General features: G+C 61.5%; 59 protein-coding genes and 1 pseudogene (1 of these 60 cut by a window edge). 23 read left to right on the forward strand and 37 right to left on the reverse strand.

Features of this window, described 5'->3' with window-relative positions; translation table 11 throughout:
- The 4 genes in view from IP85_RS20365 to IP85_RS20380 are tightly spaced (at most 6 nt apart) and all read right to left on the reverse strand, a layout consistent with a single transcriptional unit that may run on beyond the window.
- Nucleotides 1–589: the 5' portion of an AraC family transcriptional regulator gene (locus IP85_RS20365; RefSeq protein ID WP_054151493.1), read on the reverse strand. The gene continues 239 nt to the left of window position 1, outside the view; 589 of the gene's 828 nt are visible here — the first part of the coding sequence; it begins with the start codon at nucleotides 587–589; its stop codon lies beyond the left edge, outside the window.
- Between the two features lie 6 nt (nucleotides 590–595).
- Nucleotides 596–1072, reverse strand: a complete 477-nt coding sequence (locus tag IP85_RS20370; RefSeq protein WP_054151494.1) for a glutathione peroxidase — start codon at nucleotides 1070–1072, stop codon at nucleotides 596–598.
- On the reverse strand, nucleotides 1069–1557 hold the full coding sequence (locus tag IP85_RS20375) for a MaoC/PaaZ C-terminal domain-containing protein (RefSeq protein WP_054151495.1): 489 nt from the start codon (nucleotides 1555–1557) through the stop codon (nucleotides 1069–1071). The genes IP85_RS20370 and IP85_RS20375 overlap by 4 nt, the downstream gene beginning before the upstream one ends.
- Nucleotides 1554–2024: a MaoC family dehydratase gene (locus tag IP85_RS20380; RefSeq protein WP_054151496.1), complete on the reverse strand. Its 471-nt coding sequence runs from the start codon at nucleotides 2022–2024 to the stop codon at nucleotides 1554–1556. The genes IP85_RS20375 and IP85_RS20380 overlap by 4 nt, the downstream gene beginning before the upstream one ends.
- 67 nt (nucleotides 2025–2091) lie before the next feature.
- Between IP85_RS20380 and IP85_RS20385 the strand changes: the two genes are divergently transcribed.
- Nucleotides 2092–2754, forward strand: a complete 663-nt coding sequence (locus tag IP85_RS20385; RefSeq protein WP_054151497.1) for a Crp/Fnr family transcriptional regulator — start codon at nucleotides 2092–2094, stop codon at nucleotides 2752–2754.
- Nucleotides 2755–2844: 90 nt separating this feature from the next.
- The gene (locus tag IP85_RS20390) at nucleotides 2845–3051 is read left to right on the forward strand and encodes a DUF2892 domain-containing protein (protein WP_054151498.1); all 207 of its coding nucleotides are present in this window, start codon (nucleotides 2845–2847) and stop codon (nucleotides 3049–3051) included.
- Nucleotides 3052–3124: 73 nt separating this feature from the next.
- Here IP85_RS20390 and ychF read toward each other — a convergent pair whose 3' ends face one another.
- A complete protein-coding gene (gene ychF, locus IP85_RS20395; protein WP_054151499.1) occupies nucleotides 3125–4228 on the reverse strand; it encodes a redox-regulated ATPase YchF in 1104 nt (367 codons plus the stop codon).
- Between the two features lie 112 nt (nucleotides 4229–4340).
- On the opposite strand from ychF, the gene clpS reads away from it, so the two are divergent.
- The gene (gene clpS, locus IP85_RS20400) at nucleotides 4341–4649 is read left to right on the forward strand and encodes an ATP-dependent Clp protease adapter ClpS (protein WP_006725606.1); all 309 of its coding nucleotides are present in this window, start codon (nucleotides 4341–4343) and stop codon (nucleotides 4647–4649) included.
- A gap of 5 nt (nucleotides 4650–4654) precedes the next feature.
- Nucleotides 4655–5062, forward strand: a complete 408-nt coding sequence (locus IP85_RS20405) for a hypothetical protein (RefSeq protein WP_054151500.1) — start codon at nucleotides 4655–4657, stop codon at nucleotides 5060–5062.
- An 11-nt stretch (nucleotides 5063–5073) separates the two neighbouring features.
- On the opposite strand, the gene IP85_RS20410 is transcribed toward IP85_RS20405, so the two are convergent.
- A complete protein-coding gene (locus IP85_RS20410; protein ID WP_054151501.1) occupies nucleotides 5074–5478 on the reverse strand; it encodes a RidA family protein in 405 nt (134 codons plus the stop codon).
- A 166-nt stretch (nucleotides 5479–5644) separates the two neighbouring features.
- Between IP85_RS20410 and IP85_RS20415 the strand changes: the two genes are divergently transcribed.
- Nucleotides 5645–6253 carry a TetR/AcrR family transcriptional regulator gene (locus tag IP85_RS20415; RefSeq protein WP_054151502.1) on the forward strand — a complete coding sequence of 203 codons (609 nt, stop codon included), beginning with the start codon at nucleotides 5645–5647 and terminating at the stop codon, nucleotides 6251–6253.
- Nucleotides 6254–6296: 43 nt separating this feature from the next.
- Nucleotides 6297–6695, forward strand: a complete 399-nt coding sequence (locus IP85_RS20420) for a hypothetical protein (RefSeq protein WP_054151503.1) — start codon at nucleotides 6297–6299, stop codon at nucleotides 6693–6695.
- Between the two features lie 10 nt (nucleotides 6696–6705).
- Here the strand turns inward: IP85_RS20420 and prmB are convergent, their stop codons facing one another.
- From prmB to IP85_RS20445, 5 genes are all read right to left on the reverse strand, one after another.
- Nucleotides 6706–7635, reverse strand: coding sequence for a 50S ribosomal protein L3 N(5)-glutamine methyltransferase (gene prmB, locus IP85_RS20425; protein ID WP_054151504.1), 930 nt, complete (start codon nucleotides 7633–7635; stop codon nucleotides 6706–6708).
- A 68-nt stretch (nucleotides 7636–7703) separates the two neighbouring features.
- The gene (gene pth / locus IP85_RS20430; RefSeq protein WP_054151505.1) at nucleotides 7704–8429 is read right to left on the reverse strand and encodes an aminoacyl-tRNA hydrolase; all 726 of its coding nucleotides are present in this window, start codon (nucleotides 8427–8429) and stop codon (nucleotides 7704–7706) included.
- A 78-nt stretch (nucleotides 8430–8507) separates the two neighbouring features.
- On the reverse strand, nucleotides 8508–9248 hold the full coding sequence (locus IP85_RS20435) for an ABC transporter substrate-binding protein (protein ID WP_054151506.1): 741 nt from the start codon (nucleotides 9246–9248) through the stop codon (nucleotides 8508–8510).
- Between the two features lie 24 nt (nucleotides 9249–9272).
- The gene (locus IP85_RS20440; protein ID WP_054151507.1) at nucleotides 9273–11651 is read right to left on the reverse strand and encodes an EAL domain-containing protein; all 2379 of its coding nucleotides are present in this window, start codon (nucleotides 11649–11651) and stop codon (nucleotides 9273–9275) included.
- A 210-nt stretch (nucleotides 11652–11861) separates the two neighbouring features.
- On the reverse strand, nucleotides 11862–12461 hold the full coding sequence (locus IP85_RS20445) for a 50S ribosomal protein L25/general stress protein Ctc (RefSeq protein WP_054151508.1): 600 nt from the start codon (nucleotides 12459–12461) through the stop codon (nucleotides 11862–11864).
- 265 nt (nucleotides 12462–12726) lie between these two features.
- On the opposite strand from IP85_RS20445, the gene IP85_RS20450 reads away from it, so the two are divergent.
- From IP85_RS20450 to IP85_RS20465, 4 genes are all read left to right on the forward strand, one after another.
- The gene (locus tag IP85_RS20450; protein ID WP_348625566.1) at nucleotides 12727–14841 is read left to right on the forward strand and encodes an EAL domain-containing protein; all 2115 of its coding nucleotides are present in this window, start codon (nucleotides 12727–12729) and stop codon (nucleotides 14839–14841) included.
- Between the two features lie 146 nt (nucleotides 14842–14987).
- Entirely contained in the window at nucleotides 14988–15944 is a 957-nt protein-coding gene (locus tag IP85_RS20455) for a helix-turn-helix domain-containing protein (RefSeq protein ID WP_054151509.1), read from the forward strand.
- Between the two features lie 136 nt (nucleotides 15945–16080).
- The gene (gene adh / locus IP85_RS20460; RefSeq protein WP_054151510.1) at nucleotides 16081–17595 is read left to right on the forward strand and encodes an aldehyde dehydrogenase; all 1515 of its coding nucleotides are present in this window, start codon (nucleotides 16081–16083) and stop codon (nucleotides 17593–17595) included.
- 167 nt (nucleotides 17596–17762) lie between these two features.
- Nucleotides 17763–18134: a DUF779 domain-containing protein gene (locus IP85_RS20465; protein WP_054151511.1), complete on the forward strand. Its 372-nt coding sequence runs from the start codon at nucleotides 17763–17765 to the stop codon at nucleotides 18132–18134.
- A 67-nt stretch (nucleotides 18135–18201) separates the two neighbouring features.
- Here IP85_RS20465 and IP85_RS20470 read toward each other — a convergent pair whose 3' ends face one another.
- The 8 genes from IP85_RS20470 to lgt all read right to left on the reverse strand — a co-directional run bounded on the left by IP85_RS20470 (nucleotide 18202) and on the right by lgt (nucleotide 27614).
- Nucleotides 18202–20478, reverse strand: coding sequence for a methyl-accepting chemotaxis protein (locus IP85_RS20470; RefSeq protein WP_245280919.1), 2277 nt, complete (start codon nucleotides 20476–20478; stop codon nucleotides 18202–18204).
- Between the two features lie 86 nt (nucleotides 20479–20564).
- Nucleotides 20565–21419 (reverse strand): hypothetical protein, encoded by an 855-nt coding sequence (locus IP85_RS20475; protein WP_054151513.1) that lies wholly within the window; start codon nucleotides 21417–21419, stop codon nucleotides 20565–20567.
- A gap of 143 nt (nucleotides 21420–21562) precedes the next feature.
- Complete coding sequence (locus IP85_RS20480; RefSeq protein WP_054151514.1) at nucleotides 21563–22495, reverse strand: ribose-phosphate pyrophosphokinase; 933 nt, start codon at nucleotides 22493–22495, stop codon at nucleotides 21563–21565.
- Nucleotides 22496–22647: 152 nt separating this feature from the next.
- Nucleotides 22648–23433: a hypothetical protein gene (locus IP85_RS20485; protein ID WP_054151515.1), complete on the reverse strand. Its 786-nt coding sequence runs from the start codon at nucleotides 23431–23433 to the stop codon at nucleotides 22648–22650.
- Between the two features lie 142 nt (nucleotides 23434–23575).
- Nucleotides 23576–24727, reverse strand: a complete 1152-nt coding sequence (locus tag IP85_RS20490) for a Xaa-Pro peptidase family protein (RefSeq protein WP_054151516.1) — start codon at nucleotides 24725–24727, stop codon at nucleotides 23576–23578.
- Between the two features lies 1 nt (nucleotide 24728).
- A complete protein-coding gene (gene pgeF / locus IP85_RS20495) occupies nucleotides 24729–25523 on the reverse strand; it encodes a peptidoglycan editing factor PgeF (protein WP_054151517.1) in 795 nt (264 codons plus the stop codon).
- Nucleotides 25524–25655: 132 nt separating this feature from the next.
- The gene (locus IP85_RS20500; RefSeq protein WP_054151518.1) at nucleotides 25656–26756 is read right to left on the reverse strand and encodes a class I SAM-dependent methyltransferase; all 1101 of its coding nucleotides are present in this window, start codon (nucleotides 26754–26756) and stop codon (nucleotides 25656–25658) included.
- A 9-nt stretch (nucleotides 26757–26765) separates the two neighbouring features.
- Entirely contained in the window at nucleotides 26766–27614 is an 849-nt protein-coding gene (gene lgt, locus IP85_RS20505) for a prolipoprotein diacylglyceryl transferase (RefSeq protein ID WP_054151519.1), read from the reverse strand.
- Nucleotides 27615–27803: 189 nt separating this feature from the next.
- Between lgt and IP85_RS20510 the strand changes: the two genes are divergently transcribed.
- The 4 genes from IP85_RS20510 to IP85_RS20525 all read left to right on the forward strand — a co-directional run bounded on the left by IP85_RS20510 (nucleotide 27804) and on the right by IP85_RS20525 (nucleotide 30168).
- Entirely contained in the window at nucleotides 27804–28064 is a 261-nt protein-coding gene (locus IP85_RS20510) for an accessory factor UbiK family protein (protein WP_054151520.1), read from the forward strand.
- 441 nt (nucleotides 28065–28505) lie between these two features.
- Complete coding sequence (locus IP85_RS20515) at nucleotides 28506–29006, forward strand: YbjN domain-containing protein (RefSeq protein WP_054151521.1); 501 nt, start codon at nucleotides 28506–28508, stop codon at nucleotides 29004–29006.
- Nucleotides 29007–29008: 2 nt separating this feature from the next.
- On the forward strand, nucleotides 29009–29827 hold the full coding sequence (gene proC / locus IP85_RS20520) for a pyrroline-5-carboxylate reductase (protein WP_054151522.1): 819 nt from the start codon (nucleotides 29009–29011) through the stop codon (nucleotides 29825–29827).
- Nucleotides 29824–30168, forward strand: coding sequence for a tRNA-binding protein (locus IP85_RS20525; protein WP_054151523.1), 345 nt, complete (start codon nucleotides 29824–29826; stop codon nucleotides 30166–30168). The genes proC and IP85_RS20525 overlap by 4 nt, the downstream gene beginning before the upstream one ends.
- A gap of 40 nt (nucleotides 30169–30208) precedes the next feature.
- Here IP85_RS20525 and IP85_RS20530 read toward each other — a convergent pair whose 3' ends face one another.
- From IP85_RS20530 to IP85_RS20540, 3 genes are read right to left on the reverse strand one after another with little or no spacing between them, the layout of a single operon-like run.
- Entirely contained in the window at nucleotides 30209–31591 is a 1383-nt protein-coding gene (locus tag IP85_RS20530) for an ATP-binding protein (RefSeq protein ID WP_054151524.1), read from the reverse strand.
- Between the two features lie 42 nt (nucleotides 31592–31633).
- On the reverse strand, nucleotides 31634–32335 hold the full coding sequence (locus IP85_RS20535) for a response regulator (RefSeq protein WP_236759292.1): 702 nt from the start codon (nucleotides 32333–32335) through the stop codon (nucleotides 31634–31636).
- Nucleotide 32336: 1 nt separating this feature from the next.
- Entirely contained in the window at nucleotides 32337–32861 is a 525-nt protein-coding gene (locus IP85_RS20540) for a MarR family transcriptional regulator (RefSeq protein ID WP_054151526.1), read from the reverse strand.
- Between the two features lie 306 nt (nucleotides 32862–33167).
- Here IP85_RS20540 and IP85_RS22295 point away from each other — a divergent pair, with 306 nt between their 5' ends.
- Together IP85_RS22295 and IP85_RS20545 are read left to right on the forward strand one after the other, a co-directional pair.
- The gene (locus IP85_RS22295; protein ID WP_153762508.1) at nucleotides 33168–33332 is read left to right on the forward strand and encodes a hypothetical protein; all 165 of its coding nucleotides are present in this window, start codon (nucleotides 33168–33170) and stop codon (nucleotides 33330–33332) included.
- Between the two features lie 89 nt (nucleotides 33333–33421).
- A complete protein-coding gene (locus tag IP85_RS20545) occupies nucleotides 33422–34066 on the forward strand; it encodes an MBL fold metallo-hydrolase (protein WP_054151527.1) in 645 nt (214 codons plus the stop codon).
- A 58-nt stretch (nucleotides 34067–34124) separates the two neighbouring features.
- On the opposite strand, the gene IP85_RS20550 is transcribed toward IP85_RS20545, so the two are convergent.
- The 4 genes from IP85_RS20550 to IP85_RS20565 all read right to left on the reverse strand — a co-directional run bounded on the left by IP85_RS20550 (nucleotide 34125) and on the right by IP85_RS20565 (nucleotide 37342).
- Entirely contained in the window at nucleotides 34125–34574 is a 450-nt protein-coding gene (locus IP85_RS20550) for a BA14K family protein (RefSeq protein WP_054151528.1), read from the reverse strand.
- A gap of 154 nt (nucleotides 34575–34728) precedes the next feature.
- Nucleotides 34729–34944, reverse strand: a complete 216-nt coding sequence (locus tag IP85_RS20555) for a cold-shock protein (protein WP_006725577.1) — start codon at nucleotides 34942–34944, stop codon at nucleotides 34729–34731.
- Between the two features lie 538 nt (nucleotides 34945–35482).
- On the reverse strand, nucleotides 35483–36631 hold the full coding sequence (locus IP85_RS20560; protein WP_082347847.1) for a PQQ-dependent sugar dehydrogenase: 1149 nt from the start codon (nucleotides 36629–36631) through the stop codon (nucleotides 35483–35485).
- A gap of 153 nt (nucleotides 36632–36784) precedes the next feature.
- Nucleotides 36785–37342: a hypothetical protein gene (locus tag IP85_RS20565; protein ID WP_156323026.1), complete on the reverse strand. Its 558-nt coding sequence runs from the start codon at nucleotides 37340–37342 to the stop codon at nucleotides 36785–36787.
- Nucleotides 37343–37443: 101 nt separating this feature from the next.
- Here IP85_RS20565 and IP85_RS20570 point away from each other — a divergent pair, with 101 nt between their 5' ends.
- On the forward strand, nucleotides 37444–38646 hold the full coding sequence (locus IP85_RS20570) for a pyridoxal phosphate-dependent aminotransferase (RefSeq protein ID WP_054151745.1): 1203 nt from the start codon (nucleotides 37444–37446) through the stop codon (nucleotides 38644–38646).
- A gap of 68 nt (nucleotides 38647–38714) precedes the next feature.
- On the opposite strand, the gene IP85_RS20575 is transcribed toward IP85_RS20570, so the two are convergent.
- The 3 genes and pseudogenes from IP85_RS20575 to IP85_RS22300 all read right to left on the reverse strand — a co-directional run.
- Nucleotides 38715–39944 (reverse strand): PQQ-dependent sugar dehydrogenase, encoded by a 1230-nt coding sequence (locus tag IP85_RS20575; RefSeq protein WP_054151531.1) that lies wholly within the window; start codon nucleotides 39942–39944, stop codon nucleotides 38715–38717.
- Between the two features lie 164 nt (nucleotides 39945–40108).
- Nucleotides 40109–41314 (reverse strand): OpgC domain-containing protein, encoded by a 1206-nt coding sequence (gene opgC, locus IP85_RS20580; protein ID WP_054151532.1) that lies wholly within the window; start codon nucleotides 41312–41314, stop codon nucleotides 40109–40111.
- Between the two features lie 190 nt (nucleotides 41315–41504).
- A pseudogene (locus tag IP85_RS22300) lies at nucleotides 41505–41648 on the reverse strand (calcium:proton antiporter); the annotation flags it as partial.
- An 87-nt stretch (nucleotides 41649–41735) separates the two neighbouring features.
- On the opposite strand from IP85_RS22300, the gene IP85_RS20585 reads away from it, so the two are divergent.
- The gene (locus IP85_RS20585; protein ID WP_054151533.1) at nucleotides 41736–42005 is read left to right on the forward strand and encodes a DUF2188 domain-containing protein; all 270 of its coding nucleotides are present in this window, start codon (nucleotides 41736–41738) and stop codon (nucleotides 42003–42005) included.
- Nucleotides 42006–42053: 48 nt separating this feature from the next.
- Here the strand turns inward: IP85_RS20585 and IP85_RS20590 are convergent, their stop codons facing one another.
- On the reverse strand, nucleotides 42054–42992 hold the full coding sequence (locus IP85_RS20590; RefSeq protein WP_054151534.1) for a LysR family transcriptional regulator: 939 nt from the start codon (nucleotides 42990–42992) through the stop codon (nucleotides 42054–42056).
- A gap of 93 nt (nucleotides 42993–43085) precedes the next feature.
- Between IP85_RS20590 and IP85_RS20595 the strand changes: the two genes are divergently transcribed.
- Both IP85_RS20595 and IP85_RS20600 read left to right on the forward strand, forming a co-directional pair.
- Nucleotides 43086–44126 (forward strand): NAD(P)H-binding protein, encoded by a 1041-nt coding sequence (locus IP85_RS20595; protein WP_156323028.1) that lies wholly within the window; start codon nucleotides 43086–43088, stop codon nucleotides 44124–44126.
- Nucleotides 44123–44497, forward strand: coding sequence for a DUF6220 domain-containing protein (locus IP85_RS20600; protein WP_054151536.1), 375 nt, complete (start codon nucleotides 44123–44125; stop codon nucleotides 44495–44497). Before IP85_RS20595 ends, IP85_RS20600 begins: the two co-directional genes overlap by 4 nt.
- Nucleotides 44498–44551: 54 nt before the next feature.
- Here IP85_RS20600 and IP85_RS20605 read toward each other — a convergent pair whose 3' ends face one another.
- The 4 genes from IP85_RS20605 to trxB all read right to left on the reverse strand — a co-directional run bounded on the left by IP85_RS20605 (nucleotide 44552) and on the right by trxB (nucleotide 48262).
- The gene (locus tag IP85_RS20605) at nucleotides 44552–45652 is read right to left on the reverse strand and encodes an alkene reductase (protein WP_054151537.1); all 1101 of its coding nucleotides are present in this window, start codon (nucleotides 45650–45652) and stop codon (nucleotides 44552–44554) included.
- A gap of 59 nt (nucleotides 45653–45711) precedes the next feature.
- A complete protein-coding gene (locus IP85_RS20610) occupies nucleotides 45712–46005 on the reverse strand; it encodes a metalloregulator ArsR/SmtB family transcription factor (RefSeq protein WP_054151538.1) in 294 nt (97 codons plus the stop codon).
- Between the two features lie 362 nt (nucleotides 46006–46367).
- The gene (locus tag IP85_RS20615) at nucleotides 46368–47264 is read right to left on the reverse strand and encodes a LysR family transcriptional regulator VtlR (protein WP_054151539.1); all 897 of its coding nucleotides are present in this window, start codon (nucleotides 47262–47264) and stop codon (nucleotides 46368–46370) included.
- 20 nt (nucleotides 47265–47284) lie between these two features.
- Nucleotides 47285–48262: a thioredoxin-disulfide reductase gene (trxB, locus tag IP85_RS20620; RefSeq protein WP_054151540.1), complete on the reverse strand. Its 978-nt coding sequence runs from the start codon at nucleotides 48260–48262 to the stop codon at nucleotides 47285–47287.
- 238 nt (nucleotides 48263–48500) lie between these two features.
- On the opposite strand from trxB, the gene IP85_RS20625 reads away from it, so the two are divergent.
- Entirely contained in the window at nucleotides 48501–48968 is a 468-nt protein-coding gene (locus tag IP85_RS20625; RefSeq protein ID WP_054151541.1) for an Lrp/AsnC family transcriptional regulator, read from the forward strand.
- Between the two features lie 9 nt (nucleotides 48969–48977).
- On the opposite strand, the gene IP85_RS20630 is transcribed toward IP85_RS20625, so the two are convergent.
- From IP85_RS20630 to greA, 3 genes are read right to left on the reverse strand one after another with little or no spacing between them, the layout of a single operon-like run.
- On the reverse strand, nucleotides 48978–49934 hold the full coding sequence (locus IP85_RS20630; RefSeq protein ID WP_054151542.1) for a glycosyltransferase: 957 nt from the start codon (nucleotides 49932–49934) through the stop codon (nucleotides 48978–48980).
- A gap of 3 nt (nucleotides 49935–49937) precedes the next feature.
- Entirely contained in the window at nucleotides 49938–51035 is a 1098-nt protein-coding gene (locus tag IP85_RS20635; RefSeq protein WP_054151543.1) for a glycosyltransferase family 4 protein, read from the reverse strand.
- Nucleotides 51036–51057: 22 nt separating this feature from the next.
- The gene (gene greA, locus IP85_RS20640; protein WP_054151746.1) at nucleotides 51058–51534 is read right to left on the reverse strand and encodes a transcription elongation factor GreA; all 477 of its coding nucleotides are present in this window, start codon (nucleotides 51532–51534) and stop codon (nucleotides 51058–51060) included.
- Between the two features lie 267 nt (nucleotides 51535–51801).
- Here greA and IP85_RS20645 point away from each other — a divergent pair, with 267 nt between their 5' ends.
- Together IP85_RS20645 and IP85_RS20650 are read left to right on the forward strand one after the other, a co-directional pair.
- Nucleotides 51802–53031: a putative DNA modification/repair radical SAM protein gene (locus IP85_RS20645; protein WP_054151544.1), complete on the forward strand. Its 1230-nt coding sequence runs from the start codon at nucleotides 51802–51804 to the stop codon at nucleotides 53029–53031.
- Nucleotides 53031–54491 (forward strand): UdgX family uracil-DNA binding protein, encoded by a 1461-nt coding sequence (locus IP85_RS20650; protein ID WP_054151545.1) that lies wholly within the window; start codon nucleotides 53031–53033, stop codon nucleotides 54489–54491. Before IP85_RS20645 ends, IP85_RS20650 begins: the two co-directional genes overlap by 1 nt.
- The last annotated feature ends 236 nt before the right edge of the window (nucleotides 54492–54727 follow it).

Raw genomic sequence — 54727 nt, forward strand, 5'->3', positions numbered from 1 at the left:
TCAGCTGAAAGCGGCTGAGGCAGGCTTCGCGGGCAAGGCCCGAGAGATCGGCAAGGGTTGTCGGATCCTCGTCCAGGCGTTGGCGAATACGGGCGAGACTGGCGGGCAGGGGAGGTGGTGCCTCGCGGCGGCGAAGCAGCGCCTTTCCAAGGATGAGGACGAGCACTTCCTTTAGGGCGTCCGCTGGAAGGTCTTGCGGTCCATGGTCAAACCGGTGATGCAGGGCCGCAAGGTGATTGCGTATATCGGTTTCAGCGAAGACTGGACATTCGAATTCCAGGTCCGAGGTCGAGGAGACCAGATCGGATATGCTGTCCGTGACGAGGGCCGGCGTCAGGTAAAGCATGTGCCAGCTGCGCGGCGTCCGGCCGATCGGGGCGCCGTCATGCACTTCGCCCGGATTGACCGTGATCAGCTGGCCGGCTTCGGCTTCCACCTGACCGCGCCCCGAGGACGAGATCTGACCACCGGCGGAAAGGAAGCCGATGCCATAGGTGTCGTGGCTGTGTTTGGGAAAGACATGGGCGCTTGTTGCCGAGACCGCTTCCAGGCCGATGATAGATGTCGGATGGAAGCGGAAGCCGGCCATGGCGGATCAGTGGGCGAGCGCTTTGGCGATGTCGCCGGCAAGCTCCGATGGGGCCGTGCGCGGCGAATAGCGGGCAATCGGCTGGCCATCGCGGCCGACGAGGAACTTGGCGAAGTTCCAGCCGATCTCGCTGCCCTGTTCTGCGCCCGGGGTTTCTGTCTTCAGAAAGGCGTAGAGCGGGTGGGTGCCTGCGCCGTTCACCTCGATCTTGGCGAAAAGCGGGAAGGTAACGGCGAACTGGGTTTCGCAGAAGAGCGCGATTTCCCTTTCCGTGCCGGGCTCCTGGGCGCCGAACTGGTTGCAGGGGAAGCCGAGCACCGCGAGATCGGGATTGGCCTTGTGAAGCGCTTCCAGGCCCTCGTATTGGAGTGTGAGGCCGCAGGCGCTCGCGGTGTTGACGATCAATAGTACCTTGCCGGCATAGTCCTTCAGGCTGCGCTCGATGCCGTCGATGGCGGTCATGGTGAAATCGTGAACGGTCATTGGGCTTGCTCCTCGTCGGGGAAGAATTCGATCAGATTGCTCTTGAAGCGCAAGACTGTTTCACCGTGCTGATTGACCCCTTCCGAGAGGGCCGAATTCAGGATGTAGCGGTTCCGGCCCTGAACGGTGCGGCTTTCGAGCGGGGTCATGAAGTAGGTGACGGTATCGCCGACATAGACGGGTTTCAGCCATTGCAGCTCGGCAAAGCCGGGTGAGGGGCCGATCATCGGCGGCGCGATGCCCTCGGCATTCAGGCGCTTCATCTCGCGGCCGATGAAGCCGATGAAGCTCTTCATCCAGTTGGCGCAGGTATGCCAGCCGGACGCACAGAGCGCACCGAAGACGTAAGCCTTTGCGGCCTCAGCATCGACATGGAAGGGCTGCGGATCGAATTTCTCGGCGAAGCGGATGATGTCTTCGGCGGTGAAGGTGACCGAGCCGAGCTCAAGGCGGGTGCCGGCCGGATAGAGGTCGAGCATCTTCATGCCGGCACCTCCGAGGACTCGCGGCGGCGGATCATCACTGCGTTGCGGGCCTTCATGACCGTTTCGCCGCGCTGGTTTTGCAGTTCATGGCCGAAGGTGACGATGCCGAGATGGGGGCGGGAGCGCATGAGGCGGACCTCTTCGACGATGGATTGGCCGGACAGCGTGTCGCCAGCCAGCACGGGTTTGCGCCACTGCATGAATTCAATGCCGGGAGCGCCTTCGGACGCGGCTTTGAGAACGTAAGCGTCGATCATCAGGCGCATGAACAGGCTGGACGTGTGCCAGCCGGAGGCGGAGAGGCCTCCGAGGATGCTTGCCTTGCCGGCTTCTTCCGAGAGATGCATGGGCTGCGGATCGAATTCGCGGGCGAATTCGATGATCTCTTCGGCTGTCACGAGACGCGGCCCGAGCGCAAAGCTTCGACCCTCCGTGAAGTCCTCGTAGTGAAGCCTGTCATCCTGCATGCGTCGTCTTCTCCCTTCCCTGTTCGGTGCTATCTATGGTTCATAAGCGGGAATCGGGAGGTGGTCCATGGCGGGCTGGGCGGAACAGGCGAGCTTTCTGGCGGAGATCGATCCGGATGCCCGGCGGGCGCTGGAGACGCTGAAGCCGATGCATGTGCCTGCGCGCACGACGCTGTTCCGGCCGGGGGATGCCGCGCAGAGCTTTGTCATTCTCTTGTCCGGCCGTATCGGTGTTTATCTCACGGGCCGCAACGGGCGGGAGTTGCTGCTCTATTCCGTGACGCCGGGGGAGACCTGTGTGCAAACCACGCTCGGTGTGCTGGGCGGCGCGGTTTATTCGGGCGAGGCGGTGGCCGAGAGCGACCTTGTGGCGGTCATGGTGCCGCCTGCCATTTTCGAGACCCTGATGGCGGATTCGGTGGCGTTTCGCCATTTCGTCTTCCGGGCCTTTGCCGACCGGCTGGGCGATCTGATGTTCGTGCTGGAACAGGTGGCCTTCGTGAAGGTGGAGCAGCGACTGGCTCATGCGCTGATCGAACGGGCCGACGAGGAGGGGCATGTCGCTCTCACACATCAGGAGCTCGCCGTCATCATCGGTACGGCACGAGAGGTGGTGTCGCGGCGGCTGGAGGCGCTGGTCTCCAAGGGCGTGGTTGCAAATGAACGCGGGCAGATCCGTATCATCAATCGCGCCGAGCTTGCCCGCATGGCGCGGGCTGCTGACGGTTAAGACTTTGCAAAGCCCGTGACTAAGTCACCGACGCGGTGGCAAGGCCGCGCTAGTCTCATCCCATCGTCAAAACAACGGAGGGAAATTACCATGTTTGCCAAGAATGTCGGCGGTCTCGACCGCATCCTCAGGATCGTCGCAGGCCTCGTGCTGCTGTCGCTCTTCTTCCTCTATCCGGATGCGTCGTGGCGTTATTTCACCCTGATCGGGATCGTGCCGCTTGCGACCGGTCTGATGTCGAGCTGCCCGCTTTATTCGATCATGGGCCTTTCGACCTGCCCGGTGAAACGCGCCTGAGTTCCCCAATCTCCCTGATCCAACAAAAAAGGCCGCGAGTGATCGCGGCCTTTCGTCGTTCTGATTGTTCCGCTTACGTGTTGAAGCGGAAGTGGATGACGTCGCCGTCCTGGACGACATATTCCTTGCCTTCGTCGCGGCCCTTGCCGGCTTCCTTGGCGCCGACTTCGCCCTTGAAGGCGATGTAGTCGTCATAGGCGATGGTGAAGGCGCGGATGAAGCCGCGTTCGAAATCGGTGTGGATGACGCCGGCAGCCGCTGGCGCCTTGGTGCCGCGGACGATGGTCCAGGCGCGGGTCTCCTTTGGGCCGACCGTGAAGTAAGTGATCAGGTCGAGCAGATGATAACCGGCGCGGATCAGGCGGTCGAGGCCGGCTTCGTCAAGGCCGAGGGCCGAGAGGAATTCGACCGATTCCTCTTCCGGCAGCTGGGCCACTTCGGCTTCGATGGCAGCCGAGATCACGACGCATTCGGCGCCCTGTTCAGCGGCCATCTTGGCAACGGCTTCGGTGTGCTTGTTGCCGGTTGCGGCGTCACCTTCGGCGACGTTGCAGACATAGAGGACCGGATGCGAGGTGAGGAGGTTGAGGGTCTTGAGGATCTCGATCTCGTCGGTTGCAAGCGTCTTCAGGAGGAGACGGGCGGGCTTGCCTTCGTTGAGGAGCTTGACGACCTGCTCCATGATCGGCAGCTGGGCGGTCGATTCCTTGTCCTTGGAGGCGGCGCGCTTGCGGGTCTGCTCGACGCGGCGTTCCAGGCTTTCGAGGTCGGCGAGCATCAGCTCGGTCTCGATGGTGTCGGCGTCACCGACCGGGTCGATCTTGCCTTCGACATGGGTGATGTCGTCGTCTTCGAAGCAGCGCAGCACGTGGACCACGGCATCGACTTCGCGGATGTTGGCCAAGAACTTGTTGCCGAGGCCTTCGCCCTTCGATGCGCCGCGCACCAGGCCGGCGATGTCGACAAAGGAGATGCGGGTCGGGATGATTTCCTTGGAGCCTGCGATGTCCGCCAGCTTCTTCATGCGCGGATCGGGAACGGCCACTTCACCAGTGTTCGGCTCGATCGTGCAGAAAGGATAGTTCGCCGCCTGGGCTGCCGCCGTCTTGGTCAGCGCGTTGAAAAGAGTGGACTTGCCGACATTCGGCAGCCCGACGATACCGCATTTGAAGCCCATGGCTCTATATACCTGCTCGGGATGGATTTTCGTTGCCCACGCCTATGAGGTATAGGAGGGGCATGGTCAAGTGTTGCGGGCCTGATGCGGCCTCTAGATCCGGAAGGAACCCATGGCGAAGGATACGGTACTGACGCCGAAGACGGTGACCAAGCCCAAGGTGGAGAAGCCACGGCTCTACAAGGTGCTCCTGCACAATGACGATTACACGCCGCGCGAATTCGTCACGATCGTCTTGAAGGTCGTGTTCCGGATGAGCGAGGAGACGGGTTACCGGGTGATGATGACGGCGCACAAGTTCGGCTCGGCGGTGGTCGTTGTCTGCACGCGGGAGATCGCCGAGACGAAGGTGACGGAAGCCATGGACCTCGCCAAGGAAGCGGGCATGCCGCTGTTGTTCACGGCCGAACCGGAGGAGTGAGGCAGATGGCGAATGCACCTGCGCAGACCGATTGGGTCCTTGTCAGACGTATGATGCAGGCTGCCATCGACTTCTGCGAACAGGTCGAGACAGCGGGGTATCGCGAGACCGATCGTGATGCGATAGCGGTCGTCAATGGCCAGGCCGTCAGTGTGCAGGATGTGTTGACGAGCGCATGGACCTATCCGGAGACCATGCGCTACGCCATCATTCGTCGGCGTCATCAAACCGATGACGATCTCGCCTATGTGCCGGAGACCGCCCGGATCCTGACGGCGATGGCTGCTGCTTGCGCCGAACTCTGTGGCGCGAAGCCAGGTATCGGAGAAGCTGCCAGCACCGCCGACATGCTGCGGTGGTTCGAGATGCATGCCGGCGAGATGCTTAAGGCCGCGTTGGCAACGCGGCCCTGAGGGGCGATACCTCAGATTGCCGGCGTCCTAGGAATCCGCGCGATCACCTTGATCTCGAAATCGAAGCCGGCGAGCCAGTTGACGCCGATTGCCGTCCAATTCGGATAAGGTGGGGCGGGGAAGACTTCCGCCTTTACCTTCATGATGGTTGCGAATTGGGTCTCCGGGTCGGTGTGGAATGTGGTGACGTCGACGAGGTCGGCAAGTGAGCAGCCGGCGGCGGCGAGTGTCGCTTCGAGGTTGGCGAAGGCGCGGCGGACCTGGGCCTCGAAGTCCGGTTCGGCTGTGCCGTCCTCGCGGCTGCCGACCTGGCCGGAGACGAAAAGAAGGTCACCGGTGCGGATGGCGGCGGAATAGCCATGCTGTTCGTAAAGGGCGTGTCTGTTTGCGGGGAAGACGGGTTCAGGCTTGGTCATGGGTATCCTTTCGGGCATGCGGCATCGTTCCGCCCAAGGGTGGGTCGGTGAAATGCCGCTTGGCTGCAGGCTGAGAATTTCATATACGTCGCGTATGTAGAGCTACTCGCATGCGGATCGTATGTCAAATTCATATACGCAATGTATGTGAAGTCAGGAGAATAGTGTGAAGCGCACACGGTCTGAAAGCATGGCGGAAAATCGCAGCAAGCTGATCGCTGCTGCGCGCAAGGCCTTTGCGGACAAGGGCGTTGCGGATGCCTCGATGGATGCGCTCACCGCAGAGGCTGGGCTGACGCGGGGCGCGCTCTACCACAATTTCGGCGACAAGCGCGGGCTGTTTGCCGCCGTCGTCAACCAGATCGACAGCGAGATGGCCGAGCGCGCCAAGGCGCGAGGTGCGGCGGCAGGAAAGGGGTGGAATGCACTCCTAGCCGAGGGGGCAGCCTATATCGAGATGGCCCTCGATCCGGAGGTGCAGCGCATCGTGCTGCTCGATGGGCCGGCGGTGCTCGGTGATCCCTCGCAATGGCCGAGCCAGAATTCCTGCTTGCAGGTGACCCGTCAGGCCGTCGAGGACCTGATGTCGGAAGGCATCCTGAAGCCGGTCGATCCGGAGGCGGCCGCGCGGCTGATCAGCGGTGCCGCGCTCAATGCTGCAATGTGGATCGCGGCGAGCGCGGAGCCCGAGAGTGTCTTGCCAAAAGCGCAGGAGGCGTTCCGGGTGCTTGTTGAGGGGCTTCTGGCGAAGCCGGTGCAGGCCTGCCAAACCTGAGGCCTGAAACCAAATTATTACGTCTGCCGACTAGACTTCCACCATGACGCCCGACCCGCAGACACTCGCCGAAGCGGCCACCTGGCACTATGCCGTGGCGCTGGCTGTGCTCGCCCTGATGGGTGCACTGGGACATGTTTCGCGTGCCGTTTTCAACATCTTGCCGGACCGCCTGTCGGACCGGCCGATGATGGATCTCGTGATCAGCGACGGCTACAGCTGGACCGACATGGTCTTCAATACCGAGTATGACGAGGCGGGCTACTACCGCCTCGACAGCCTGCACAATCTGCGGCTTGCGGTGTGCTGGGCCATGCTGAGCGGGTTAATCGTGCTACTGCTCGTCCCCGATGCCTCGAAGGTCACGGCCTACTGGATCGACTGGGGCCTCGCAGCACTCGTCGATCTCTTCTGGTATCGGGTCAAAACCTTCGAGTGGTGATAGCCTCGCCTCACTTGCCCTTGCTTGCCTTCACGCCCAGTGCTTCCGCGCTGATCCAGAACACCGCGTCTTCCTCTTCCGTCGTCTCGACCCAGAGGAAATCGAGATCGGGGAATTCGGCTTCGAGGATGTCGCGGCCGCGGCCGATTTCGCAGAGCATGCCGCCACCCGGGTTCAGGTGCTTGGGGGCCTCAGTGAGCAGCGTGCGGACGAGGTCGAGGCCGTCTTCACCGCCGTCATGGGCCATGGCGGGCTCGGCGCGGTATTCGGCCGGGAAGGCGTCCATAGCCTCGTGATCGACATAGGGCGGGTTGGTGATGATCAGGTCGAACTTGCGGCCGGTAAGTGGCGTGAAGAGATCGCCCTGGTGCAGCGTCAGCTGGTCTTCGAGGCCATAGGCCTGGCGGTTCTTTTCGGCCACTTCCAGCGCATCGGCGGAGAGATCGACGGCATCGACTGCAGCGAGTGGGAAGAAGCGTGTGGCGAGGATCGCGAGGCAGCCTGAGCCGGTGCAGATGTCGACGACGCTTTCGACCGCAAATGGATCGGGCAGGAAGGTTGAGCCGAATTCGCCGCCATATTCGTTGAAGAGAATTTCGCCGATATGCGAGCGCGGCACGATTACGCGTTCGTCGACGAAGAAGCGCAGACCCTGGATGTAGGATCGGCCAGTCAGATAGGCAGAGGGCTTGCGGGTCGCGACACGCGTCTCGATGCGGTCTGCGAGCAGGCGGCGTTCTGCGGGGAGAAGCTTCGCGTCGAGGAAGGGATCGAGCGTGTCGATCGGCAGGTCGAGGCTGTCGAGGATGAGGAACGCGGCATCGTCGATGGCGGTGTGTGTGCCGTGGCCGTAGCTCAGCTCTGCGGCGTTAAAGCGGGAGATGGCATAACGCCAATAGTCGCGCAGGGTGACGAGGTCGGTGGTGATGTCGTGGCTCATGGCGGTCTTCCGGTCGTTTGCGCGGCAATCGGTTAAGGGCGGGGCAGGGCGTGCTCGTGAGGGTGTGGTCAGTCGCCCTTGGGGCCGAACATCTTCTTCAGCATATCGGCCATGGGGCCGCTCTCGGGAAGCTTCTTCGGCTGGTTGAAGTTGCGGGCCTGATGGATATGGGACTGGGCGGGTTTCGGGGCCTTCGGCACCTTTGCTGGCTTTTCGTCCTCAGCCTTGCTGCCGGTTGCGAGCGCGAACTTATTCATCAGCTGCGAGTCTTCACCGCGCACCAGCATCTCGGCATTGTCGGCCAGTGCCTCGATCAGCGGATCGAGCCATTCGGCATCTACCTTGGCGAAGTCGCCGAGGACGTGGTTGTGCACCTTGGATTTGTCGCCGGGATGGCCGATGCCGAGGCGCAGGCGCCTGTAGTTCAGGCCGCAATGGGCATCGATAGACTTGATGCCGTTGTGGCCGCCATGACCGCCGCCGGTCTTGATGCGGGCCTTGCCGGGCTGGAGGTCGAGTTCGTCATAGATCGCGACAATGTCTTCGGGGCCGAGCTTGTAGAAGCGCATGGCTTCGCCGACGCTTTCGCCAGACAGGTTCATGAAGGTCTGCGGCTTGATCAGCATGACCTTCTCGCCGGCCAGCGTGCCTTCGGAGATCTCGGCCTTGAATTTCTTAGCCCATGGCGAGAAGGCGTGCCGACGCTGGATCGCGTCGACCGCCATAAAGCCGATATTGTGCCGGTTCTTCTGATACTGCGCACCGGGATTGCCGAGGCCGGCCAGGATGATCATTGCCCGAGATCCGTCTTGAGGTTCATGGCCTTTCCCGACAGCGAAACGGTTCGAAAGTCAAGACTGATGTCGGGGCCGTCAGGGTTTGGCGGCGACCTGACCGATATTCGAATAGCGCAGATTGTAGGTGTCGAAGATCTCGGCCTGGGTGCCGTCGGCAATCAGCTTGTCCAGCGCGCCCTGCATCCGGGCCAGCAGATCCTCAGGGAAATTGACGTTGCAGGCGATGGCGAACTTCTGCTCGGAGAACACGAACTGGGCTTCGAGGTCGACGCCCTTCTCCTGCAGCTCGATGTAATGCTGCTCGGAGATCGGCATCAGGTCGATACGCTTGCTCTCGAGCTTCTTCAGCGTGAGCTTTAGGTCAGTGGCGAGGTCGATCTTCGGAAAGCCCTCGTTCTCCAGCAGGGTCTGGGTGTAGTCGTTGCGCTGGGTGCCGACGATGTGGCGCTTGGCCTCTTCGATATTGGCGACCTTGATGCCGGAATTCTTGTGCGAGACCATGAAATTGCGGCCAACCGCAATCGGCTCCACCCATTTGAAGCGCGTGTCCCGCTCGGGGATGTGGGCTGTGGTGAAGACGCAGTGCATCGGTTCGCTCTCGGCAAGCGCGATTGCGCGGGCCCAGGGCATCATTTCAATGGTGTAGCGGACGTTGATGTCCTTCATCATCAGAAGAACCTGGTCGTAACCGGCTCCGCGGATTTCGCTTCCCACCCTGAAATTGTAGGGCGGGTAATCTTCCGTGGTGAAATGGACGATGTCTGCGGCGGCGACCGGGGCCGCCGCAAGTGAAAGCATGATGGTAAAGACTTTCATTGCGGTTCCCTCTTTCTGATGATGTCAGCCTGCGGACACCTTTGGCAGGTTGGTCGGGGCGGACAGGGCGAGTTCGATCAGCTTCGGCAGCGGCTGCGGACGGGCGAAGTGGTAGCCCTGGCCATAGTCGACACCGAATTCTTCCAGAATGCGGCGCTGTTCATCCGTCTCGATGCCTTCGGCGACGACAGTGCATTCCATCTTGTGGGAGATGGCGGTGATGCCTTCGACGAGCATGCGGCTCTTGTGGCGGAGTTCGGGTTCGTCCTCGGTCAGCGATCGGATGAAGGACTGGTCGATCTTCACGATGTCGACGGGGAAGCGGTTAAGATAGCTCAACGAAGAATAGCCCGTGCCGAAGTCGTCGAGCGCGAGACGATAACCATAGCGGTTGAACTCATCGAGGATGGTGCGGATCTGCGGATTGTCGTGCAGCAGCGTCGCTTCGGTGATCTCGATGACAATCCGGCGCGGTTCAATGCCGAAATGGGCGGTGAGGGCTGCCAGTCTTACCGGCAGTGACGCATCGAACTGCAACGGCGAGAAGTTGACGGCGAGATAGGCCTCGTGGTTGCCGGTGGCCGCACTCAGGCGGGCAAGGTTGGAAAGAGCCTTCTCAAGCACATGGCCGCCGAGACGGCTGATCGCGCCGGTTTCCTCGGCGACACCGATGATTTCTGCCGGTGGCACGACCCCGCGCTGCGGGTGGACGAGGCGCATCAAGGCTTCATAGCCGACCGTCCGGCCACTCTCGATCTCGACGATCGGCTGGAAAAAGGCATCGAACCAGTCTTCCTTCAGACCTTCCTCGATGTCGTGTTCGATTTCGGCACGGCGGCGGGTGTGATCCTGGATCTGCGGGTCGTAGAGCTGCGCGCCATTCTTGCCGTCGCGCTTCTTGCTGTACATCGCCATGTCGGATTTCTGCAGCAATTCGGTGGCATTGGCGGCATGGCGCGGATAAAGGGCGATGCCGATGCTGGCGCTCAAGCGCACGGTCGAGCCCTCGATCGACATGGGATCGACGAAGATGTTGCAGAGTGCACGGCTGATCGCGGTCGCCGCGTCCTCGATCGCGACACCACGCAACAGGATGGCAAATTCGTCACCGCCCAGCCTTGCGGCGATCGCGCCCTTCGGAAGCTGTTCCTGCATGCGCTCCACGAAGCGGCACAGCACGAGGTCGCCGGCCTGGTGGCCGAGATTGTCGTTGATCCACTTGAAGCGGTCGAGATCGACGAAAATGCAGGCGAGTTCTTCGCCCGCGGCGTCCGTGGCGACGATCTCGCTGTCGAGGGCTGTTTCAAAGCCCTTGCGATTGCGTAGGCCGGTCAGATGGTCGGTGATCGCCTGGCGATGGTTGCGCTCCTCGGACTGCTTCAGCGCCGTTACATCGGTCATGACCGACAGGGAGAGGTCTTCCTCGGCGCCCTCGATCTTGCGGCTTGCTTCGGCGATGAGGACGTCCATCACGATGCCGTCGGCGCAGACGAACTGGGTCGTCGCTTCCAGAACGTCGGCGATGGAGCGCGTCTTCTTACGCTCCAGATAGGCGGCGCGCGCTTCTGGCGGCACCAGTTCGATGAAGCGACGGCCGACGATCTGCTGGCGCTGGTAGCCGGTGGCGAGCAGCCAGTAGTCGCTGACGCCAGTGATGCGATCTTCTTCATCGAGCGAAAAGAGCATGGCCGGCGTGGTATTGTAGATGTCGGTCGCGCGGCGATGGGCGAGCCGCAACTCGTCCTCCTCCTGCTCGAGCTTGATCTGCATGGCGTTGAAGCTGCGGGCGAGCCGACCGATCTCGTCGTTGGACTGCCAGTCCACATTGTGACGGGAGCCCAGGCGGCGGGTCGCCTCGATCGCAGCGGTGAGCTTGAGCAGCGGCTTCATGACCATCAGACGGTTGCCGATGATGGCCGCGCCGACGACACAGAGGACTGCCAGCATGAAGATGCCGATCAGCATGACCTCTGCCTGGCGCAGCGAGGAGAAGATGTCGATCCGGCTGTAATAGATGGTGATGGTGCCGACCAGCTTGGGGCCTTCGACCGCCTGGTAGAAAATCTCGCGGGTGATCGATTCCAGGCCGTTTTTCGGCCATTTCGGCAGTGCGGGCATGGAGACGGCAATGCCGCCCGAGACGTCCTTGACGTTGACGCGGCTGACAGGGCCGTTCGAGACGATGGTGGCGGTGATCTGTTCGACGCTTTCCTGGTCGAAGTCCCAGAGCGGCTTGGCGAGCGCCTGCGCATTCGCGGCGAGCAGGATGTCGAGGTTCTGCTGCAATTCGTCGGAGGCGCGTTCCGTCGCCAGCCACAGGAACAACGCGAAGAGCGGCACGACGAGGATAAAAATCGTCGTTCCCACGATCGCCAGGAAGCGGCTCTCCACCGAACGGGTCATCAACGGTCCGCCTCAAGCGGCGCGGGATGATGCGGCATGCTGCTCAGTGCTCCCTCACGCAATGATTGAGAGGCGGAGCGTTTCACGAAATACTTTAAACTTGCCTAAAGAGAAATAGTTGGATTCGAGTCTCTTCTACAGCCGCGCGTAAGCAACAAAAAAGCCCACCCCGCAAAGGGTGGGCTCAATCCGTCAAATGGATCAGATCGATCAGGCTTCAGCCGAACCTTCTTCTTCCATGCCGCCAGCCGGAGCAACGATCGTAGCGATCGTGAAGTCGCGGTCGGCGATTACAGGCGTCACGCCCTTCGGCAGCTTGACGGCCGAGATGTGGATCGCATCGCCGACCTTGAGGCCAGCGAGGTCAACAGTGATCGCTTCCGGGATGTCCGAAGCGGGGCAGTGCAGTTCAACTTCGTGGCGAACGATGTTGAGAACGGCGCCGGTCTTGATGGCGGACTTCTCTTCGTTGATGAAGTGAACCGGGACCTGAACCGAAACCTGGCTGTTTGCCGAGACGCGCAGGAAGTCGACATGCATCGTGAAATCACGAACGACGTCGAGCTGGTAGTCCTTCGGCAGAACGCGGATCTTTTCGCCATTGACTTCAATGACGGCGACGGTGGTCATGAAACCGCCGGCGTGGATGCGCTTGGTGATCTCGTTCGTGTTGATCGAGATCGCAATCGGGGCCTGCTTGTCACCGTAAATGACAGCCGGGATGAGACCGTTGCGGCGAAGTTCGCGGGAGGACCCCTTACCTACCCGTTCGCGTGCTACGGCCTTGAGCTCGTAAGAAGCGTGGCTCATGGCTTTACCTTTCAAGTTACTGGAGAGCCCTGGCGACGCATCTTGGTCATGCCAGAACCGGAGACCGTTGCCGGTCCCATCCACATTGCCTCCAAGGGTGTCTGTGCGGATCGGGCGCCTATAGACCAGATGCAGTGGAATAGCAAGGTTATGCGGGAGAAACCGCCGCATAACGCGCTTGTGACCCGGCTGCTCGCCAACGGGGCGTGAAACAGAGTCTGGTAACCATGCGCGGTGAGCATTTTGAAATTGACCACTGCTAGGTTTGGCCGTCAATTCAAACTGGTTCTTGCCCATGCTCGCCGTTCTAACCTGCATTGCTGTCGATCACGACCCGGTTTCACTGATCGCCGCTGTTCTTATCTGCGTGTTGGGATCGCTTCTCACAATGCGCCTCTTCAGCCGCGTCCGCAGTACGCGGGGTCCGGTGCGTGCGAGCTGGATTGCACTGACGTCCATTATTGGCGGTTCATCCATCTGGACCACACATTTCGTTGCCATGATGGGCTATGAGGCCGATGCCCTTGCCGGCTATGAGCCGACCGCGACGCTGCTTTCGCTGATGCTCGCCATCGTGATCACGGGCATGGGTCTCTTCATTGCCGCCGTGACCACGCGCAGCTTCCTCATCGAAGCCGGTGGAGCGCTCGTCGGTGCGGGCATTGCATCGATGCATTATGTCGGCATGTCTGGCTATCAGGTTCAGGCGGATCTGCATTGGAACATGAACTATGTCTGGGCGTCTCTCGTGGCGGCAGGACTGTTCGGCGCCCTGGCCACCAATCGCGTGGCTCGGCCCGTCACGCGATTCTGCCGTTATGGCGGTGGCGCCGCACTCGTGCTGGCCATTGCGTCGACGCACTTCATCGGCATGACAGCGTTGACCGTCGAGCCGAATTTTGGTGCTTCGTTGCCGGTGAACATGCTGCCCGAAAGCGTGATGACGGTGGTGCTTATCTTCGTCACGCTGTTGATCCTGGTGATCGGCGCGATGACCTATGTCATCGACCGGCAATCGAACCGCTCGGCGGTCGAGCGCTATCGCCAGCTGTCGCTGCATGATGCGCTCACCGGCTTGCCGAACCGCATGGCATTCATGGAGCGTCTCGGACATCTCATGGATCGCCCGGCTGCGCGCAACGATCGCATCTACATCTTCTCCTTCGATCTCGACCGTTTCAAGGAGATCAATGACGTGCACGGTCACGCGGCAGGTGACCACGTGCTGCGCGTGGTTGCCGAGCGCATGTCGGAGAGCCTGAAACCGGGTGAATTCGTGGCCCGCATCGGAGGGGATGAATTCATCGCGGTCAGTCCCCGGTTGTTCACCGCAGGTGCTGCCGAGGCCTTTGCACGGGGCATCATTTCCGAACTGGTGTCGCCGATCCAATGGAAGGGGCTGACACTGTCCGTCGGGACAAGCATCGGGATTACCACCTTCCCGGACGGCGCCGATGACATCGACGACCTCATGGCGCAGGCTGATATTGCCATGTATCGCGCAAAGTCGGCCGGCTCGAACAATGTCTGCTTCTACGACAAGTCCATGGACCAGGCCGCTCGCGAGCGGAGCGCGCTCGCGATGGACATGCGGGCCGGCTTCCTGCGTGACGAGTTTCAGCTCTATTTCCAGAAGCAGAACGACACGCAGACCGGCGAGGTGGTCGGTTTCGAGGTTCTGTTGCGCTGGTCTCATCCCACACGGGGCATGGTTCCGCCGTCCGAATTCATTCCGATCGCGGAGCGGACAGGATTCATCGGCGAGCTCGGTGACTGGGTGCTGCGTCAGGCCTGCCTGGAAGCCGTGCAGTGGCGCAACCCGCTCAAGATCGCCGTGAATGTTGCGCCCAAGCAGCTGGCCAATTCAGCGCTGCCCGAGCGGGTGCGCGAAATTCTCGATGAGTCGGGTCTCGATCCGGCGCGCCTCGAACTGGAGATCACCGAGTCCGGGATTATTGATGATCAGCAGCATGCACTGCATATCATCCGCCAGCTGAAGGCGATTGGTGTCAACATTGCCATGGATGACTACGGCACTGGGTATTCTTCGCTTTCGACGCTGCAGCTTTTCCCCTTCGACAAGATCAAGATCGACCGGGGCTTCATCGACAGCGTCGTGGAGAACCGCCAGTCGGCCGCCATCGTCCGCTCGACGCTCATTCTGGCCCAGAGCCTCGACATTCCCGTGCTGGCAGAAGGCGTCGAGAATGCGGAGCATCTGCGCTTCCTCCAGCAGGAGGGGTGTCAGCAGGTTCAGGGCTTTCTGTATGGCAAACCGCAGCCGCTCTCGGAACTGCAGGATATCGTCAATCCCGCGCTGTCCTCGGTGCCGAGCGGGGAGCCTCTCAAGTCTGGCGGCGCTGCCGATATGGCGGCCTGAGCGCCCGAAATAGACGCATTTTGAAAGTGTCGCAGATTTGCGCCATTCCGGGCGACGAAATGTTAGCTGATCATTTGCCGGTTATATGAGCGATTGCCTCTGGAGCCGGAAGGCGCATACTGCAGCTCGTGCTTTGGGAGGAGCAGATGCGTCAGGATCTCAGACATTCCGAACTCGTGTATTCGACGGCGCAGAAGGCATCGGCCGCTGTGACCTCGCCGGTCGCTGCCTCGTGGAGCCGTTGCCTCAATCTTTACCACCTGCAACCCGAAGAGGCGCGCAAGCCGGTTCTGGTCGAAGAGGCGATGTATCGCGAAGCGCGCGAGCGCATGGAGCGGCTGATCGGCAGCTCCGCCGACGAGGTGGACCGGCTCTATCAGTTGGTCGGAAAATCCGGCTGTTGCATCATTCTCGCCGATCAGAACGGCATCGTGGTCGACCGGCGTGGTGCGCCCGGTGACGATGTCGAGTTCCGGGCGCTGGGGCTCTGGCAGCAGACGCTGTGGAGCGAGGCGAGTGTCGGGACAAACGGGATCGGCACGGCGCTGGCCGACGAGCGTGCCGTCGTCATCCACCGCGACCAGCATTTCATGAGCGCCAATATCGGTCTGTCCTGCGCGACCGCGCCGATTCGCGACCATCTCGGCCGGCTAACGGCAGCACTCGATGTTTCCACCTGCCGCAACGATGTCTCGGACATGACGCTCGCAGTGCTTTCGCAGGCCGTGCGGGATGCCGCAGCCCGGGTCGAAAGCAATCTCTTCCGCCAGGCGTTTGCCGGCGCGCGCATCGTCATGGTGCCCCAGGCGAACTCCCTGTCCGCATTGATTGCGGTCGATGGGGACGACCTGATCCTCGGCGCGACCAAGGCGGCGCGTCTTGCCCTGAAGCTCGATGACGGGCTGATCGCGCAGGGACTTCCGGCTGCCGATGCGCTGCGCGAGACGCGCGGCGAAGCGACCAGCGACCTCGAGGATGCCGAGCGGGCGGCTCTGCGCCGCGTGCTGTCACGTGCCAATGGCAACGTCTCACAAGCAGCCCAGATGCTCGGCATAAGCCGCGCGACACTGCATCGGAAGATGAAGCGCTTCCAGCTGCACTGACAGGCCGATAGGTGTCGCATTCCTGAAACACTGTGCGCTGCAGCACTGTTTCGCGCCACTATCTCCTGCACCGGAACGCAGCAATCATCCTGCCATCAGGACCCGAGGAGGGGTCCTTTCACAGGGAGGATGACAGATGAACATTCAGGTCCAGACGATTGCGGCTTCGCCGTTCAAGCTGAAATACGGCAACTTCATCGGCGGTGAATTCCGCGAGCCGGTCAATGGCCGCTACTTCGAGAACACGACGCCGGTGACCGGCGGCAAGCTCTGCGACATCGCCCGGTCCGATGAGCACGACATCAATCTGGCGCTCGATGCGGCCCATGCCGCCAAGGACAAATGGGGCCGGACGTCGTCGACGGAACGCTCCAACATCCTGATGAAGATCGCGCAGCGGATGGAGGATAACCTCGAACTTCTCGCCCGCGCCGAGACCTGGGACAATGGCAAGCCGCTGCGCGAGACCATGGCGGCCGATATTCCGCTCGCCATCGACCACTTCCGCTATTTCGCCTCCTGCATTCGCGCCCAGGAAGGCACGATCGGCGAGGTCGACCACGACACGATCGCCTACCACTTCCATGAACCGCTCGGCGTCGTCGGTCAGATCATTCCGTGGAACTTCCCGATCCTGATGGCGGCCTGGAAGATGGCGCCGGCACTGGCTGCCGGAAACTGCGTCGTGCTGAAGCCAGCCGAGCAGACACCGGCCTCGATCCTCGTCTGGATCGAACTGGTTGGTGACCTCCTGCCGCCTGGCGTGCTCAATATCGTCAACGGCTTTGGCCTCGAAGCCGGCAAACCGCTTGCGACCAGCCCTCGGATCGCCAAGATCGCCTTTACCGGCGAGACCTCGACCGGCCGTCTGATCATGCAATACGCATCGCAGAACCTGATCCCAGTGACGCTCGAACTCGGCGGCAAGTCGCCGAACATCTTCTTCGAAGACGTCATGCGCGAGGACGATGACTATCTCGACAAGGCGCTTGAAGGCTTTGCGATGTTCGCGCTTAACCAGGGCGAGGTCTGCACATGCCCGAGCCGCGCTCTGGTGCATGAGAAGATCTATGACCGCTTCATGGAGAAGGCACTGAAGCGCGTTGCCGCGATCAAACAAGGCGATCCGCTCGACATGTCGACGATGATCGGGGCGCAGGCGTCCTCCGAGCAGCTGGAAAAGATCCTGTCCTATATGGATATCGGTCGCCAGGAAGGCGCCGAAGTGCTGATTGGCGGTGAGCGCAACACGCTCGCAGGCGAACTGGCCGGCGGCTATTACGTCAAGCCGACCGTGTTCAAGGGCCACAACAAGATGCGCGTCTTCCAGGAGGAGATCTTCGGGCCTGTTGTCTCCGTCACCACCTTCAAGGACGAGGCGGAAGCGCTCGAAATCGCCAATGACACGCTTTATGGCCTCGGTGCCGGCGTGTGGAGCCGCGATGCGAATACCTGCTACAACTTCGGCCGCAACATCCAGGCCGGTCGTGTGTGGACCAATTGCTATCATGCCTATCCGGCCCATGCGGCCTTCGGCGGCTACAAGCAGTCGGGCATCGGTCGCGAGACACACAAGATGATGCTCGACCATTACCAGCAGACCAAGAACATGCTGGTGTCCTACAGCCCGAAGGCACTCGGTTTCTTCTAAATCCGCCGATCTTCGTGTCTGGAGGGGCTGCAAACGCTCATGTCCTGCGCTTCCGGTGCTCACGTACGTCAAGTACGCTCCGCTCCGGTTCTCGACCATGATCGTTTTCGCCTCCTCCAGGCACGAACCTCGACAGGTTTAGTGACGAGTTCGTTGGAGGGATTATTGTGAACACCGATACAGGTGAACCCCGCGTCATCGCGACCGAAGCCGCACTCGCGTTTCTCGCCGAGATCAAACAGGACCATCCAGACATTTTGTTCCACCAGTCCGGTGGATGCTGCGACGGGTCATCGCCGATGTGTTATCCGGCGAGCGACTACCGGGTCGGCGAAACGGATGTGAAGCTCGGCGAGATCGGCGGCGTGCCGTTCTACATCAGCGGCAGCCAGTATGCCGTCTGGGCGCATACCCAGCTGATCATCGACGTGGTGCCGGGGCGAGGGGGCATGTTCTCGCTCGACAATGGCCGTGAGCGGCGCTTTCTCACACGCTCGCGGCTGTTTTCCGAGGGCGATGCCTGCAGTCTTCCGACCTGAAGTCTCTGCAGACTAAAAACCCGCCGCTTGAGATCGGCGGGTCAGGTTGGATTGTGGATGCAGGCGATCAGGCGGCGCGGCGGGCGGAGCCCTCGCGCTGGCCGATGGTGAAGCGTGAGACCTGTTCGGTCAGGCCGTCCGCTTCCTGGGCGAGTGCGAAGGCGGCAGCCGTCGTTTCCTCGACCATGGCTGCGTTCTGCTGGGTCATCTGGTCGAGATCGTTGACCGAGGCGTTGATTTCGGAAAGTCGGGCGGACTGTTCCCTTGATGCGTCGACGATTGCGCCGATCTGATCGTTGATTGCGGCGATGTTGTCCTCGATGGCGTGCAGGCGTTCTCCCGTCTGCAGAACCAGGGCCACGCCATCGGAGACATTGCTTGTCGAGGCGTTGATCAGTCCGTTGATGTCGCGGGCTGCGGTAGAGGACCGCTGAGCGAGTTCACGCACCTCCTGGGCAACGACCGCGAAGCCCTTGCCGGCTTCACCGGCACGGGCCGCCTCGACACCCGCGTTTAGCGCGAGAAGGTTGGTCTGGAAGGCAATCTGGTCGATGACATCGATGATCTGGCGGATCTTGGAGGATGACTCCTCGATCCGCTGCATCGCGACAATGGCTTCGTTGACCACTTCAGAGGAGGCCTTTGCCCCCTTCAGGGCACCAGCCGAGACCTGTACGGCTGTTTCGCAGCGACGCAAGGCGTCGTTGACGCTGCCGGTCATCTCGCCCAGCGCGGCGGCTGCTTCCTCAAGCGATGCGGCCTGCCGTTCGGTGCGATGGGCAAGGTTGGCTGATGCGCCCTTGAGGTCGTTCGAACCACCACGAATGGTGTCAGCGCTGGCCATGATTGCGCGAATGGTCTCCTCAAGCTTGTCGAGGGAGCCATTGAAGTCGATGCGCAAATGGTCAAGCTCCGGCACAAACGGTGTGTGGATGCGCAGGTGCAGTTTGTCGTCCGACAGGTTCTTCAAGCCCGCGGCTAGGGCAGTCACGGCTTCCTGAAGTTCCTGGGCGCTACGCTGCTTTTCAGCCTCGCGCTCGCGCCGTTCGGCGTTCATCTCGAGATCGCGACTCTCGGCCTCTTTCTCGATGCGCTCCTTTTCCAGTGCGCTGCGGCGGAAGCTGTCGAGGGCCCGCGCCATCAGGCCGATCTCGTCGCGTCGTCCGGTTCCGTCGATTTCGATCTCGGTGTCGCCGTTGTTCAGACGGTTCATCAGGCCTGCCAACTGGGTGAGGGGGCGCGTGAGGCTGGAGGAAACGGCGATACCGATGCCACCCATCACAACGAGGACGGCCACGGTTGCTACCAGGGCCCATTTGGCCAGCTCATTGGAAGACGCCAGGATGCCGCGTTCGTCCTGGCCAATCGCAAGAAGGTTCTTCTGGCCGAACAGGGTGACGGGCGTGAAGGAATAAAACAGGGTGCGATCACCGGAGGCTGCGAAGTCGGAACCCTTGGCTCCGCCGCGTGCTGCGGTCACGAGTGCTTGTGGCACGGCGGCATTGGCGCCGCCGGAAAAGGTTCCTGCCCGCAGGCTGCCGTCCTCGGCCAGCAGAACGCTGTCATCAATGCTCTGCCCCATGCCGTCGGGCGTGATCGATGCCGTCAAGCGACTTGTGCCCACACGCATCACGATGACCCCCTTGCGGACGACCTCTCCCCAGACCGAAATCGCCAGGGGCTGGGCGACCAGCGCCGAGCGCGCGTCGTCTTCAGCCTGCATGTCAGTGAAACCAATGGCGTGGACCTGGGAGACGTCGCCAGCTTGCGCCGCATCGAAGGCCGCCTTCAACGCGGCATTGGCGGGATCGGAGACGCTGGTCAGGAATGCGTCGCCCTTGGTGACCGAATAGATGATCTGCCCAGCATTATCGATGACGTAGATATCGCTGACATTGGTGTTCTGACGCGTGCTGGCAAAGGCGCCGTGAATGGAGGCGTGGCGGACACCGTAAAGCAGCTTGAGGCCTGATCCGTCGATGGACGCGCGTTCCTCAGAGTTTTTGCCGGGATCCTGGAAGACCTCGCGGATCTTTGCTTCCTCGATCTTGATGACCGTCGCAACAGAGTCGGCGGCTTCACCGATCGCGGTGTTCTGTGCGAGTTCGCCAAGCGCCTGCTGAATGCGGGTTTCATAGGCGGTGAGCACCTTGGCCTGTGTTGCGGCAACGCTTTCGAGGCGCAGCTTGCTGGCATCGATCAGTCCGCTCTTGCCGACCTGGTAGCTCAACAGGCCGACAGCCATACAGGACACTAGCGTCGCTCCAACCACCAGCCCTGCGAATTTTGCCTTCACCGACGACAGCACGTTTGTACGCGCATTCGTTCCGTTCGAACCCGTCACACCCATTCCTCCAGAAAATATCCCGAATGGAGGCTAAGCTGATTTGCTTACCGGCAGATTAAGGTTACCGGGGCTGCAGCCGCTCGTCAGCGCAGGCCGATCGTCTCGCAAGCGGCATCGATGAAGGCCAGCTTGACGGCCTGCGTGGCGAGGTATTCCTGGAGAAAGTCACGGGAAATCCACATCGTCGAGCGACCGCGATTGCCTTCCCAGCCGACACTGCCGATGGCTTCCGCTTCGCGCAGCTTGCGCGTCAGATGGGTGCGGGAGAGCCGGAAGTTCTCTGCAAGTTCCGGCACCGAGCGCACCTGTGTTGGCACGCGTTCGATCGCCGGATCGACCGGGTCTACCCCGACCATCAGCCAATCCATGACGATGCCACCATTGTTCAGCCAGGTGAACAACGACCAGGTCTGAGGCGGTGTGCGGATTTCCGGCGAGACCATGGCGAGGCGGGTGATCTCCGGATGCAGCCGGGCGAGGATCGTTTCGTCCGCCTCGAAGGCATCCAGCCTGTTGCCGCCGTCCAGCCGATCGAGGCTGATGAGATGGATGAAGACCCAGCGGCGGGTCGCTGCGATCGTGATCGGTGCCGGCACGAAGGGGCGGTTGCGGCGGTCTGGCGTCTGGCCGTGCTGGGCGATGCCGTAGACCAGCATTTCCTTGATGAAGGCGTCTGCGGTGTTGACCGAGGATATGCCCAGCGTCTTCACCTGCTCCAGATAGCGGGCCATCAGGATGACGGGCTCCGGATTGCCGCGGGCAACCTCCTGGAAATAGTGGCTCATCGCCAGATGACCCAGCAGCCAACGTTGTTGGGTGCCGAACACGGCGGCAAGCCGTGGGCTTTCCTCATTGACGCGCAGCAGAGCCCTGGACTGGTCCCGGACCGTTTCATGCAGATCTGTATTGGCCAGAAGTCGTTCAACCGAGAGTGACATCAACTCACGCGCAAAAGCCGGGGGCGGGTCCAAAAAGGGGTATTGCGCGCGAAGCTGTATGCAAAGCAAAGAGGGTCTGCAAGTGGCTGTGACACCGCTCACATTTCTTTGTCTCTCTTAATCTTAACTTTTAAGGATCGGCCTCAGTCGAACAGACTGGAGACCGACTCTTCCTGGCTCGTGCGGTTGATGGCTTCGCCAAGCAGCGTGGCTGTCGAGAGCACGCGAATATTGTGCGCCGACTGGACGGCCGTTGTCGGCTGGATCGAGTCGGTGATCACGAGTTCGCGCAGCTTGGAGGAGGCAACACGGGTCACGGCACCGCCAGAGAGCACGCCATGCGTGATATAGGCAGTCACGCTAGTTGCACCGTTCTTCAGCAGCGCTTCGGCTGCGTTGCAGAGCGTGCCGCCGGAATCAACGATGTCGTCGATCAGGATGCAGTCCTTGCCGGTGACCTCACCGATGACGTTCATGACTTCGGATTCACCCGGACGATCACGGCGCTTGTCGACGATCGCCAGCAGACAGTCGAGGCGCTTGGCAAGCGAACGGGCACGCACCACGCCGCCAACGTCAGGCGATACGACCATGACATTGTTGGTGTCATACTTGTCCTTGATGTCGCGCGCCAGGAGCGGCACGGCATAAAGGTTGTCCGTCGGAATGTCGAAGAAACCCTGGATCTGGCCTGCATGCAGGTCGAGCGTCAGAACGCGGTCGGCCCCGGCTTCGGTGATCAGGTTGGCGACCAGCTTTGCCGAGATCGGCGTGCGGGGACCGGGTTTGCGGTCCTGACGGGCATAGCCGAAATAGGGAAGGACCGCCGTGATGCGGCGTGCTGAAGATCGACGGAAGGCGTCGATCATGATCAGCAGTTCCATCAAGTGGTCGTTCGTCGGGAAGGACGTCGATTGAACGACGAACACGTCTTCGCCGCGCACGTTTTCCTGGATCTCTACGAAGATTTCCTGGTCTGCGAAACGGCGGACGCTGGCCTTGCCGAGTGGTACGTTGAGATAGGAGCAGATCGTTTCGGCCAATTGCCGGTTCGAATTACCTGCGAAAACCTTCATCTTGGCCCGCCTGTTACCATGCTGAGATGCGGGCTTTTTAGCGCCGTTCCCCCTGAATGCAAGAGGTTTGGACGGCTAGGCCCATATTTTCGGTTGATGCGCCAAATGGGGCGCATGTTTTGCGGTTTTACAGGGCGGAAGTCGCTCGGGTGTCAACCTGCACGACTGTTCCGCCATGATACATATTCGGCCATGCTCTTGGTTGCGATCTGCTGCATGACGGAGGCCGGGACCCCGGCCCAGGGGTCCTGCGCGCCCGAGGGCACCACCTCCTGGCCCTGGATGCGGTGCAGCCGTCCGCCGCTGCCATCCAGGATGTCCCAGACATAGGTGATCGTGACATTCCCGCTGTCGGAGAAGGCGGAGAAGTAGCCCTTGAGGATGTGTTCGCTCGAAGCGTCGCTGGCACTCTTGATGGTGAGGCCACGGGCACGCGCCTCGGCGCCGAGCTGGCGGGAGAGTGGCGTGACCGCCTGAACCGGTGCGCCGATGATTGGCAGAAAGCGGATGCTGCCCGTCGATTGTGCGGCCGGGGGCAGGGCTGCCTGCTGGGACTGAACCGCCTGCGGGGCGGGCTGTGCGGGTTGCGTTGCCTGCAGGGTCGCGGCCTGCTGTTGTGGCGCGCTGGGGAAAGCCTGCTCAGGCGCGCCGTCAAGTGGTGCTGAGGCTGCTGGATTGCGGCCACCCTGTGCGAGGGCCGCGGCTTGAGCCCCCAGTGAATTCTGCGGGCCGCGGACCGGCTCTGTATAGACGCCGGTCTGACCGAGCAGTGCGCTTTGAACCTGCTGGGTGCCGCCCGCCGGGGCGGCCAGCTCCTGCGAATAGGTCGCCGGCAGGCTGCCATTGCCGACATCGGCCGGGGGCGTCAGCACATCCGTGCTGTTGCAGCCCGAGATCAGCGCCAGCAGGCCGAGGATACCGGCCAGTTTCGTGGTCATCCTGCGAGAACTTCTCACCACGGCGGGTCCTTCCGCTTTGATCCTGTCACAATTAATGTGACTAGCATGATCAGCCTGTCAATTCCCTGAACAGACTGGCAAAACCGCGCCATGCTCCTCAAATGGTGCCAGATCGCGGCCGTCAGACGCTGATCAGGTCGAGCGGATGACGCGAGAGGGCGCGCGGGCCGGTCTCCGTCGTCAGGTAGGTCTGGCCGATGGTCATCGCCGCTTCCTTGTCACTGTCCATGATGATCATGTGCACGAAGACGGACATGTCGGCTGCGATCTCCAGCGGGTTACCCGCATGGAACATCTGGTGCTCCATCCAGGACGGCGCGAAACGCGCACCGACCGAATAGCCGCAGGCATTGAAGCGATGGCGGGTCAGGCCACGGTCGTCCATGACCTTGGCATGGGCGTCGAAGACCTCGCCAAAGGTGTGGCCGGGGCGCAGCACCTGCTCTATCGCCCGCATGCCCTCGATCGCTGCCGTAAAGAGTTCGCGGTGACGGGAGGTGACGTCGCCGATCAGGACGGTGCGCAGCATGGGGGCGTGATAATGGGAGGCGACGCCGGCCCATTCGAGCGTCACCTGGTCGTTGGCCGACAGCTTTCGGCGACCCGACTTGTAGCGGCAGAGAAGAGCGTCCGCGGCCGATCCGATGACAAAGGGATTGGCGGGATAGTCGCCGCCGCCAGCCAGCACTGCCGACTGCATCGCAGCGAGGATCTCCGCTTCGTCGGCATCGGGTCCGATCAGGGGCAGGGCAGCGTCGAAGGCGCGGTCGGCCAGTTCGGCAGCCTCGGTCACCTTGGCTATCTCGGCCGGTGACTTCACCAGGCGTAGATTGCTGACAAGGTAAGAGGCATCCACAGCTTCGCAAAAATTGGTGAGCTGGTTGTCGACGAGACGCGCGACGCGGCCGGTCATGCCGTGGGTATCGTATTCGACGCCGACGCGCATGCCGAGAAGATCGAGATCGCTCAGGAGGTTGCGCAAATCGACGGCCGGGTCGGCATTCATCCGGTCGACCCAGACGACGATGTTTTCGATCGTCGAGGTCTGCTTGGCCTGACGCAGGTCGGGGGTCCGGGTCAGCAGGGTCAGGCTGCCGTCGGCCTTGACGACGAGGGTCTGGAAAAAGCAATAGCCGAAGGTGTCGTAGCCGGTCAGCCAATACATGCTCTCCTGGGCGAAGAGCAACAGGGCGTCGAGCTTTTCCTCGGCCATGCGGGCCATCAGGCGGGTGCGACGGGCGGAAAATTCGCTTTCGGTAAAGTGCAGGGCCATCTTAGTCCTCCATGATCGCGATCGCGGATATCTGTCGCCCATAGTCGGGTTCGCCCGCATGGGTTGTCCGGCGATAGGAGAAGAACGTTTCAGGGGCCGCATAGGTGCAATGGCCAGTGCTGTCGGCGATGACGCCCGCTTGCGTCAGGCGCATGATGGTGAGACCGGGCAGGTCGAACATCGCATGGTCAGGTTTCGACGAGGGGGTGAAGAAGGCCTCGAATTCCGGATTGGCGGCGAGGAAGCGGTCGACGAATTCCGGACCGACCTCGTAATTTTTCTGCGAGATCGAGGGGCCGAGGGTCGCCCTTATGGCCTCGCGCCGAGCGCCAAGCGCGATCATGGCGTCAACGGTGTTTTCGAGCACGCCACCCAGTGCGCCCTTCCAGCCGGCATGGGCCGCACCGATGACCCGATTTTCAGGGTCGGCGAAGAGGATCGGGCCGCAATCGGCGGTCAATACGCCAAGCACCACGCCCGGGCTCGCCGTGACCTGTGCATCGGCCTGGGGCCGACTGCCGTCATAATCGGCGCCGACCACCACGACGTCGGGCGAATGGATCTGATGGGCGGTGGCGAGCCGTTCGTGCGGCAGGCCAAACCAGGCGCTGACCCTGCGGCGGTTCTCGCGCACCTTGTCAGGCTCATCGTTCGAACCGATACCGACATTGAGGCCGCGGTAGATGCCCTCCGAGACGCCGCCGTCGCGGGTGAAAAAGCCATGGCGGATGCCGGCTGCAGTCGTGGCGTCGAGGCTCTCTGCTAGGATGGGGCGTGGCTGGTCGGCTGTGCTCATGATTTGTCTCCTGAGCCTTGGCAAATCACGCGTATGCAATGCGGATACTGCGAAACGATTGGATTCAATCGGCTTTCTTCAAGTTCGAGCCGTCTGGAACGGGCGCGATCGTGCAGATCGCATCCCCTCCTGTCAATGCTTGGACTTGAATGGCAACAAGTGGACGACGGGCATGGAGACCGCCATGACCTTGAACAGCTCGCCCATGTAGCCATTGCCGGCGCCGGCGAGGCGATGCACGGCCTCGACGATTTCGGCTTGCATCTTCTCGTCCTTGTCGCGGCCGAGCGAAGCGGCGCGCTGCTCGATGCCGAGCCCGACGAGGAAGTCGCCCTGATGCATGCAGCCGTTGAGATGCACGCCTGCGGCAAGGGCGGTGCGGGCGAGGTTTTCGAAGTCGACGTGGCTGGTAAGGTCGGCGAGCCCCGGATTGGCGAGCGGCGGATCATACTCGTGGGCACGCACTGCCTGAAGGGTGTCGCCGAAATTGGTGACCATGTGGCCATAATCGATGATCAGAGCGGTGCCGTGGCTTTGCTTCAGACGTTCGCAGATCGTCAGCATGACCGACTGGCGGGCGGGGGCCACTTCGAAGATTTCGCCGTCGGCAGGCGCATCGATGCCCTGTGGCAGCATCGCCGGGTCGAGCGTTGCGACGCCGAGCGTGAAGCACAGCTCGCCGTTGTCGTCGATGCCAACCATGCGCTCGCGAAAGCCGTCTGACGTCCTGACGAACTGGCGGATCGGGATCGCATCAAAGAGTTCGTTGGCCGCGAGCAGGGTAAATCCCTCAGGCACGCCGTCGAAGCTTTCGTGCCACGAGACTTTGTCACCATGGCCGGAGAGCGTTTCCATCTGGGTGAGCTTCAGGAGGGCGCTGGTCTCGACGAGGTGGATTGTCGCCGTTTCGTAAAGCTCCGGTGCCGCACGGGATATCACCCTGAGCATGTCGGCCATCATGGTGCCGCGGCCAGGGCCGATCTCGACAAGGCGCACGTCACGCGGTTCACCATGGCGCTGCCAGGTGTTGATCATGAAGATGCCGAGCATCTCGCCGAAGAGCTGGCTGATCTCGGGCGCCGTGACGAAATCGCCTGCACGGCCGAACGGATGGCGGGTGCGATAGTAGCCGTGTTCGGGGTCGGCGAGGCAGAGGGCGAAATAGTCCGTGATGCTGATCGGGCCATTGGCTGAGATCAGTGACTTGATCTTTTCGGCGAGCGGTGTGGCCATCTTGGCTCCTCAGCCTTGGGTCGCGGGGGTCTGACGCCCCGACCGCACGAAAATCCAGATCCCGATCAGGACCATCGGTAGCGACAGCACCATGCCCATGGTCATCCAGCCACCATAGAGATAGCCGAGCTGCACGTCGGGCTCGCGGAAGAATTCGACGAAGATGCGGGCCGAGGCATAGCCGGCCACGAAGATGCCGGTGATGCGACCGGGGGCGCGGAGGGCGCCGAATGCGCGGGCGAGGATCTGCAGCACGATGAGCAGGACGAGACCCTCGAGTGCTGCTTCATAAAGCTGGCTCGGATGGCGGGGGAAGGGGCCGCCAGTGGGGAAGGCCATTGCCCAGGGTACATCGGCCGGCCGGCCCCAGAGTTCGCCATTGATGAAGTTTGCGATGCGGCCGAACAGCAGCCCGAGGGGCACGACGCTGGCGACCAGGTCGAAGAGGCTCCAGAGGCGGATCTGATGTTTCCGGGCGAAATAGACCATGGCGAGCGTTGCGCCGATAAAGCCGCCATGGAAGGACATCCCGCCGTTCCAGACCTCGATCGCGCGCATCGGATTGGCCGCCACCGAGGCGAAGTCGTAGAAGAAGATGTAGCCGAGACGGCCGCCTGCGACGACGCCGATCGCGACCCACAGAATGAAGTCGTCGATCTGTTGCAGGGTGGCGGGCGCCTGGCCGTTCGGCCACAGATGCGGGCGCTTCAGAAGATCGCGGGCTATCAGCCAGCCGAGGAGGATGCCGGCAACATAGGCGAGGCCATACCAATGGACCGACAGCGGGCCGATCGAGAAAGCGACCGGGTCGATCGCGGGAAAGGATACGGCGGCGAAAAGGTCCAGGACTGACAACAATGGAGTACTTTCGTTAATGCTGCTGGAAAATGGCGTTGCGAACTGGCACGGTCAAGATGGAATCTCGGCGGCTGCGACACCGTCAACCACCTTTATCTGTCCTTCGCGTCTTGCGTGCCGGGCTGTCTGGTCCTACCTCATCTGCAGGTACCGATTTCCAGTCCGCAGTCTGCTTCAGAGGAGTTTTCCATGTCGACCGGCCCCAACCGTATTCTCGATGATTTCGCCAAGTTGATGACGGACGCCGCGGGCGCAGCCCAAGGCGTTCGAAAAGAGGTGGAAACAGCCTTTCATGCTCAGGCGGAGCGCTGGCTGAACAGCATGGATCTGGTCAAGCGCGAAGAGTTCGACGTGGTGCGCGAGATGGCGCTGAAGGCGCGTGAAGAGAACGATGCGCTGCTGAAGCGCATCGAGGCTCTCGAGGCTCAGCTCTCCACCCAGCCGAAGTAATCGCTGCTCCGTTTCGAAACAGCTTCGCGAGACGCCGCAAGGCTTAGCAAGACCCATTGCCTGTGGCTTTGGGTCTTTTTGTATTTTCAGCACCTTGACGGGTGTCGCTCGGGCCGGAACCCACGAAAAAATTGCAGCTTGTGGACAGCTGCGAAAAAGCCAATCGGCAGAGTCGCTTATGGGGTGATGCAAAGGCGATTCTGAAAGCGCCATCCACAGGTCACACAGTCAAATATGACGAGGGGGGCTGGTGCTGGCCCCTGACGATTATACACTGATTTTCAACGATGATTCTGAGCGGGGGCCGCGTAAGTTTCGGGCAGGGTGCGTGTTCTACCCTGGGGTCCTTCGGAATCGTTTTCAGTAGTTTCCGGTTCAGGTGTCCGAGTGACCCGGCGGTTCGCCGGGCGCCCGTATTCATTCCGGTCAAGAAGGTGATGCATGAGCCTCATGGAAATCGAAGTCGAACGCCAATCCAACCCGGTCGATATGATCGAGTTTGTCGCGGCGACCAATGACTGGTCGTTCGAGCGTTCGGGCGAAGACGAAATCGCAATGACCGTCGAGGGGCGCTGGGCCGACTACCATGTCTCCTTCTCCTGGATGGAAGAGTTCGAGGCGCTGCATCTGGCTTCCGCCTTCGATCTGAAGATCCCTGAAAGCCGCCTGAACGAAGTCATCAAGCTTCTGTCTTACGTCAACGGGCAGGTGTTGATGGGCCACTTCGACCTGTGGCGGAACGAAGACGTCGTGATCTTCCGTCAGTCTCTGCTGCTCGCCGGTGGCGCAGAGCCCACCAATCGTCAGGTCGAGGTGCTTCTCTCCTCCGCTGTCGATGCATGTGAAGCCTATTACCAGGCCTTCCAGTTCGTCGTCTGGTCGGGCATGGACGCCAAGAGCGCCATGGATGCCGTCCTGTTCGAGACGGTCGGAGAAGCCTGAGCATGACGAATGCCGCATTCGGACAGATCGTCCTCGTCGGTGCTGGCAATATGGGCGGCGCGATGCTGGCCGGCTGGCTGAAGAGCGGTGTTCCGGGCAATGCCGTCACGGTGCTCGACCCGGGTCCATCCGACAAGATGATGGCAGCGATCAGTGACGCCGGTGCCCGGCACTTGGTCACGCCGCCGGAAGGTCTGACGGCTGATATTCTTTTTCTCGCCCTGAAGCCGCAGGTCATGGACGCGGTCCTGCCGGGCCTCAAGTCTCTCGTCGGGCCGCAGACGACGGTGGTTTCCGTTGCCGCCGGCAAGACCATCGCCTCGATGGAAGGCCATCTCGGCAAGGCGGCCATGGTGCGCGCCATGCCAAATACGCCGGCAATGGTCGGCCGTGGCATCACTGGCGCCTTTGCCAATGCTGCCGTCTCCGAAGAGCAGCGCGACGTCGTGCATCGTCTTCTTCAGGTGTCCGGCCCGGTCGAATGGGTCTCGAGCGAAGCCGACATCAATGCCGTGACCGCCCTTTCTGGTAGCGGACCGGCCTATGTCTTTTACCTCGTCGAATGCATGGCAGAGGCAGGCCGGAAAGCGGGCCTGTCGGCGGACCTCGCCATGCGCCTCGCACGAGAAACGGTCGCGGGGGCTGGTGAATTGTTGCACCAGTCCCCCGACCCTGCCTCGCAATTGCGCAAGAACGTCACATCGCCCGGTGGGACGACGGCGGCAGCCCTCTCTGTGCTGATGGCTGATGATGCGATGCAGCCGCTGTTCGATCAGGCGATCGAGGCGGCGCGCAAGCGGGCCGAGGAGCTCGCCCAGTGAGCGGCTCCGAGATCACCTTTGCCGATTTCGAGAAGGTCGACATTCGCGTCGGCACGATTGTCGAGGTCGAAAACTTCCCGGAAGCGCGAAAGCCGGCCTTCAAGCTGAAGATCGATTTCGGTCCCGAGATCGGTATCAAGAAGTCTTCGGCCCAGATCACCGTGCACTACACACCGGAAACGCTGATGGGACGCCAGGTGCTCGGGGTGGTCAACTTTCCGCCCCGGCAGATCGGGCCGTTTCGCTCCGAGGTTCTGACGCTCGGAGTCGAGGATGAAAATGGCGCCATCGTGCTGGCGGCCGTCGAGCAGCCGGTGCCGAACGGCAAGAAGCTGATGTGACAAGGGGCCTTCGGGCCCCTTTTTCTTGGTCTGAACAATCTCAGACGGGAACCCGGATGATGGCGCGCAGACCGCCGAGCGGGCTGTCTTCGAGCGTGACATTTCCGCCGTGGCTGCGGGCGATGTCGCGGGCGATCGCAAGGCCGAGCCCCGTACCGGAGGCGTCGAGGTTGCGGGCTTCATCGAGGCGATAGAAGGGCTTGAAGACATCGTCGCGCGCTTCCTTCGGAATGCCCGGGCCGTCGTCGTCGAAGACAATCACCAGCCACTTGGCCGTATGCCGGGCGTCAATGTCGAGCCTGTGTGCGTAGCGTCGCGCATTGGAGGCGAGATTGGTCACCAGACGCGTGAAGGCGTTGGGACGTACATGGACGAGAGCCTCGCCCTCCAGTGTCCAGGAGAAGGCGCGGTCGTGCAGGCTGAAGTCGGCTGCGACGCGCTCGAAGAGGTCGCGAAGATCGAGTGTACCGACGTCTTCCTCGACCTCTCCTTTGGCGAAATCGAGATAGCCTTCGAGCATGCTCTGCATGTCGTCGATGTCCTGGTTCAGGCTGTCGATTTCCGGCCCGTCACCGGCGAGCGCGAGCTGCAGGCGAAAACGGGTCAGGATGGTGCGCAGGTCGTGGCTGACGCCCGCCAGCATGGCGGTACGCTGTTCCATCTGACGTTCGATGCGCTCACGCATCAGGATGAAGGCAAGGCCGGCGCGGCGCACTTCGTCTGCTCCGCGCGGCGAGAAGTCTTCCGGCGGACGCTGTCCCTTGCCGAAGCTCTCGGCGGCGTTGGCCAAGGCCATAATCGGGCGGATCTGGCCGCGCAGGAAGAGAATGGAAATGGCGATCAGCACCAGCGCCGTCGAGACCATCCAGACGATAAAGATGTGGGTATTCGAGGCATAGGCGGAATTGCGCGGCGCAAAGATGCGCAGGGTTTGGTCGTCAAGGACGACGCGGATCTCGACGAGGCGAGATGTCCCCACCGTGTCGATCCAGAAGGGACGGCGGATCTGCGCGGCGATTTCGTCCGAGAGGATCTGGTCGAGAATGGAGAAGAAGGGGCGCGGCCGGGGCGACGGCAATTCCGTGCCAGGCTCCAGGGAGACCATCAGGTTCAGGCGACTGGCCGCGACGTTGACGATCTTGTCAAAATCCTCGCGGTCCGGATAGAGCTCGATGAGCTCAATGACGGCCGCGATATCGCGGGTAACCGCTGCGGACAATCGTTCCGTCACCAGCTGCCAGTGACGCTCCATGAAGACGAAGGCAACGACCGTCTGCAGGATCAGCATCGGCAGGATGATGATCAACAGCGAGCGGGCATAGATGCCGGTCGGCAGCCGATGACGCAGCCAGCGGAGAGAGCCCTTCAGGCCGGTCGCCGGGCTGCGGTCGTGATCTCGCCGGATCTGATCGAACAGCGTCATATGCTACACTTCCTCGGCGCATCGCGCGCCGTTGCCGCGGCCTCAGTCCATGCTGAGGCGATAACCGATGCCGCGCACCGTCTGCAGCCAGACGGGGTTGGCGGGATCATCCTCGATCTTGCGCCGCAAGCGATTGATCTGGACGTCGATCGTGCGCTCGCCAACCTCCGCGTCGTTGCCGACCAGTTCGTGGCGCGGGATCGTATCGCCGGCCCGCGTCGCGAAGAGATACATGATGTCCTGTTCGCGGTCTGTCAGGCGGATGACCTCCGCACCTTTGCGCAGTTCCTTGCGCAGGACCGAGAAGGTGTAGGGACCGAACATGACCTGCTCGATCTTTGGTGCATCGGGGTTCATGTTGCGCTTGAGAATATTGTTGATCCTGAGCACCAGTTCCCGCGGATCGAAGGGTTTGGCGAGGTAGTCGTCAGCACCGGCTTCGAGGCCCGCAATGCGGCTGTCGGCCTCCGAGCGGGCGGTCAGGAGAATGACCGGCGCGCGCTTGTCGTCGGAGAGGCTTTGGGTGAGCGAAAGGCCGGATTCGCCCGGCATCATCACGTCGAGGACGAGGAGGTCGAAGCTCAGGCCTTCAAGCTTGCGGCGCGCCTCGGCGGCATCGGCAGCGACGGAAACGCGGAAGCCTTTTTCCGTCAAGAACCGATGCAAGAGGTCGCGAATGCGCGTGTCGTCGTCGACTACAAGGAGATGCGGGGCGTCGTCGGTCAGCTCGATCTTCTTCGACACGTCAGTCTGCTCCATCCGTTTCGAGAGGCTGGGTCACGGTCTGTTTCTGCATGCCTTCGAGGAAGCGCCGCACGGTGGCGCGTTCGTCCGATGTCATGCCCTCCATCGCATGCGCAATGCGGCGCGATTGCGGCTCGGAAAGCGCCAGCGACAGTTCGCGCCCGGCAAGCGTTGGGTAAAGACGGCGCTGGCGGCGGTCGGCGGGACCCGCCATCTGCCTGATATAGCCGCTGTCGATCAGTTCCTTCAAAACCCGGGCCAGGCTCTGCTTGGTGATCTGCAGGATGCCGAGCAAGTCGGCAACGGTCATGCCTGGACGGCGGCTGACGAAATGCACGACGCGGTGGTGGGCGCGTCCGTAACCGAGCTTGGCAAGGATGGCATCCGGATCGGACACGAAATCACGATAGGCAAAAAACAGGCTTTCGATGGTTTCGAAGTCGATCGACTTGTCATCGACCACCGGCAGGTCCGGCAGGATCTTCTTGGCAGTCTTCGTCGCAGACTGTCGGGCCACGCTCGTCATTCCTTTCCTCCGGCGCAGACGCGAGCGCCATCGCCGGTTATTACCCTCATCGCCCAGGGGCGATGCTTTCCCGAAGGCTGAGCCGCATGAAGCGACTAACCGTTCTTCCTCGTCTCCCTGACGGGGATTGCCGGCAAAACTATGCGCAAGTGTAGCAAATTTCCAACAAATTTAAGCTGATCGCACAGGTTAGGCGACGGTCGGGAAACCTATGGCCGCCATGCTCGTTACCACTGCACTGATCAATCACAAGTTCCGGACAAGCAGCTTCGGCCAGGCTTTGCCGAAGGATAGAGGATTCGCGCCATGATGAACCGTGACCGTACCGCCCAGATTACTGCAAGCCCCAGCCTTCGTCCCGTTGCGATCTTCGTGTTCACCGCCAAGCTGATGGTGGCGAGCTTTCTCGTTGCCCAGGCTTCCCTGCTTCCGGCGTCCCCTGTCTCTCAGGTCTACGGCCTGTCCCGTTAAGCCTAAACCCTGTGAGTTCGTCGCGGTTTCTCTCTTCGGTCTGGCATGATAAGGCGCATGTCGATCACGATCAGAAGGATAGCGAGCCCATGGGACAGATACAGGCGGGCATCATCCCGGTTACCCCTTTCCAGCAGAATTGTACGATCCTGTTCGATGATGAAACGCGCGAGGGCGTGATCGTCGATCCGGGCGGGGACGTGGATGTCATCCTGCAGGTGATCGCGGAGAATGGACTGACCCTCAAGGCGATCTGGCTGACGCACGGGCATCTGGATCATGCGGGAGGTGCTGCCGAGCTGAAGGAAAAGACGGGGCTGACCATCATCGGACCGCACAAGGACGACCTGCCGCTTCTGCAGCGCATCGAGACGCAGGCGGCGAGCTACGGCATTTCGGGGTTGCGCAGCGTGCTTCCCGACCGGTGGCTCGAAGACGGCGATACGGTCAGCTTCGGCGATCATACCTTCGAGGTTTATCACTGCCCGGGTCACGCCCCAGGGCATGTCATCTACTTCAACCGCGACCAGAAGTTTGCCCATCTCGGCGACGTCTTGTTCAGCGGCTCGGTCGGGCGAACCGATCTGCCGGGTGGCGACCACCAGACCCTGATGAACTCGATCCGCGACAAGGTCCTGCCGCTCGGGGACGATGTCGGCTTCATCTGCGGCCACGGACCCGGGAGCCGCATCGGCGACGAGCGCCGATCCAATCCTTTCATCCAGGGGCTCTGAACGAGAAAAAGCGCCGGGTGACCGGCGCTTTTGTCATTCTGCGGTGCGGTTACGGTCCTCAACGGGCCGTGCAGAAGTGGGTTCTGCCGTCATAACCGACGAAGGTGCCGGTCCGCGGGTTGAAGCTGCGATAGCGCTGCGAGCAGTAGTCATACCAGGCGCCGGTCCAGGGCTCGACGCCATAGGACTGAACCACCGGGCGCGGCTGCTGGTAAACTGGGCGCGGGCGATAGGTATGGCGCGGCGGCGGCGGATAATCATCGACGTAGTAGCCGGGCTCGTCATAGACCGAGACGGGGCGATCGATGTAGACACGGCGCTGCGGCGGCGGGCTTGCGAGTGCGGAGCCGACGATCAGGCCGGTTGCGAGACCGATGACACCCAGTGCCAGGGCATCGTCGCTGCGGTGGCGATAATGGCGGTCGCCGGCTTCGGCCTGGCTTGCCGCGGCGATCGGCGTCAGGGTGACTGCAGCCGCGAGAAGTGCGTGTTGCGCGAATTTCATCATGACGTCGTTCCTCGACCTTGCGAAATTACCTGAGCCGTGTGGCTGTTCGGGCCATCGGCGATGATCGTAATCTAGGAGGCTTTGCCTGAACGCAGGCTGAACGAAAAAACCCGGCATGAATGCCGGGCCGCAATTCGTAGAAAACCGGGTAAAATCAGCCGGAGATCTGCAGGTTTACGGCCTTAGGGCCCTTGCCACGGCGATCGGGTTCGGTGTCGAAGCTGACCTTCTGGTTTTCGGTCAGGCCCGACAGGCCCGATGCCTGAACGGCGGAGATATGGACGAAGATGTCCGCGCCGCCATTGTCGGGCTTAATGAAGCCAAAGCCCTTGTCGGTATTAAAAAACTTTACAGTGCCAGTCTCGGCCATGCGTCAGGTCCTTTTCTCTCTGCCCATATTCGGCGGGGCAGCATTGCAATGTACCCGCAAGCGGGTGAGCGACAGGCATTTGTCGAAATTAGAGGAAAGGGGCCCTGTTACCGCAGTCTAACTCCCGACGATGTTTCCATCCTGTCAAGTTAGCCTGCCCGGGGTTGTTATAGCGTCCCCGGCGCGCACTCATTTATAGGTCTTCCCATGCTCGCAAAATTGCCCGAACGCGCGAAGATTGCTTGGTTTGTCGGAAATTGGCAAGCGAAAGTTTTAACCCTGTCCGGGGCGAGACTCCTTTGTTTTCAGTGTGAATGGAGTGATTCGTTACCGTCGCAAGGCCTCGTCACGCCATTTCGAAGAAAATTTGCATCGCTTGCGATGGAGATTGAGACAAAACCCCTCTCGAACACGGAAATTTGCGGGTGAAAATTTTCCGTGTTCGATGGTCTCGCATGCTGCGGGGTCCAGGTTTGTCAGGCAAATTGGCCCCAAACATGGGGCAAATGCCCGGCGGATAACAGGTTCGCGGCGTTCCTCAACTCTGGCCAGCACGGGTAAGGCGTAGAAGCTGTCCATCCTCTTCGTCGGTCACCAGCAGGATGGAGCCGTCTGGCGCGACCTTCACGTCGCGAATGCGGCCGTAGTCGCCTTGCAGAATGCGTTCTTCTTTGCCGATCGAGCCGTCATCGTTGCGCTCGATGCGGGCGATCAGCTGATATTTCAATGCGGCGACCAGGAAGTCGCCTTCCCATTCCGGGAACATGGCGCCGCGGTAGATTGCTAGCGCTCCCGGCGCGATCGACGGGTCCCAGTAGTGAAGCGGCTGCTCGTAGCCATCGGCAGACTGACCGATGCCGATTTCGGCGCCGGAATAGTGCTTGCCATAGGAGATGACCGGCCAGCCATAGTTATTGCCTGCTTCGGGTGCATTGATCTCGTCACCGCCGCGCGCGCCATGTTCGACGGTATAAAGCCTGTTATCGGCGGGATCGATGACGATGCCTTGGGGATTCCGGTGACCGCTGGACCAGACTTCGGGAAGAAGTTGCCCGCTGGGGTTGGTGGAAGAAGGGGTGCCGTCGGCATTGATGCGGATGATCTTGCCGGCGTGATCGCCCTGATCCTGGGCGCGGTCCGGTTCTCCACGATCGCCGATGCCGAAAAACAGGCTGCCATCAGCGGAGACAGCGATCCGGGATCCAAAATGCTGGCCGGCACCAGTCAGCTTGTTCATGAGAAAGATCCGACGGACATCCTCGAGGCGTCGTTCGTTTGCGCTCAGGCGAGCGGAGAAGACAGCCGTGCCCTGTCCACCCGGACCGGGGGCTGCTGCCGTAAAGAAGAGACGGCGGCTTTCGGCGAAGTCGGGAGAGAGGGCGAGGTCGAGCAGTCCACCCTGGCCAACGGCTGCGATCCTCGGCAAGCCGCCCAGCGGACGACCGACTTCACCATCACGAATGATCCGCATGCGGCCGGGCCGCTCGGTGACGATAAAGGCCCCGTCCGGCATCACTTCAACAGACCAGGGGTTTTCGAGGCCCTCGGCGATGCTGGCGACCTCGATGGTGACGTCTCCGGCCCGGATCTCCCGGGGCTCTTCTGCCAATGCGGACGTCGCAACCGATATGGCAAGGACGGGCACGCACAGCCGTGCGATTCTGTCGAAGGGGTTCAGCATCATCATCTCCTCACAGCCATCGATTGCTCGTCGAGAAGATGGGGACTGAAATGCAGCTGGCAAGGCGTTTCACAGCCGTCGCCCGCCTCATGACGTAGTTTTGAAGGCGAAGTGTGCAGCTGGCTTCGGCATTCCAGATCCAGATGTTCGACCTGCCGCTTACCGCTGATCGCTGTTTTCGCCTTGGACGATTTCCTGCCATCCGCGCTTCCAAAGGGCGAAGCCACCGGCTGCCATGACCGTGAAGCAGGCGAAGAGGAGAACGATCAGTACATGGCGCTCCTTCTGCGGGAGGGGCAGGTGCTCAACTGCTGAGGTTGGGACATCGACCAGTCGGACAGGGGCGGCTGGGACGATGCTTCCGGTGGTCAGGCGATCTGCCGAGATGGTGGAAGCCGACGGGGCCACGATGACCTTGTCCTGGCTGGGCGGCGAGGCGGCGCCGGGGCTTCCGAACATGAAGAGAGCCAAAGCCAAGCCGCTGGCAGCGGCGAGCCAGGCCAGTGAACGGCTTCGCCTTGAGGGTGGCGTGCATGCTTCCAATTCATAATCCATGACAGGCACCTTCATTCTTGTCCTGACCGCATGAAACCGTGTGATCGCGTCGTCATGGCGACGAAATTGTGGCGTTTCCCAACTCGAATTGTGATTTCGGCGGTGCTTGGGAAATCGTGCCCACAGACGCATTGGAATGGTGACGCAAATCTCTTGCGCCATCCGTGCTTTTGGCTTGAAAGGCCGGGGCTCTTTCGCCATAGAGCTTGGACCTGAGGCCCCGGAGAGCGGGGTCGATGTTCAATCAGCTCAGGACCTGCACAATGGCTTTCCTTGCCGACGCCCTTTCCCGCATCAAGCCTTCCGCGACCATCGCCGTCACGCAGATGGCCCGGGAACTCAAAGCGCAGGGGAAAGACGTCATTTCGCTCTCCGTCGGCGAGCCCGACTTCGATACGCCGCAGAACATCAAGGACGCGGCCGTTGCCGCCATTGCTCGTGGCGAGACGAAGTACACGCCGGTCGCCGGCATTCCGGAGCTGCGCAAGGCGATCGCTGACAAGTTCAAGCGCGAGAACGGTCTCGACTACAAGCCGGAGCAGGTGATCGTCGGGACCGGCGGAAAGCAGATTCTTTTCAACGCCTTCATGGCGACGATCAATCCGGGAGATGAAGTGATTATCCCCGCGCCATTCTGGGTCTCCTATCCGGAAATGATCGCGCTGTGCGGCGGCACGCCGGTCGCTGTCGAGACGACGATCGAGAACAATTTCAAGATGACCGCCGAGCAGCTGGACAAGGCGATCACGCCGAAGACCAAGTGGTTCATGTTCAACTCGCCGTCCAACCCGTCGGGTGCTGCCTACAGCCGCGAAGAGCTGAAGGCGCTGACCGACGTGCTGATGAAGCACCCGCATGTCTGGGTCCTGACCGATGACATGTACGAACATCTCGTGTTCGGCGATTTCGTCTACTACACCCCGGCCCAGGTTGAGCCTGAACTCTACGAGCGGACGCTGACCATGAACGGCGTGTCCAAGGCCTATGCGATGACCGGCTGGCGTATCGGCTATGCAGCCGGCCCGCTGCCGCTGATCAAGGCGATGGACATGATCCAGGGCCAGCAGACGTCTGGCGCCTGCTCGATTGCCCAATGGGCGGCCGTCGAAGCGCTGAATGGTCCGCAGGACTTCATCACGGAATCCAAGAAGGCTTTCGAAGAGCGCCGTGACCTCGTCGTCTCGATGCTCAACCAGGCGTCCGGCATCGTTTGCCCGAAGCCGGAAGGCGCCTTCTATGTCTATCCGTCGTGTGCTGCGCTGATCGGCAAGACCGCCCCGTCGGGCAAGGTCATCGAAAGCGACGAAGACTTCGTCATGGAGCTGCTGGCGACCGAAGGTGTCGCGACCGTTCACGGCTCGTCCTTCGGTCTTGGCCCGAACTTCCGCGTGTCCTACGCAACCTCGAACGCCAAGCTGGAAGAAGCCTGCAGCCGCATCCAGCGATTCTGCGCTTCGCTGAAGTAAGCAATTTTCTGGTTCAAACCATAAGAAAAGGGCCCGCGTTGCGGGCCCTTTTGCTTTGACAATAATGATCAACCCTTGGTCAGCTTGATGATCGTCGAGTTGCCGCCGCCCCGCTGTTCGGTGACGGCGTAGACTGCGCCATCGGGACCAACCTTCACGTCGCGGATACGCGCATCGAGATCAACGCGCTCCTCGAACTTCACGCGATCATTCTCCATGTGCAGGACGACCACACCCTGGCTTACAAGACCGCCGACGAGGAAAGCGCCCTTCCATTCGGGGATAGCGTCGGCATCGTAATAGGCCATGCCGGAGGGCGCGATGACGGGGTCCCAATAATAAACTGGCTGTTCGGTGTCGGCCATCTGGGTGATGCCGTCGCCCACTGCGGCGCCACTGTACTCGACGCCGTAGGTGACTTCCGGCCAGCCATAGTTTTTGCCCGCCTCCGGAAGGTTCAGCTCGTCGCCGCCCTTGGGGCCATGCTCTACCGTCCACAGTCGGCCCTCACCATCAATCGTGGCTGACTGGAGGTTGCGGTGACCAAGCGACCAGATTTCCGGCTGGGCGCCGTCCTCGCCGATGAAGGGGTTGCCTTCCAGGGCTTCACCCGTCTGGCTGATGCGGAAGATCTTGCCAAGGCCGCTCTGCAGGTTCTGGGCCTGAACGCGAGGCTCGGCATCGGAGCGCTCTCCGACCGTCACATAGAGCTCACCTTCCGGACCGAAGGCGAGACGGGAGCCGAAATGCTTGTTGCCGTCATAGCCCGGGGTCTGGCGAAAGATCACGGTGACGTCTTCCAAGGCGCCACCGCCCTGATCGTCCGCGACGAGACGTGCAGAGGCAACGGATGTGCCGTTTCCATCGTCATCGCGCGGTTCGGCGAAGGAGAAGAAAATCCTGCCCGAGCTTTCAAAGTCGGGCGCGAGAGCCACATCGAGTAGCCCGCCCTGGCCATCGGCGAGGACTTCCGGAACGTTTGCAATCTCGGGGCCGGCCGTGCCATCAGTGCCGATGATGTGCATGGCACCCTGCTTGGCGGTCACAAGCATGCGGCCATCGGGCAGGAATTCCATCGCCCAGAGATGCGGCAGGCCCTCGGCCACGACTTCGGTCTTGATGTTGGCGACATCCGGTGGCTGCGGGGCTCTCGTCTGACCGGAAAAGGCCGGTTCCTGGTTCGGTGCGTTCGGTGCCTGGGTCTCGACCGGCGTTCCGGCCTGTTGGGCAAGGGCGGGAAGGGAGACGAGGCTGACGCTCAGCATGGTTCCGGCAAGAATGTGGGGTATACGCTTCATCAATTCCTCCTGGTCGAATGATTGGACCCGTTCAACGCCGGAAGTGGTCCGAAAGCTCCGCCTCGGTAGAGCGTGCCAGATCAAGTTCTCTTTATCGGATGGTGAGGAGAGGTCTCATCCGCAACGAGAGAGCGGGCCTGGTGGCCCGCTCTGACGGTTTTTGCTCATGCCGGAGTTTTGATCCAGCTGCCGACATAGGGTGCATTGGCGAAGACTTTCTCGCGGTCCCGCCACAAGGCCGGCAAGGCGAGGATGGCGAGCGCGCCGATGGTGATGGCCGTTTTGGTCAAATGTGACAGTTCCGGTGTCCGGGCGTCGATGTAGTAGACCGCATAGACGATCAGCACGTGCCAGACATAGATCTGCAGCGAATGCCGGCCGAGCAGCTGAAGGAAGTTCAACGTGAACAGGCTCGTGAGCGTCGAAGCGATCTTGCGGATCACCGCATTGTCATGGCGCGGGCCGGCGATCAGGATCCAGGCGAGGCCATAGGCGACGGCTGCGAAGTTGATCAGATAGACCGGACCGAAATCGGCACGGACCTCCATCAGGCCGAATTTTTCGAGCACGAAGCCGGGCATGAAGCCGTGAGCGGTTGCTATCCGGAGTGGCAGGAAGAAGAGGGTGACCGCAAGTGCCGTCCAGGCAAGCGTCGTGAGCTTGGGGTCAAAGACCTTCTGCCACTCGATCTTCTTCATCGAGGTCAGCGTACCGGCGATGATGCCGGCGAAAAAGACGATCTGCCAGCCTAGCAGATTGAAGGACACGCGCAGGCCCTCCTCGTTCGGCGCGCCGGCGAGCCAGGCATCCAGCGGATAGGTGACGATGCGGTGCAGGCCAAGCTGAGCCGCCAGCCAGACCAGGAGCGAGCCGATGGCGACGCCGAGCCAATGGCCGCGCAGGCAAAGCCAGATCACGATCGGGGCGAAGACCATGTAGGCGATGTATTGCGGCAGGATGTCCATGAAGGTGGGCTGGACGAGGAATGTGGCGACCGGCGCGAGCGAGCTCGGATCGAGCAGGCTTGCGTCACCCAACCAGTTCTTCCAGGCTGCTATTGCACCCGGCAGGACTAGCTGCAGGGCGAGCACGATCAGGATGATCGCCATGGCATAGCGGTAGAGTTCCAGCGCCCGCGTCCAGATCTTGTCGCGGCCGACCGTATAGCCGTCCTTCATCATCTTGCGGCTGTAGACCATGCCGGTCAGCAGGCCCGACAGGAAGACGAAGCCTTGGGCATCTTCGACGAAGGCGAGGTTGCGGTGGTTGATTTCGACGAGCCAGAGGCCCCCGGTGAATACCAAATGGTTGATCAGCATGAAGACGAGGAAGTACCCCCGCATGCCATCGATCACGTCCAATCTCTTCACGTTCGACTCCCGAGTTGGCCGCCTGGTCACCCGCGGCGGCGATCATCGTCCGCACCATGTTGACAATGCGGCGGGAGGCCCAGTCGGGGCCGATCCTCGCGGAGGGAACGGCGGTTTTTGACAAAAGTTCCGAGCCTGATTGCTCACGGAGCCGTGGTCGGATGCCGCAGTCAGAGCTGATCATGCGTGTTCAGAGCCCGAGGAAGGCGAGCATGATGAAGGTGGCGAAGAGGACCAAATTGGTCATGCCTTCGATTGCATTCGTCTCGCCATCGTTGAGATTGATCACGGCTGCGACCAGGGGCATGGCGACCTTGGTGGTCTGGACCGGCGTCGTCGTCCTTCCCCGTCCGATCGCTCGTCCGTTTGCGCCGGGGCCGTTTTGATGGAATACTCCTTCTCAGCCTAGGAGGAGAAGGCCATGGTGAAGATCATCTACGAGATCGTTCCTCATGATGGCGGTTGGGCCTATCGGCTCGGTGGCGCCTATTCGGAAGCGTTCCCGACCCATGACCAGGCCCTTGAAGCCGCACGCATCGTCATGCTGGAGCAGCAGGTCGGCGACGAGCCGGTGACCATCAGTTATCAGGATGAGACAGGACGCTGGCGCGAGGAATACAGCGATGGCGGCGATCGTCCGGAAGTCGAGATCGTCGATACATTTGTCGACGAACAGAGACCTCCTGCCTGATGGTCCGTATAAGAACGTGATTCTTTTCAGCCGTTTAAGGTCGTTCATTCACGTCGTGATTCCACTTGTCTTGGTGGCGGCCGGAGCGTCGCGAGACAGCCTCTTCCAGTCGTTGAGGCCGGAAACCAAAGCATCGAAGGTGGCGCGATAGCGCGGCACGGCCTTCAGATTTTCGTGCATCACAACGAAGGTTTCGAGCGATATATCGAGTGTTCCTGGCAGGACTTCCACGAGGTCTGGTTCGCGGGCTGCGATGGCGTGCTGGCACATGCCGATGCCGAGCCCGGCACGGATGGCGGCGAGCTGGACCAGGTTGCTGTCGGCGCGGAAGTCGAAGCCGATGCCAGCCAGATCCTGCCGCTCCTTGAGTATGTCCCTGATATAGGCGAGCTGCCTGTCGAAGCCGATCAGGCGGTGTCTTGCAAAATCGCTCAAGGCGGTCGGCAAGCCGTGGCGGTCCAGATAGCGTCGGTGGGCGTGAAAGCCGAGCGATAGCTTGCCGATCCGCTGGCTGAGCAAGGCGGCCTGTCTGGGCTGGACCATGCGAATGGCAATGTCTGCCTCCTGCTGAAGCAGATCCTCAACCGCATCGGAGGCCGAAAGCTCGATTTCCAGCCCCGGATGCTTCTCCTGTAGCTGGGCGAGGATGGGGGGCAGAGTTTCGACTGCTATCACCTCGCTGGCGCTAATGCGCACGGTGCCGCGTACCGCCTCCATGTCGCCTGACGCAATGCGAGCGAGAGCCGACGACATGGCGGCCATGCCAAGCGCATGTCCCTGCATGGCGCGCGCCTTTTCCGTGGGCAGCAGACCCTGTGGGCTGCGCAGGAAAAGCGGCGCGCCAAAGGCCTGTTCCAAAGCCTCGATATGTCGGCCGGTCGTGGGCTGGGTCAAACCCAGTCTGCGAGCGGCGGCCGACAGCGACCCGGTCTCGAGGACGGCGAGAAAGGTTCGGTAGTGATCCCAGCTGATCTGATCGATGGTCATTCATATTTGTATATCGACTGAACATTCTTTGGCAATTCTGCATATCGTAAGTCGCTGTCACACTCAGTCCAGTTTCAAGCACAGGAGATGAGCATGACAGAGATAAGGACAATGACATCGCTGGAGCGACCGCTTGCACTGGTGCTCGGGGCAACGGGCGGCATCGGGGGAGCGTTGGCGACAGCTCTTCTGCAGCGCGGCTACCGCGTTCGTGCCATGCACCGCGCACCGGAGCGCCAAACATCTGCTCGTCCGGCTTACGAGTGGGTGAGGGGTGACGCAATGCGGGCCGAGGATGTCTTGCGGGCGGCGGAAGGCGCAAGCATCATCGTGCACGGCGTCAATCCACCGGGCTATCGGAATTGGGGCGAGCTTGTCCTGCCGATGATCGACAACACGATTGCCGCTGCCCGCGCCGTCGGGGCGCGAATCTTGATGCCGGGGACGATCTATAATTTCGGCCGCGATACCTTTCCGCTCGTGGCCGAAGACAGTCGGCAGGAACCGGAAACGGTGAAGGGCCGCATCCGGGTGGAGCTCGAGCGGCGGCTGGAACAGGCGGCGGCGGAGGGCGTGCCCGTGCTGATCGTTCGCGCCGGGGACTTCTTCGGGCCTGATGCCGGCAACAACTGGTTCGCGCAGGGCCTCGTGCAGCCCGGCAAACCCGTGCGCTTCGTCGTCAATCCCGGGCGCAAGGGTGTGGGGCATGCCTGGGCCTATCTGCCTGACGTCGCTGAGACCTTCATGCGACTGCTCGATCGTGCGGACGCATTGCCGAGTTTCGCCCGCTTTCACATGGACGGATTCTACGATCAGGATGGCATGCAGATGGTCGCGGCAATCGGCCGAGCCGTGGGGCGGGAGCGCACGCCCACCATCGGGTTTCCCTGGCGTCTGGCGGGACTTGCCCGGCCTTTCATGCCCCTGATGCGGGAACTGTACGAGATGCGCTATCTCTGGCGCGAAACAATCAGGCTCGACAATTCTCGTCTCGTCGAATTCCTTGGGGAAGAGCCCCATACGCCGATCGATGGCGCGGTCAAGGCGACATTGCGGAGCCTCGGCTGCCTGGTCGATTCCGATAACCTGACCATGCGCAATCCGATGCTGCGTGTCGCCGGAGGCGAACAATGAGTGCGGCGGTCACGAGCATGCCGTTTCCGGTGCTTGTCTTCAGAGGACTGGCGATCATGGTGCTCGGCGGTGTCGCCGGGCAGTTCTTCCTCGCCGGAATGACGGTCTTCGGTGCCGGGGGAGGATGGGACTTGCATGCGGCAACGGGAGGTGCGCTTGGACTGCCGGTGCTCGCGCTCTTTCTGTTGTCGCTGGCGCCAGCGCTGCGCGGGTATCGCCGAAGTGGCGCCCTGTTGTTTGCCGTTTATTTGCTGCAGGTCGCGCTGGCTGGGGTCGGTGACGCGTTGCCGATGCTGGGAGCGCTGCATCCGGTCAATGGGTTGTTGATGGGGCTGATCGCCGTCAGGATGGTTGGCCGTTTGGCGCCCTGACAATGCCAGACGCCGACAGAAGGGCACCCGGCAGATCCGGGTGCCCTCGTCATGTCAGGCAAGCGCCGGATAGGTCGTGTAGCCTTCCGCGCCGCCGCCGTAGAGCGTGGCCTGATCCAGCGGGTTGAGGGCCGCATCTTCCTTCAGGCGGCGGACGAGATCCGGATTGGCGATGAAGGGGCGGCCGAAGGCGACGAGGTCGGCATAGCCGCTCTCGACGGCGTCGATCGCAGACGCGCGGTCATAGCCATTGTTGGCGATCCAGGCACCCTTGCCGCCAGCATTGCGATAGGCGGCCTTGAGGGCCTTCCAGTCGAAAGGCAGGACGTCGCGCGGACCGCCGGTCGCGCCTTCGATGACGTGCACGAAGGCGAGGTCGAACTTGGCCAGCGCCTCGACGAGTGCCGTGTAGACGGCCTTCGGATCGGGGTCGGAGACATCGTTCGCCGGGGTGGTCGGGGAAATGCGGATGCCGGTCTTCTCTGCGCCGATTTCCTTGGTCACGGCTTCGACGACTTCCAGCGTCAGGCGGATGCGGTTTTCGATTGAGCCGCCGTATTGATCCGTGCGCTGGTTGCTGTTCGAACGCATGAACTGCTCAAGCAGGTAGCCGTTGGCAGCGTGGATCTCCACCCCATCGAAGCCGCCTTCAATGGCAGCGCGTGCCGCCCTGCGGTAGTCTTCGATGATGCCGGCCAGTTCTGCCGTTTCCAGAGCACGCGGCTCGGAGGTCTCGACGAATGCGCCGGAACCATCGGGATTGAGGATGTAGGTCTTGGACTGCGCCGCGATGGCGGAGGGCGCGACCGGGGCGCCGCCCTCTGGCTGCAGGCTCGTATGCGAGATGCGGCCGACATGCCAGAGCTGGGTGACGATCTTGCCGCCTGCTGCATGCACGGCGTCGGTGACCTTCTTCCAACCGTCGATGGCTTCGGACTTGTAGAGACCGGGAACGTCGGCATAGCCCTGCGCCTGGTGGGTGATCGCCGTGCCTTCGCTGATGATCAAGCCCGCAGTCGCACGCTGGCGGTAGTACTCGACGTTGAGATCGTTCGGAAACGCGCCCGGTGACCGGTTGCGGGTCAGCGGCGCCATGGCGATGCGGTTCGAAACGGGGATGGTGCCGACGGACGTCGGTTCAAAAAGCTTGGACATGAAACCTCTCGGGAGTTTCCAATGATGGGAAGGTTCATTGGGGATCCCGATGTGGGGCCTCAGAGTGTTCCATTCAAGGTCTTGACGAACTCCGCGATGGCATCTTCGTTGCGGCGATATAGAACCCGCTGGCCGACACGCTTGGAACTGATGAGGCCCGCGCGCTGAAGGGTCGCGAGATGGGCGGAAACCGCGGATTGTGACAGGCCGGATCGCTCGAACTGACCGGCGCTAATGCCGTCGGTTGCGTCTTCTTTGGGCACCCCGAAGTACTCTTTGGGATCCTTGAGCCAAATCAGCATTTCCATGCGCGCCGGGTGAGCCAGCGCCTTCATCACGTCCTCTAGGAACATGTCGCCTCCAAATCGTCTGCATTTTCAGTCTGCTGCGGAGAGATCTCTGCCGTCGGGGCCGAGAGGCCCGGCGTCAGTTCCGCCAGACGCTGTAACGGCCCGAAGGATCTATTGTTCCAACAAAATAACAAAAAAAGAGGGCCACCGGAATAACCAGGGCCCTTTGAATTGTGAAGGTCAAAAACCTCCAGAGGGGAACAGCTGCTGCGGTGGAACTGGGAGGAAAAAGCCACCATGTGCATCAGCTGTGTGCGATATGGTGGTTTTTTGTGCAGTGAACAATGCATTTTTATGCATGTCAGGCATGCATGATGCGCAAGTCTGTGTGCGCAACCTACTAAAAGGGCAGCCGTCAGGCTGCCTTAGAAGTTCCAGTTGCGGGCCTTGGCGACGATGAAGTCCCTGAATGCCTTCAGCTTTGCGGCGTTCTTGATCTCGTCGGGATAGCAGAAATAGGTGTCGAAGGAAGGCACGTCGGCACTGGTGACTAGCTGCAGCAGACCCGGGTCGCGGCCGACGATGTAATCCGGCAGCATGGCGATGCCGATACCAAGCAGGCAGGCACGCTTGATCGAGGTCAGACTGTTGATCTGCAGATGCGGCATGCGCGGATTGTCGGAGGAGCGGCCGGCGACTTCCAGCCAGTTGACGTCCAACAGGTAATTCGGTGCCGGTTCGCCGAAGGTGATAATCCGGTGGTTGTCGAGATCCTCGATGGACTGCGGTTCGCCGTAGCGGTTGATGTAGGACGGTGCCGCATAGACGTGCATATGCACCGTGAACAGCTTGCGCTGGATGAGGTCCGATTGCTGCGGCTGACGAAGCCGGATGGCGCAGTCGGCATGGCGCATGTTGACGTCCAGTTCCTCGTTGTCGAGGAGCAGCTGGATCGACATGTCGGGGTAGAGCTGCAGAAATTCCTGCACCTTGTCGGTCAGCCAGCCCTGGCCGAGGCCGACGGTGGTCGTGACCCGCAGCTTGCCGGACGGCTTTTCGGTCGTCTCGGTCAACTGCATCTTGACGGTCTGCAGCTTCAGGAGAACGTCATGGGCGGTGCGATAGAGCAGTTCGCCCTGTTCGGTCAGGATCAGACCGCGGGCGTGGCGGTGGAAGAGCTTGACGCCGATGTCCTGCTCCAGCGACGAGACCTGGCGGCTGATCGCCGACTGGGACAGATGCAGCTTGTCGGCGGCATGGGTGAAGGACCCGGCTTCCGCAGCCGCATGAAAAATGCGCAGTTTGTCCCAGTCCAGCGGCATGCCGCCCCCTCTCATGGCGGTTATTCCGCCGCTTGTTGTGTCTCGAGGGGCAAGGCCGAGAGGAAGCGTTCGGCTTCAAGAGCCGCCATGCATCCCATGCCGGCCGCAGTAATGGCCTGGCGATAGACATCGTCGGTGACGTCGCCGGCGGCGAAGATGCCTGCCACGTCGGTTGCGGTCGAATCCGGAGCGGTCCAGAGATAGCCGTTGGACTTGATCTTCAGCTTGCCCTTGAAGAGTTCCACGGCGGGCGCATGGCCGATCGCGACGAAGACACCGTCAATCGGCATGTCGGTTACGGCGCCGGTCAGGGCATCCTTCAGCTTCACGCCCGAGACGGAGGGCGGCATCGGCGGCTTGGCCGGGGCGCCGGTGACTTCCTCGACGGTCGTGTTCCAGAGAACGCGGATGTTCTCCTTGGCGAAGAGGCGCTCCTGCAGGATCTTCTCGGAGCGGAAACTGTCGCGGCGATGGACGACGGTGACCGACTTGCAGATATGCGAGAGATAGAGCGCTTCTTCGACGGCGGAGTTACCGCCACCAACGACGATCACATCCTTGTTGCGATAGAAGAACCCGTCGCAGGTGGCGCAGGCGGAGACGCCGAAGCCCTGGAAGTGCTGTTCGCTTTCGATGCCGAGCCACTTGGCCTTGGCGCCGGTGCAGATGATCAGCGTATCGGCCGTCCAGACCTGGCCGCTGTCGGTCTTCACCGTGAAGGGGCGATGGCTTGTGTCGACCTCAGTGACGAGATCGCTGACGATTTCGGTGCCGACATGGATGGCCTGGTTGAGCATCTGCTCCATCAGCCAGGGACCCTGGATCGGATCGGCAAAGCCCGGATAGTTCTCCACATCCGTGGTGATCATCAACTGGCCGCCCTGTTCCATGCCGGCGATCAGGACCGGCTTCAGCATGGCGCGGGCAGCATAGATGGCGGCGGTGTAGCCGGCAGGGCCGGAGCCGATGATCAGCACCTTGGTGTGGCGGGCAGTCATGTCGCTTCCTTTCAATGCGCGGTCTTCGTCTTCGATCGGGGGTATCAAGCGCAGGCAAGCCCGACCGTTGCGCAACTGTCGCCCATTTAGGATCGAAGCGACAAGCAATTCAAGGGATGGCCCGGCATTAGCAACAGAGCTTTGCGCGTCGGCGCAATAATTGTGCGTGAACGCGGAGGATTCTTGCCAATTACGTCTGAAGGAGTAGATATCGCACACATCTTCAAAAGGATCGACCGTGCTCAAGGTAGAACTCGACGCCATCGACCTGCGCATTCTGAAAGAATTGCAGCGGGACGGGCGCATGACCAATGTGGAACTCTCCGAACGTGTCGGCATTTCGGCGCCGCCCTGCCTGCGCCGGGTACGCAAGCTCGAGGAGGCCGGCGTGATCGAAAGCTATCACGCCATTCTGAATGCCAGCCGGCTGGGCTATGATCTCGTTGCCTTCTGCATGGTGGGATTGAAGCACCAGTCGGAAGCCAATCTGAAGGCCTTTGCGGCGGCGACCGACAGCTGGCCGATCGTCCGTCAGGCCTGGATGGTCAACGGTGACAGCGATTTCCTGCTGCATTGCGTGGCGGAAAATCTGACCCGTTTCCAGGACTTCGTCATCGAAGTGCTGACGGCCAACGAACATGTCGACACAGTCAGGACGATGTTGACGATCCGGCAGGTGAAGAAGGTCGGTCTGGTGGAGATCTGAGCAGCCCGCTCAGAAAGGTTTCAGCGCTTCTGCCAATCTCGTGCGGAAGCCTGTGTCGATCTCGACGAAACGTTGGCGCGCAGCACTGCCCAGCGCCTGTTTTTCTGCGACGTCCATTGTCAGCAGGTTCTCGATGATCTTTTCCATCGCCTCGAGATCAACGAGATAATTGGTGCCCAGATGTCTGGGCTCCGTGCGTCCATAGGGAATGAGAATACCGCAATCGGCGGTCACGTGCTCGTTCATCGGCGGGCCGTCGGTGGTGACGGTGACTGCCCCGACGGAGAGCGCTTCGACCAAATGATGGCCCCAGCCTTCGGAGCGAGACGGGCACAGGTGGATCCCGCAACTGTTTTGCCATTGCCTGAGTTCGGCATCGGTGATGTAGCCGCTGACCACACGGATATTGGGGATCCCGGCGGCCTTCGGATGCGGATCGCGCTGGACCAGAACCAGTTCCGGCCATTCCGGATGACGGGACCACAATTCGATCACGTCTTCCGTGCCCTTCAGCGTGCTGCCGCCGGCCAGATGAAAGAAGCTGTTCCAGTTTCTGGCAACGCTCTCGTCGAGCCGGTCTTCCGAGGTGAAGCCGACATAGGCAGTGGGAGCGCCGAGGCTGCGGAAAATCTCTTCGGCATGTCGGCTCTTGGCCAGAACCAGGTCAATGCCCTTCAGGCGGCCAATGTGGCGGCGCGGAAAGCGCTCCTGGTTCGGGCAGAGCAAGTTGAACCTGCCGGCGCTGAACCAGTGCGGAAAGGCGCGTTCGATATGGATGATGGTTTTGGCCTGCTTGCGGCCGAGGATCCGGTCGAAAAACTTTCTTGCCCGAATGCCTTTTGTTGCCACACCCTCGGAGCGGCCAATGGAGGCCAGTGCTTCGATCAGCAGCGACGTGTCGCGTGTCAGCCCGAAACTGTTGTCCTTGTTGACAATGAGGATGTCGAGCAGATCGCGGTCGGCCATCGGTCAAACTGTTCCGGATGTTGCGGGCTTGGGGCGGGCACTTGCCTGGGGCAGGGTAGTCCCGAGCAGGCTTGCATAAACGTCGGCCAGCTGATCCGCTTCGCGTTCCAGCCCGAAAGCCGCCTCGACATGTTCGCGCCCGCGTCGACCGGCCAGTATCGCCTTTTGTGGTTCGAGAAAGGTCGAGATTGCGTCGCGCAGGCGATCAAAGTCGCCGGCCGGCACGACGGAGCCGGTCTCGCCTTCGATGATCATCTCGGCATAGGCGCCGGCGTCACTTGCAACCACGGCGGTGCCTGAAGCCATGGCTTCGAGCGGAGTCAGGCCGAAGCCTTCGTTGCGCGAGGGAGCGACGTAGAGCGTCAGGCGGCGATACCAGGGCTTGATGTCATCGACTTCGCCGAGGAAACGGATGCGGTCTGTCAGGCCTGCAGCGGCGATGTCGGCCTTCAGCTTGTCTGCAAAGGCCGTGTGTTCCGCGGTGATCCGGCCAGATATCACGGCCGTCCATTCCGGATTGCCCGGAAGGAGCTCGATCATGGCCCGTACGAAAAGATCCGTGCCCTTCTGATGGCGCACCCGCCCGAAACAGCCGACCAGATGCCGGCCCTTCAGATCTTCGGGAAGGCTCCTGTCGAGCTCGTCCGACGGATGGAACAGCTGAAGGTCCACGCCGTGGCGAATGACGCGATGCGGGACCTTGAGAAAAGAACCGGACTTTCCATTCGTCGCAACCACGCCGTCCATCTTCGAGATGAGCCAGCGGGTGTAGCGGCTGTGATGCCTTTGGGCCGCAGACGTGAAGAGCAGCTTCAGCGGCATGCGGAAGATGTTGCGGAGGATCAGGCCCACCAGCATCTCGTTGTTGCGACGGGCATGCCAGACGCGGGCAGGGGTAGCGTTCGGCCGCTTCCAGAGGCCGGGTAGCTCGGCCCAGCGCATTTTCGGCAGGTGACCGGGCAGGCCGGGACCAAGCGTCAGGATGCCTAGACCCTGGCGCCTTTGTTCCGGCACGAGCTGGATCACGGTCGATGTCACGCCGGAGAGGCGCCGCTTGAAATGCGGCGCAATCACCGTGATGTCGTCGAGGGATTGCGCCACAGAGGAGCCCTTCCGGCCTAGATCAACCCCACTTGACCGCGAGGATCTCGTAGGCCTTGGAGCCGCCGGGGGCGACGACTTCGATGCTGTCGCCAGCTTCCTTGCCGATCAGCGCGCGGGCGATCGGCGAGGAGATCGAGATGCGGCCGGCCTTCACGTCGGCTTCCTGGTCGCCGACGATCTGGTAGGTCTTCTCTTCTTCGGTGTCTTCGTCCATCAGCTTGACTGTCGCGCCAAACTTGATCTTCGAGCCAGACATCTTCGAGAGGTCAATGACCTCTGCGCGGGCGATCAGGTCTTCCAGTTCGCCGACGCGGCCCTCATTGTGGCTCTGTGCTTCCTTGGCGGCGTGATATTCCGCATTTTCGGAAAGGTCGCCATGAGCGCGCGCCTCGGCAATTGCCTCGATGATGCGCGGACGCTCTTCCTGCTGACGCCAGCGCAGCTCTTCGCTGAGCTTTTCGAAACCGTTCTGCGTCATCGGTACTTTGTCTACCATTTCCTCTTCCTTCGTCTTCATGGCCGCGAGCGCGGGCACAAAAGAAAACAGGTTCCGAAGCAAAGCTGCGGAACCAGTCACAAATCACGTTACGGCAGACTATAGCAGAATGCTTTGCGCAATTTCCAGAGTTTTCGTCGGGCGCCTCCGAAAGCCGACCTGACGGCGAGAAAAATCAGCGAAATCAACGATCATGGTGCCCGGTGGACGCAATGTCGCAAGGCGGAAACTTGACCATTGTCATGGGAACGTATAGAGAACATTCCCATGAAGAAGTCGCTCAAAGAACGTCTCGCCATTCTCTCCGACGCTGCGAAATACGATGCCTCCTGCGCGTCCAGCGGGACGACCAAACGCGACTCGTCCGCCTCTGGCGGTCTCGGCTCGACAGAGGGGTCGGGCATCTGCCATGCCTACGCGCCTGACGGCCGCTGTATCTCGCTTCTGAAGATCCTGCTCACCAATTTCTGCATCTATGACTGTGCCTATTGCATCAATCGCTCTTCGAGCAATGTCGAACGGGCGCGGTTCACGCCGGACGAGGTCGTCTGGCTGACGATCGAATTCTACCGTCGCAATTACATCGAGGGCCTGTTTCTCTCCTCCGGGATCATCAAGTCCTCGGATGATACGATGGCCGAAATGGTGAAGATCGCCAGGGACCTGCGCACCAAGCACGAGTTTCGCGGCTATATCCATCTGAAGACCATCCCCGAGGCATCCGCGCATCTGGTCGAGGAGGCGGGGCTTTATGCCGATCGCCTGTCGATCAATATCGAGCTGCCGACCGATCACGGGCTGGAGCGCTATGCGCCGGAGAAGCGTCCGGTCAACATCCGCCGCTCGATGGCGGATCTGAGGCTGAAGATCGACGAGGCGCGCGAGCCGACGCTCACCGGACGGCGCAAGAAATTCGTGCCCGGCGGCCAGAGTACCCAGATGATCGTCGGGGCTGACGGCGCCAATGATGCGACGATCCTCGGCTCCAGCGCGCGGCTCTACAGCAGTTACGGGTTGAAGCGTGTCTACTACTCCGCCTTCAGCCCGATCCCCGACAGCTCGAAAAACCTGCCGCTGATCAAGCCGCCCTTGATGCGCGAGCATCGGCTCTATCAGGCGGACTGGCTTTATCGTTTCTATGGTTTCTCGGTCGAGGAAATTTCGTCGATCGGGCAGGGTGGCATGCTCGATCTTGAGCTGGATCCCAAGCTTGCCTGGGCGCTGGCGAACCGCGATCGTTTTCCGGTTGATGTCAACAAGGCGGATCGGGAGACGCTACTGCGTGTCCCGGGTTTCGGGACGAAGACTGTGAACGGCTTGCTCTCGGCCCGCCGTCATCGGCGCGTGCGGCTCGAGGACCTGACGCGTCTCGGTGTGTCGCTCAAGAAGGTACGGTCCTTCATCGTCGCCGAGGGATGGTCGCCGAATCGCAGCCTCGATCGGACCGATTTGCGAGCGGTGTTTGCGCCGCCGGCCGAGCAGCTGTCGCTATTCTGATGCGAACCGTCACGCTCGAAGGGCGAGGGGCGTTCGACGAGTGGCGCGATGCTGCACGTTCGCTCCTGGCTGATCGGGTGACACCCGGTCAGGTTCGCTGGCAGCTTTCGGGCGAGGGGGGCGATCTCTTCGGCGCGATGCCGCCAGAGACCGGGCCTGTCGATGTGCCTTCCGGGATCGTCGTGCCGAAGGGCTTCATGGAGGCGGCGGAGGCGGTGATCTGCCATACGGATCCGGCTCGATTTTCACTTCTCTATCGCATTCTCTGGCGGCTGCAGGCGGAACGCAGCCTTCTGCAGGTTAGCTCCGATCCTGACGTCTCGGACCTCGTCCGCTTGATCAAGAACATCAGGCGCGACAGCCACAAGATGAAGGCCTTCGTGCGGTTCCGCGAAGTCGAGGGCTTGCAGGCGGGACGGCGGCGTTTCGTTGCCTGGTTCGAGCCGGAGCATTTCATAGTGTCGCGCACTGCCGGCTTCTTCCAGCGGCGCTTCACCGACATGGACTGGCTGATCGCGACGCCGAAGGGCTCGGCCGCGTGGAACGGGCAGGAGCTCAAGACGTCGCGCGAGCCGGCCGCCCGGCCGGAAGCGGAGGATGAGACCGACGAGCTCTGGCGGACCTATTTCGCCAATATCTTCAATCCGGCGCGGTTGAAGATCAAGGCAATGCAGTCGGAAATGCCGAAGAAATACTGGAAGAACATGCCGGAGGCCTCGCTCATTCCGGACCTGATTGCGGGTGCGGAGCGGCGGGTCGCCGAGATGGCAGAGCGGCAGGCGAGCCAGCCGCCGGCCTTTCACGAGCGGCTGCAGGCGCAGTGGCGTGAACGAGAAGACGAGGAGGCGTCGGTCAATCTGCCGCCGCTCGAACGGCTGCGGGAGGAAGCGGCTGGCTGCACGCGTTGCCCGCTGCATTGCCATGCGACACAGACGGTGTTCGGCGAGGGGCTCGCCGATGCCGACATCATGTTTGTCGGTGAGCAGCCGGGGGATACCGAGGATCTGGCGGGAAAGCCGTTCATCGGTCCGGCTGGCCAGGTCTTCGATGAGGCCGTGGCGGCGGCAGGGATCGACCGTACTCAAGTCTACGTCACCAATGCCGTCAAGCATTTCAAATACGAGCGGCGCGGCAAGCGGCGGATCCATATGCGTCCGGAAGCCGGTGAGGTGGCGCATTGCCGCTGGTGGGTCTCAAAGGAGATCGAGATCATCCGGCCGCGCATCGTCGTGGCGCTCGGTGCGACCGCCTTTCTGTCTCTGACGGGCGAAAGCCGTCCGATCGCCGAGGTGCGGGGTATGCCGATCCCGATGCAGGACAACCGAATGCTGCTTGTCACGACGCATCCAGCGGCGATCCTCAGGATGCCCGACGAGGATCTGAAAGCGCGCAGCCTAGAAGCCTTTCGGTCGGATCTTCAAGGCGTGCGGCGGCTTTTCGACACGCTGCCAGCCCTTTGACGAGGTGCTTCTGTGGCCGTCGATGCGGCTTTCTTCGACTGCAGTTCGCACATACACATCGGTCGCAATGGCGGCGGCAGGAGGAGCGTCGCCGTCGCCAGTGCGTAACAGAGAGCGAACCCGCCGGCAAAGCTGTCGCGCGCCATGCCGATCCAAGGGGCGGCTTCTTTTCCCGTCTTGCGGCGAACTCTCAGCGCTGATCGACCGGGCTCCCGCGACTGCCGGAGTGGCCGCCG

Source organism: Rhizobium sp. AAP116, assembly GCF_001295785.1.
Classification (GTDB): domain Bacteria; phylum Pseudomonadota; class Alphaproteobacteria; order Rhizobiales; family Rhizobiaceae; genus Allorhizobium.

Coding starts and splice junctions, on each gene's coding strand:
- IP85_RS20370 (WP_054151494.1), bottom strand. CDS start 1,072: ATGACCGTTCACGATTTCACCATGACCGCCATCGACGGCATCGAGCGC.
- IP85_RS20375 (WP_054151495.1), bottom strand. CDS start 1,557: ATGAAGATGCTCGACCTCTATCCGGCCGGCACCCGCCTTGAGCTCGGC.
- IP85_RS20380 (WP_054151496.1), bottom strand. CDS start 2,024: ATGCAGGATGACAGGCTTCACTACGAGGACTTCACGGAGGGTCGAAGC.
- IP85_RS20385 (WP_054151497.1), top strand. CDS start 2,092: ATGGCGGGCTGGGCGGAACAGGCGAGCTTTCTGGCGGAGATCGATCCG.
- IP85_RS20390 (WP_054151498.1), top strand. CDS start 2,845: ATGTTTGCCAAGAATGTCGGCGGTCTCGACCGCATCCTCAGGATCGTC.
- ychF (WP_054151499.1), bottom strand. CDS start 4,228: ATGGGCTTCAAATGCGGTATCGTCGGGCTGCCGAATGTCGGCAAGTCC.
- clpS (WP_006725606.1), top strand. CDS start 4,341: ATGGCGAAGGATACGGTACTGACGCCGAAGACGGTGACCAAGCCCAAG.
- IP85_RS20405 (WP_054151500.1), top strand. CDS start 4,655: ATGGCGAATGCACCTGCGCAGACCGATTGGGTCCTTGTCAGACGTATG.
- IP85_RS20410 (WP_054151501.1), bottom strand. CDS start 5,478: ATGACCAAGCCTGAACCCGTCTTCCCCGCAAACAGACACGCCCTTTAC.
- IP85_RS20420 (WP_054151503.1), top strand. CDS start 6,297: ATGACGCCCGACCCGCAGACACTCGCCGAAGCGGCCACCTGGCACTAT.
- prmB (WP_054151504.1), bottom strand. CDS start 7,635: ATGAGCCACGACATCACCACCGACCTCGTCACCCTGCGCGACTATTGG.
- pth (WP_054151505.1), bottom strand. CDS start 8,429: ATGATCATCCTGGCCGGCCTCGGCAATCCCGGTGCGCAGTATCAGAAG.
- IP85_RS20435 (WP_054151506.1), bottom strand. CDS start 9,248: ATGAAAGTCTTTACCATCATGCTTTCACTTGCGGCGGCCCCGGTCGCC.
- IP85_RS20440 (WP_054151507.1), bottom strand. CDS start 11,651: ATGACCCGTTCGGTGGAGAGCCGCTTCCTGGCGATCGTGGGAACGACG.
- IP85_RS20445 (WP_054151508.1), bottom strand. CDS start 12,461: ATGAGCCACGCTTCTTACGAGCTCAAGGCCGTAGCACGCGAACGGGTA.
- IP85_RS20455 (WP_054151509.1), top strand. CDS start 14,988: ATGCGTCAGGATCTCAGACATTCCGAACTCGTGTATTCGACGGCGCAG.
- adh (WP_054151510.1), top strand. CDS start 16,081: ATGAACATTCAGGTCCAGACGATTGCGGCTTCGCCGTTCAAGCTGAAA.
- IP85_RS20475 (WP_054151513.1), bottom strand. CDS start 21,419: ATGTCACTCTCGGTTGAACGACTTCTGGCCAATACAGATCTGCATGAA.
- IP85_RS20480 (WP_054151514.1), bottom strand. CDS start 22,495: ATGAAGGTTTTCGCAGGTAATTCGAACCGGCAATTGGCCGAAACGATC.
- IP85_RS20485 (WP_054151515.1), bottom strand. CDS start 23,433: ATGACCACGAAACTGGCCGGTATCCTCGGCCTGCTGGCGCTGATCTCG.
- IP85_RS20490 (WP_054151516.1), bottom strand. CDS start 24,727: ATGGCCCTGCACTTTACCGAAAGCGAATTTTCCGCCCGTCGCACCCGC.
- pgeF (WP_054151517.1), bottom strand. CDS start 25,523: ATGAGCACAGCCGACCAGCCACGCCCCATCCTAGCAGAGAGCCTCGAC.
- IP85_RS20500 (WP_054151518.1), bottom strand. CDS start 26,756: ATGGCCACACCGCTCGCCGAAAAGATCAAGTCACTGATCTCAGCCAAT.
- IP85_RS20510 (WP_054151520.1), top strand. CDS start 27,804: ATGTCGACCGGCCCCAACCGTATTCTCGATGATTTCGCCAAGTTGATG.
- IP85_RS20515 (WP_054151521.1), top strand. CDS start 28,506: ATGAGCCTCATGGAAATCGAAGTCGAACGCCAATCCAACCCGGTCGAT.
- proC (WP_054151522.1), top strand. CDS start 29,009: ATGACGAATGCCGCATTCGGACAGATCGTCCTCGTCGGTGCTGGCAAT.
- IP85_RS20530 (WP_054151524.1), bottom strand. CDS start 31,591: ATGACGCTGTTCGATCAGATCCGGCGAGATCACGACCGCAGCCCGGCG.
- IP85_RS20540 (WP_054151526.1), bottom strand. CDS start 32,861: ATGACGAGCGTGGCCCGACAGTCTGCGACGAAGACTGCCAAGAAGATC.
- IP85_RS22295 (WP_153762508.1), top strand. CDS start 33,168: ATGATGAACCGTGACCGTACCGCCCAGATTACTGCAAGCCCCAGCCTT.
- IP85_RS20545 (WP_054151527.1), top strand. CDS start 33,422: ATGGGACAGATACAGGCGGGCATCATCCCGGTTACCCCTTTCCAGCAG.
- IP85_RS20550 (WP_054151528.1), bottom strand. CDS start 34,574: ATGATGAAATTCGCGCAACACGCACTTCTCGCGGCTGCAGTCACCCTG.
- IP85_RS20555 (WP_006725577.1), bottom strand. CDS start 34,944: ATGGCCGAGACTGGCACTGTAAAGTTTTTTAATACCGACAAGGGCTTT.
- IP85_RS20560 (WP_082347847.1), bottom strand. CDS start 36,631: ATGATGATGCTGAACCCCTTCGACAGAATCGCACGGCTGTGCGTGCCC.
- IP85_RS20565 (WP_156323026.1), bottom strand. CDS start 37,342: ATGGCGCAAGAGATTTGCGTCACCATTCCAATGCGTCTGTGGGCACGA.
- IP85_RS20570 (WP_054151745.1), top strand. CDS start 37,444: ATGGCTTTCCTTGCCGACGCCCTTTCCCGCATCAAGCCTTCCGCGACC.
- IP85_RS20575 (WP_054151531.1), bottom strand. CDS start 39,944: ATGAAGCGTATACCCCACATTCTTGCCGGAACCATGCTGAGCGTCAGC.
- IP85_RS20585 (WP_054151533.1), top strand. CDS start 41,736: ATGGTGAAGATCATCTACGAGATCGTTCCTCATGATGGCGGTTGGGCC.
- IP85_RS20590 (WP_054151534.1), bottom strand. CDS start 42,992: ATGACCATCGATCAGATCAGCTGGGATCACTACCGAACCTTTCTCGCC.
- IP85_RS20595 (WP_156323028.1), top strand. CDS start 43,086: ATGACAGAGATAAGGACAATGACATCGCTGGAGCGACCGCTTGCACTG.
- IP85_RS20600 (WP_054151536.1), top strand. CDS start 44,123: ATGAGTGCGGCGGTCACGAGCATGCCGTTTCCGGTGCTTGTCTTCAGA.
- IP85_RS20605 (WP_054151537.1), bottom strand. CDS start 45,652: ATGTCCAAGCTTTTTGAACCGACGTCCGTCGGCACCATCCCCGTTTCG.
- IP85_RS20610 (WP_054151538.1), bottom strand. CDS start 46,005: ATGTTCCTAGAGGACGTGATGAAGGCGCTGGCTCACCCGGCGCGCATG.
- IP85_RS20615 (WP_054151539.1), bottom strand. CDS start 47,264: ATGCCGCTGGACTGGGACAAACTGCGCATTTTTCATGCGGCTGCGGAA.
- trxB (WP_054151540.1), bottom strand. CDS start 48,262: ATGACTGCCCGCCACACCAAGGTGCTGATCATCGGCTCCGGCCCTGCC.
- IP85_RS20630 (WP_054151542.1), bottom strand. CDS start 49,934: ATGGCCGACCGCGATCTGCTCGACATCCTCATTGTCAACAAGGACAAC.
- greA (WP_054151746.1), bottom strand. CDS start 51,534: ATGGTAGACAAAGTACCGATGACGCAGAACGGTTTCGAAAAGCTCAGC.
- IP85_RS20645 (WP_054151544.1), top strand. CDS start 51,802: ATGAAGAAGTCGCTCAAAGAACGTCTCGCCATTCTCTCCGACGCTGCG.
- IP85_RS20650 (WP_054151545.1), top strand. CDS start 53,031: ATGCGAACCGTCACGCTCGAAGGGCGAGGGGCGTTCGACGAGTGGCGC.